We start from the raw sequence: 56,603 nt of genomic DNA on the forward strand, positions 1-56,603 counted from the left end.
AACGAACATGCCCGCCCGTTCCACTGGACCTACCAGGGCACTCCACTCAAGGAATGGGCCTGACCCCTCCACGAACTTGCGCGGAGCAGCACTAGCACGACCACGGCGTGGTGACGTGGCCCGTCACGGTGTCCACCGCCACCGTCCTGCCCTCGCTGGGAATGCAGAAGTAGTAGGTGGGATGCGGGTTCTGCACGACGGGCTCATTGAGGTACAGGGGCTTGAATGCGCCGGTGTGCCCGGCCTTGACGGCCAGATCGTGGGCCTGGACCTCCGTCATGGTGAACGGGGAGATGGCCTGGATCCCGATGGGGACGCGCCACGGCTGCGTGCTCTGGTACTGACCGGTGGTCGAGTACTTGTACTCGAAGGACGGCTCCGAGCCCTTGGCCCGGAAGCGGATCCACCAGGCCTGGACGTCATTGGGGTTGGTCGTGGGTGTCAGCAGGACGGCGTCCGCGTCGTAGAACTGCGAGCCGGGGTGCTCCTGCTGCGCCTTCGCCTTGGCCTCCCGCACGATCTGTGTGAGCGGGAGGTGGGGTGCCGCGCTGGCGGTGGACGGGGCGATCGGCAGCAGCGACAGGGCCGTGGTGGTCGCGGCGAGCCCGATCCGTGCCCGAAGGCGGCGGCGTGATGTCCGGCACCCGTTCAGTGCGGGTGTCGCGGGCGTGCGGGCGGTGCGCGTGGTGTTCATGTCCTTCATCTCCTTCGACCCGGACCCTGCGTGGTCACGGTGGAAGTCGACTGCCGGGTTCGGGGTGAGCGGTGGCCGACGGGCGAGAGGTCCTCGGTCGGGCTCCGCGGGGATGCAGTCTCCCGGGGTCCAACGCTAGGAGGGTCTCCGGGCGCCGTCTCCTGGCCGTCATCCTCGCTGAGCCGAACAGGCGAACCTCTCACCCGGAGCGATGCCCGTCCGGGGTTTCGCCGCGCGGTCCCGGCCGGTGGGCCCGATCCTGTGCCGCCCCTTGATCATCGCTGACTGTGACATGGCGGTGGCAATCCGCGCACAATCGACACGGTGAGTGGGAGCGTCCCTACGGATGACAGTGCCCGAACCACACGGACCGTGTCCTCGGGCCGAACGACCACCTCCCCCTGAAAGGGGCCCACGCAAGACGCTCGGCCGGGAAACCCCAGCCGAGCGCCCGCATGAACTGCTCGCGGCCTGATCGACACGACCACGTGGTGCAGCGCCCCCTGAAACCGCCGTGGTAGCGGGCCTCACGCCCGTGGCGGGACGGCAGGCGAGCTCAGAGCTGGGTCTCGCCGCCATCCACGGCCAGCTCGATGCCGGTGGTGTACGTGGCATCGAAGGCGAGGAATGCGGCCGCCTTGGCGAACTCTTCGACCGTGCCGTAGCGCTTCATGGGGTTGCTCGCGGTCCGCTCCGCCCTGAACTGGTCGGCGGCCTCTTCGGACAAGTTCATCGTTTCCAGAATCCCCGAGTCGATGGGACCCGGGCTGATCGCATTGACACGGATTCCCCGCGGAAGCAGCTCGCGGGAGAAGGAGCGGGCCATCGAGCGCAGCGCCGCCTTGCCGGCCGCGTAGACGCTGATGTCCACCATGCCGATGACGTTCGCGATCGAGGTGGTGAGGACGATGCCGGCGTTCGCGCTCAGCAGCGGGGCGAGCTTCTGCACAGTGAAGAAGGCGCCCTTGACGTTGATCGCGAACAGCGCGTCGTACACGTCCTCGGTCGTCGACTCGAGGGGCGTGAGGGGTGAGATGCCGGCGTTGACGAACAGAGCCTCGATCGAGCCGAGCTCGCTCCTCACACGGCCGGCGAGCATATCCAGGTCGGACAGTGAGGCCACATCCGCCCGGACGGCCACGGCATTCTCGCCGAGCCGCTCGCGTGCCGCGTCGAGCTTGGCCTGAGAACGGCCGGTGATCACCACGCGGGCTCCGCCTTGCACCAGCAGCTCCGCCAGCGCGAGCCCCATGCCGCTGCTGCCACCCGTGATCACCACATTCTTTTCGCTGTACTTACCCATGACCGAGGCTGCTCCGTTCCATCGTCAAAACATGTCGATATATCTGGATGTCGCTGTTCATGAAGCGAATCAGCCGAGGGTTTCGATCTTCATGTCCCCTGTGGTGACCGTGCGGATGTGATCGCTGGCGAGCATGCCGTGCGGATTGCCGAGGTCGATGGCGCTGACCTCATCGAGGCGGGCCAGCTGGGAAGGGGTGAGGTCGACCTGCAGAGCACCCAGATTGTCCTCCAGCTGCGCGATGGTGCGGGCGCCGATGATGGGTGCCGTCACGCCCGGGGCGTTCAGGGTCCAGGCCAGTGCGACCTGGGCGGGTGTGCGGCCCAGCTCCGAGGCCACCTCCTTCACCGCATCGGCAATGGCGAGGTTGCGGTCGGTGACCGATCCCAGGGCGACGTTGAGGCTCTTGCGGCTGCTGGCGGTCTCGCCGACCACGGAGCCCGCCTGGTTCTGGTCCTCCCGGCTGTACTTGCCGGTGAGCACCCCGCCGCCCAGCGGGGAGAAGGGGACCACGCCGAGTCCCATCTCGCGTGCCATCGGGATCAGGTCACGCTCCGCGGTGCGCTCGATCAGGCTGTACTCGGTCTCCAGCGCGACCAGTGGCGACCAGCCGCGCAGGTCGGCGATCGCCTGCATGCGCGACACCTGCCAGGCCGGGGCGCTGGAGATCGCCACGTACAGCACCTTGCCCTGCCTCACCAGGTCGTCCAGGCCCCGCAGGATCTCCTCCACCGGCGTCCTGAAGTCCCATACGTTCACGTAGAGCAGATCGATGTAGTCGGTGTTCAGCTGCTGCAGACTGGCTTCCACCGACGCCAGCATGCTCTTGCGGTGGGTACCCCCGGAATTCGGGTCACCGGGCCGGCGCAGCGTCGAGTACTTCGTCGCCAGCACCAGCTTGTCGCGGTTGGTGCGGGCGAATTCGCCGAGCAGTCGCTCGGAGCTGCCGTTGGTGTAGGTGCTGGCGGTGTCGAAGAAGTTGCCGCCGAGCTCGGTGTAGCGGTCGAAGAGCTTGCGCGCCTCGTCGCGCTCGGCGCCCCAGCCCCACTCGGTGCCGAAGGTCGCCGTGCCCAGCGCCAGCGGTGAGACCCGGAGTCCGGAGCGGCCCAGCAGCCGATAAGTGTCGAGAGTGAGTGCCATCGTGTTCTCCTGTGAGGCGTGGTTCGTGGTGTCGCCGGCCACGGTGATGTCCTGGCCGGTGATGTAGCCGGCGGCGTCCGAGGCGAGGAAGGCGACTGCTTCCGCGACCTTCTGGCTGGATCCGAAGCGCTCGAAGGGGGCCTTCGAGCGCATGGCGTCCCGGGCGCTCTCGGACACCCCCGGCTTGTTGAGCTCGGCCGTCGCTCCGCCGATCCCGGTCGTTCCCCCGGTGATGAGAGCTGTAGGCATGGCAAACCCTTCGTTGCCGAAGCGATGGGTGAGACCGCCCGTAACCGGGGAACTCCCCGTTTGCCTCACCGTACACTGAAACGGGGACATCCCCGAATCGTTTTCGAGCCTCATCCGACACTCACGATCGCGAAGGTCATGACACCTCCACGCAGCACTCTGCGCGCCGACGCGCAGCGCAACCGCGAGCAGCTGATCGCCACGGCCGCCGAAGCCTTCGCGTCCGGACGCGCGGTCTCGCTGGACGCGATCGCCAAACGCGCGGGAGTGGGGAACGCCACCCTGTACCGGCACTTCCCCACCCGTGAAGATCTGGTCGAAGAGGTCTACCGGGGCCAGATCCGGTCCTTGCGCGAAGATGCCCGCACCCTGCTGGCCACCAAGCCGCCCACGCAGGCCCTCCACGCGTGGATGCTCCGATTCGCCGACTGGGCCGGTGAACGACGCGGCATCTGCGAGGCCCTGGTCGCCATGAGCGCGTCCGGCCGCTTCGGCACCGGACCGGTCTGCGACGAGGTCCAGCAGGTTCTGACGATGGTGCTAGAGGCCGGCGCCACAGCAGGAGAACTGCGCAACGACATCGACCCGGTCGAGGTGGGCGGCATCCTCGCCGGTTTGCTCTCCGTGGCCGGCGCGCCCGAGCAGCGCCCCCAGCTGAACCGCATGCTGGACATCGTCGTCGACGGACTCAGGCCCCGCTAAGCGATACGCCGGCGGTTCGGCGATGCGTCGGCCGATGCCGGACGGCATGGCTGCGGCCGCGGCGGTCGTGGCGCCCCGGACTTTGGTGAGGACCGTCGGGATGGTTGCCCACGTTCGGCCCCGTCCCCGCCAACCGGTTCGACCTCTCCTGGCAGTTCACCGGCCAGCCCTACGACGGCCACACCTACCAGGTGCGCGTACGGGCCGTCGCGGGCGACACCTGGAACGCGGCGGGGGAGGGCAGACCCCGCATCCCCGACGCCGTGGTCGTCCGGGAGCCGCACCGCCCGGGCACGCTGCCCGGCGGTCGGGCCGCCGGACCGCGGGCCGGCGCGGCCCGCTCAGCCCGGCAGCCGCAGGCGGAACAGCGCCCCGCCGCCGGGGGCGGCCTCGGCGGTGAGGGTGGCCCCGTGCGCGTGGGCGATCTGCCGCGCCATGGCGAGCCCGAGCCCGGAGCCGGGCAGGGCGCGGGCGGCGGAGGCCCGGTAGAAGCGGTCGAAGACGTACGGCAGGTCCTCGGGCGCGATGCCGGGGCCGTGGTCGCGGACGGTCAGTTCCAGTCCGGCGGTGAGCCGGACCTCGACCGTGGCGCCCGGCGGGCTGAACTTGGCCGCGTTGTCGAGGAGGTTGGAGACCAGCCGGGCCAGCCGGGCCGGCACGCCGGGGACGGTGCGCTCGGTGGTGGCGCGGCCCGCGTAGCCGTCCGCGTCGTCGTCCAGGGTGAAGGCGATCGTCGGCCAGTGGCCGCGCGCGGTGTCGACGCAGTGCTCGACGAGCCGGCCGACCGCGACCTGTTCGAGCAGCGGCTGCGGCTCCTCGTCGCGGGCCAGTTCGATGAGGTCGTTCACCAAGCCGGTCACCTCGCGCAGCTGGCGATGCAGCGCGGCCGCCGCCCGCTCCCGCTGGCCCTCGGTCAACCGGTCGGCTCGGGCCAGCAGTTCGGCGTTGGTGCGCAGCGCCGTCAGCGGGGTGCGCAGCTCGTGCGAGGCGTCGGCGACGAGCCTGCGCTGGGCGGCCACGGACTGCTCCAGTTCGCCCAGCATGGTGTTGAAACTGCCGGCCAGCCTGGTCAGTTCGTCCTCGCGACGCCCGGGCGGCAGCTCGATCCGCAGCCCCGCGTCCCGGGTGTCGGCGATCCGCTCGGCGGTGCGGGTTAGACGGGCGACCGGGGCGAGGGCGGTGCGGGCCACGGTGCGCCCGAGTACGGCGGCCAGCAGCAGGCCCGCCGCCGCGACGGCTGCCATCAGCGCGCCGGCCTGCCGCACCCCCTCCTGGACGCTGTCGGCGCGCAGCGCGACCTGGACGGCCTGCCGGGCGCCGGGCGGCGCCGCGATCATCGGGGTGGTGAGCATCCGGGCCGGGTGGCCGTCGATGGTGAGGTCGGTGAAGTAGCCGGCCCGCTGCCGGTTCGCGACCTGGCGGGTGGCCGGCGTGACGGGCAGCAGGTACGGCTCGGTCGGCGCCTTGCCGGGGTCGGCGGAGACGATCTGGGCGCAGGCCGGGGCGGCCAGGAAGTTGCACTCGCCGTAGACGACCTGCGGCCCCTGGTCGCGGTGCTGCTGCTGCACCAGGGTGGCCTGCTGGGTGAGGTGCTGGTCGAGCTGGTGATTGAGCTCGTAGCGGACGATGCTGAACGCGGCCGCGCTGATCCCGAGCGCCACCACGGCGACCGCTGCCGTGCAGGCGAGCGCCAGCCGGGTGCGCAGCGGGCGCCGGCGCCGCCAGCGTGCGTGCGCCCTCAAGCCCGGTCCAGCCGGTAGCCGACCCCGTGCACCGTGTGCACGAGCCGGGGTTCGCCGCCGGCCTCCAGCTTGCGGCGCAGGTAACCGACGTAGACGGCGAGGGAGTTGGAGTCGGGGCCGAAGTCGGCGCCCCACACCCGCTCCATGATCACCTCGCGCGGGAGCACCTGGCCGGGGTGGCGCAGCAGCACCTCCAGCAGCGCGAACTCGGTGCGCGAGAACTCCACCGGCCGCCCGGCCCTGCTCCCGGTCCGGGTGGCCGGGTCGACCTCCAGGTCGGCGAAGCGGTAGCCGGGGTCCTCGGCGGCCGGGGCGCTGCGCCGCAGCAGGGCGCGCAGCCGGGCGGTCAACTCGTCCAGCGCGAACGGTTTGATCAGATAGTCGTCGGCCCCCGCGTCGAGGCCGTCGACGCGGTCGCTCACCGAGTCGCGCGCGGTCAGCACCAGGATCGGGAGCCGGTCGCCCAGGGCCCGCAGCCGGCGGCAGACGGCCAGCCCGTCGAGGACGGGCATCATCAGGTCGAGGACCATCGCGTCGGGCTGCCAGCCGGCCACCTCGCTCAGCGCCGCCAGCCCGTCGGCGGCGCCGCGCACCTGGTAGCCCTCGACGGCCAGCCCGTCCTCGACGGCGGCCCGTACCTCCGGATCGTCGTCGACGACCAGCACCCTTTGCCCGTTGCTCATGCGGGCAACCCTCTCAGAACGAATCTGAGAAACCTCTTAGCTCGCCCGTCTCCCCTGCCGACGACCCTCGCAGAACGGCTCTGAGAAGTCTCTTAGGCGGCCTCAGCAAGCTCGACGGCATGCGGACAGAACACGGCAACCACGCCCACCACGATCCGGCCCGCCCCCTGTCGGTGGTGATCGGCGCCGGCGGCACCGGCGGACACATCTACCCGGGCCTCGCGCTGGCCGAGGCGCTGCGCAGAGCCGACCCGCGGGCCGTGATCTCCTTCGTCGGCACCGAACGCGGACTGGAGACCACCCTCATCCCGCAGGCCGGCTACCGGCTGCACACCGTCGACATGATCCCCTTCGACGCCTCCCTCGGCGCGCGCCGCTACCTGCTGCCCGCGGCGCTGCTGCGCTCCGGCCGGGACTGCCGGGAGATCCTGCGGGCCCAGGGCGCGCAGGTCGCGGTCGGCATGGGCGGCTACCCGAGCGCGCCGGTCATCGTCGGTGCCAGGATGGCCGGGCTGCCGAGCGTGGTGCACGAGTCGAACGCGGTGCCCGGGCGGGCCAACCGCTTCGCCGCCCGGCTCACCCCGCACATCGCGCTCGCCTTCGACCGCACCCGCGAGCACCTGCCCGCCGGCCGCTCGGCACAGACCGTCGGGATGCCGCTGGTCGGCGCCGTCGCCCAGCTCGACCGGGCGGCGCTGCGCGCCGAGGCCCGTCGGCACTTCGCCGTCCCGGACGGCGTCCGGCTGCTGGTCTTCAACGGCGGCAGCCTCGGCGCCGCCCGCCTCACCGCGGCCGCCGTCGAGCTGGCCGGACGCTGGCGCCACCGCACCGACCGGCGGCTGCTGATCAAGACCGGCCCGGCCGCGTTGGCGCAGGTCCGGGCCGCGCTGGACGGCAACCCCGCGGCGCACGCCGTCGCCTACCTGGACCGGATGGACTTCGCCTACGCGGCCGCCGACCTCATGGTGTGCCGGGCCGGCGCGGCCACCGTCGCCGAACTCTCCAGCCTCCGGATGCCCGCCGTGCTGGTGCCCTACCCGCACGCGCCGCACGACCACCAGACCCACAACGCACGCGTCCTCTCCGATGCCGGCGCCGGCCTGCTGCTGCCGGACGGCGAGTGCACCGGCGAACGGCTGGCCGCCCTGGTGGAACCGCTGCTCGCCGATCCGGCCCGGCTCGCCGCGATGGCGCAGGCCGCGGACCCGGGCGAGCACGCGCGCGCCGCCGACCTGCTGGCCGCCAAGGTGCTCCGCGTCATCGGCCGGACCCCGGCGCCCGCGCCGCCCGCCGTCCCGGCCCCCGTCCCCGGTCCGTACGACCGCTGACCGCTGACCACCTGACTGCTGACCGCCGACCACCCGCCCCGAACCACCGGAGGACCACCATGAACCGCCCCGCCCACCCCGACACCCCCGCCGCACACCAGGACTGGACCGGCCGGACCGTCCTGGTCACCGGCGCCGAAGGCTTCATCGGCAGCACCCTCGTCGACCTGCTGGTCGCCCGCGGCGCCCGCGTCCGGGCCCTGGTCCACTACAAGCCGTACGCCGAGCGCGGATACCTCGCCCACTACCTGGCCGACCCCGACAGCCCCGTCGAGATGCTCGCCGGAGACGTCCGCGACGCCGGCCGGGTCCTGGACGCCGTCGCCGGCTGCGACACCGTCTTCCACCTCGCCGCGCTGATCGGCATCCCCTACAGCTACCAGGCCCCCGAGGCCTACGTGCAGACCAACGTCGTGGGCACCCAGAACGTCGCCGCCGCCTGCCTGCGGCACGGCGCCCGCCTGGTGCACACCTCCACCAGCGAGGTGTACGGGACCGCGATCACCGCACCCATCGACGAGCACCACCCGCTCCAGCCGCAGTCCCCGTACTCCGCCTCGAAGATCGGCGCGGACATGATGGCACTCTCCTACTGGCACGCCTTCGAACTGCCGGTCGCCGTCGTCCGCCCGTTCAACACCTACGGCCCGCGCCAGTCCGCCCGCGCCGTCATCCCCACCATCCTGGCCCAACTCCACTCCGGCGCACGGGAGATCAGGCTCGGCTCGACCACCCCCACCCGGGACTTCACGTACGCCACCGACACCGCGGAGGGCTTCCTGGCCATCGCCCGCGCCGACCGCGTGCTCGGCGAGACGGTCAACCTCGGCACCGGCAGCGAGGTGTCCATCGGCGACCTGGCCAAGGCCCTGATCGTCGCCTCCGGCCGGGACGCCGACATCGTCGTCGACCCGACCCGGCTGCGCCCCGGCGGCAGCGAGGTCGAGCGGCTGCTCTCCGACAACCGCAAGGCGCGCGACCTGGCCGGCTGGCAGCCCCGGGTCGGCCTGGACGAGGGCCTGCGCCACACCTCGGACTGGGTCGCCGAACACCTGCACCTGCTCGCCCCGGACCGCTACCAGGTCTGACGCCGCCCCCTGCGGCCAACTGGCCTGTCGGGCAGCGGCCTTGGTGCCGGAGCCGACCACCGGCTCCGGCACCGAGATCCCGATCCGGCCCGACGGACGCACCCGCCCCCGAAGCCCTCGCATTCGGCCGACTGCTGGCGCAAATCGCTGGCCCGACGCGTTGGTGACTGCCAGACTCGCCCCGTGCGAGCGATCATCGAGGAGATGGCCAACCGCCTGGCCGAGGTGCCGGGCGTCGTCGGAGTCATGCTCGGCGGCAGCCGGGCCCGCGGAGAGCACCGGCCGGATTCGGACTGGGACCTCGGCGTCTACTACCGTGGCGGGCTCGATCTCGCCGCGTTGCGCGCGCTGGCCGGCCCCGAGGTGGAGGTGGCAGGCCCGGGCGACTGGGGCCCGTGGGTGAACGGCGGCGCGTGGCTGCACGTCGACGGTGTGGCGGTGGACTGGATCCTGCGGGACGTGGACCGGGTCGAGCAGGTGTGGGCGGACTGCCGCGAGGGCCGGTACGAAGTCGGCGTGCAGGCAGGGCATCCCCTCGGCTTCTGGTCGCCCTGCTACGCGGGCGAGGTGGCACTCGGCCAGGTCCTGACCGACCCCACCCGCGAGCTGACGAATCTTCAACAGAGGGCCGAGGCCTACCCCGAGCCGTTGCGAGAGGCCTTGACGGCGGGAGCCTGGGAGGCGGAATTCCTGGTCGCCGCCGCAGCGAAGGGCGCGGCACGGGCGGACACGCTGTACGTCTCGCTCTGCCTGTCCCGCGCCGTCGGCGTACTGGTGCAGGCGATGTTCGCCGACGACCGGCGCTGGTGCCTCAACGAGAAGGGCGCGCTGGCCGCCGCCGAGACGCTACCGGCCGCGCCGACCGGCTTCGGCCCGCGAGTCCGCCACCTGTTGGGGGCGCCCGGAGCGAGCGCCGAACTGCTGGCGGCAACGGTGGCCGAGGCGCGGCTGCTGGTTGAGGAGACCACTGCCGCGCTCCGGAGCCGCACCGAGTAGCGGCACGGAGGACCGGGAACCTCCGGCGCGGAGTTCTTCGTCAGCACCCGGCCATGAGGTCTCCGGAGTCCAGGTCCTTCCTGGCCGACGGGCCCTGTGCCGGAGACCTCGCTCACCGCACGATCGCGACACCCCCGCCGCTCTGGACTGCGCGGCGGCCCGCCCCGGGCGTCCGGAGCCTGGCGCCGAGCTGTGGCCGACGGGCATCAGAGCGGGTCGATGCGGGCCTTGAGCAGGCAGAACTCATTGCCCTCGGGATCGGTCAGGACATGCCACTGCTCCTGCCCGGTCTGGCCGATGTCGGCCGGGCGTGCGCCGAGCGCCAAGAGGCGTTCGAGTTCGGCGTCCTGATCGCGGTCGGTGGGGTTCACGTCGATGTGCAGCCGGGACTTGCCCGCCTCCGGCTCGTCCCGGCGGCTGAGGAAGATCGTCGGCTGCGCACCGCCGAACCCTTCGCGCGGCCCGATCTCCATCGAGCCGTCGTCCTCGCGACCGAGCACGACGAAGTCCAGGACCTCGCACCAGAACCGCGCCAGCACCTCGGGGTCGCGGCAACCGAGCACCAACTCACCGATACGACACGCCATGACGAACACCTGCTCTCAGCCGGGGGACCGCCGGGGAGACCACACGCGAACCGCACGGGCTCCCGGCAGCGAGACAACTCCGCGACCGTACCGGACGAGGCGAGCACGGTCGACATGATTTCCGGGCCGTGCGCCGAGCCCCGCGCCTGAACGAGTGCGGACGAGCCCGGGCGAGCAGTAGATGCACTTCCGGGCGCAGGTCTCGATCGATCGGCGCGTGCGTGCCGTTTCGCGCCCCTGATCGAGACGCGAGCATCACATATCGTATGCGTATCGCTACCGTTGGAATATGACGCACTCTCAAGTCCGCAGTCTCCTCGTTCGTGGGGTCGTGGCCTTCGTGCTCCTGGCTGCGCCCCTCGGAGCGCGGGCCGCCGCCGCGCCCAGTACGGGCGAGGACGCGCGGCCCGCCATCAGAAACCTGGCCCGCGGTGACCGCGACCTGCTGCAGCAGGCGGTGGACGCCCAACTCACCGCGAGCAAGGACGGTAAGCAGACCGCCGCCAACGAGATCACCTACCCGGACGGGGCGGTGGTGGTCCTGCCGCTGCCGGGCGAGGCGCAGGCTCCGCCGTGGAGCGGGGACCACCACCGTCGGTCCGCCAGGGGCGCGGACTGGAAGAAGTGCCCGGCCCCGACCAGCGAACCCTCCTACTACTGCTTCTACGCCGACAAGAACTGGGGTGGCAGGAGGCTGCAGTTCAACCTCTTCCACGAGGACAGGCCGGTGTACTTCGCCGACTACGGGTTCCGCGACCAGACCAGCAGCTGGGTCAACACCGCCCGCGGCCTGGAGGTGATCGTGGACAACGACCCTGGCGACGGCCAGTGGCAGATGCTCTGGAAGGAGCCGCCGGAGTCCCTGTCCTCGTCGGTCGGCTACGACGACATGGCCGACCGCTTCTGGGCCGTTCGCCAGTAGCCCTACCGCGCGCCGACCGAGGCGGGAGGGGAGATCGTGCCCGCGGTGACCGGCTCCGGCGTGACCATGATGTAGGTCGGGGCCGGAGCGGTCTCCCGGGCGCGGGCCGTGTACCAGCCGGCGCCGAACGCGAGGATTCCGATCAGAAGGCCTGCGAGGGCCATGGTGACGTACTGCGGTTTCATGGCCCCAAGGGTAGAGCGCTCCTGGTCAACTCCCGTACCGCCACGGCACGATGGGCCCCTCTCACGTCAAGCACAGTTGACGCGAGAGGGGCCCGTCAGGCCGCGGGAGCCCCCGCCGGGGAGGAAGGCCACCGCCCGAAGGCGCGCGACCGGGCGCTGCGGCGAACCTACGCGGTCAGCGCCCCCGGCCCCGGGGCCGGTTCGAGGTCGCCCGGAGTCCACGAGCGCCGGAACTCCCCGAGGGCGGCCCGGAGTACGGCCATCAGCGCCAGCAGCATCAGCACGCCGTGGGCCGGCATCGACAGGTACGGCGACACGCTGGGAGCGATGAACTTGAGGTAACTGCCGAAGGACGACAGCTGGACCAGGACCGGCACGTACCAGAGCCGCCGGGGCAGCTGGAAGGCGATGATCACGCTGATCACGTCCGCCACGTAGAAGTAGCGCTCGTGCATGGACGGCAGCAGGAACGGCACCGCGATCGCGAAGACGGCGGCCAGCAGCAGGAGCCCCGTGTCCGTGAGCTTCGGCTGCCCCTCCCGTACTGCCGGTCCGTTCTTCGGCGCCGCCGCCCCGCCGGCGCGGCGGATGGCCCAGACCGCCAGCCCGATCAGCACCAGCACCAGCGCGCCCGCGACCAGCACACCTGCGTGCCGTACGCCGTCCTGCTCCTCGAACGGCACCGAGACGAACTGGTAGACCGACGGCGCGTTGAGCGTGAGGTCCTTGTACGTGTCCGGCTGCCGGGCGTACACCGTCAGCAGCTGCCAGGGGTCGGAGCCGAGCAGCATGGCGGGGATGTCGAGCGCCACGTACACCGCCGGGATGGCCAGCAGGCTTCGCCACGGGATCCGTCGCGCCAGCACCAGGACGAGCAGGAGCGGGAACAGGAAGATCGCCTGGAGCTTGAACGCCAGCGCGATCCCGAAGAACGAGCAGGCCCACCAGGGCCGGTCGCGCAGGATGTGGTAGACGCCGCCGACCAGGAAGGTCGTGAAGATCGCGTCGGCCTGGCCCCACCAGCCGCTGTTGGTCACGACGGTGGGGAGGAAGAGGACGATCACCGCCGCGCCGAGGGCCCGCCAGGGCTGCTGCGGCGACCGCAGGGAGACGATGCGGAACGTGTAGTACGCCAGCGCCAGGTCGAACAGGATCGAGATGCACTTGATGCCCGTCAGCGCGGCCACCGGAAGGTAGGTGAGCGCGGCCATCAGGTACAGGTAGGGGACGTTGTAGTCCGAGAAGCCGGTGCCGCTGAGAGCGTGGAAACCGCCGTTGTTCGCGATGTACTGGTACCAGGGCCCGAGGAAGTAGTAGAAGTCCGTCGACTCGTTGTCCAGCATCAGGATGCGGACCGAGAGTGCGGCCATCACCGCCGCCATCGCGGCCAGAATCAGGACCGTGGGGTCGGCCGTGCTCTGACGCGGCTCCTCGGCGGTTATCTCGGACATCGGTCTCCATTCGGGTCGGCGGTGCGGCGGGCCGGCCGGGGTGCGTGCCGTGGGTCGGACGGCGGGGCCGGTACCGCGGCCCTCCGTGGGGGAGCCCCGTCCGCAGGGCGGCAGCCGGACCCGGAAGCCCTCCGTGCCCCACCCCTTGGTCCGCCCCCGTGGCCCGTTCCCGCGATCCGTTCCCGTGGGCCTGCCTCGGCGGTGGCATCCGGCGGGTGGCGCGCGAACGGGCGGATCCGCCCCCGGTCGATCATAGGCGCCCGTGTCCACCGGCACTCTGGTGGCCCCGGACCGCCAGGGCGCGGAGAAGAGCGGACCCGGGCGGCGCGGACGGCGCCGGCCCGCAGCGCCCGCGGCCGCCGATCGTCCTACTGCTGCCCCGCAGAAGTCGGTGGAGGGGTGTTGAGCTGGGCCGCGTACCCGTCCGTGAGGATGCCGCAGGTGCACCAGTCGCCTGTGCACGGGGTACCGGCCTCGGCGCCGTAGGGGCCGAGGCCGGCCATGAGGCGGAGTACCTCCGTGAGCTCCGGCGCGGAGAGCGCGGGGAGCGCCTCGGGGCTCGGCAGCTGCTGCCAGACGGCCGGATCATCGGTCACGTCACCGACGACCTGTGCGTCGATGAAGAAGGTGTAGAGGGGATGCTCGGGAAAGTCGTTGAGTCGCAGGACCCACCATCGCCCTTCGACCCGGGCCGCGTAGCAGAAGACACCTGTGCCGGTGTCGCACCACGTGGCCCCCGGGGGCAGTGCAGGGAGAGGAATCATGCCCGCGTCCTCCGGGCTGCCGTGTCAGGCAGGGGCGGACCGGCGGGGTCGCCCGGGTGGGAGGCTGTCCAGCCGTGTTCGAGCAGGGCGAAGGCCTCGTCGGCGGCTCGGCGCGGTTCAGGGTGCCGCAGGATGAGGCTGCGGGCCTCAAGGGCGAAACGGGCGAGGGCGGCGCAGCTGACGTCGTCCTCGGGGGCGGCGACGGCCTCGGCGATGGCTCGCGCCAGGGCGGTTTCGTGGCGCGTCCACATGCGGTGGGCGTAGTCGCGCAGCGCGGGGGTCTCCTGGACCATGCGCGTGAAGTCGGCGAACCGCGGGTCCGCGGTGTGGACGGCGAACTGGGTCTGCGCCAGCAGGAGGTGCTCGCGCAGCGCCTGCGGGATGGACGTGCCGGGGGTGCGGTCGCGGACGGTGGCGACGAGTGCTGCTTCGATGTCGTCCTCCTGGTCGAAGACCAGGGCTTCCTTGCCGGAGAAGTGCTTGAACAGGGTGGTCACCGAGACGTCGGCGGCGTCGGCGACGTCCTTGACGCCGACCTGGTCGTAGCCGCGTTCGAGGAAGAGGCCGAGTGCGGCGTCGGCCAGGGACTGGCGGGTCTGGGCCTTCTTGCGCTCGCGGCGCCCGGTCGGTTCGGTCACATGCCCACCCTATCGGCGAAGTGCATCCGCTGCAAAAGTTTAGTCGTTGCGCTTATTTAGCGAGTGTGCTTTCTTGGTGGTGTCGGGCCTCCCAGCGGCCCACCCACCTCCCGAGGGGCACTTCCATGAACTCTGTCCGCGATCCCCGCCATCCCCGCCATCCCCGCATCGCGATCGTCGGCGCCGGCCTGGGCGGCCTCACCTGCGCCCGGGTCCTGCAGCAACACGGCCGCTCCGTCACCGTCTTCGAACGCGAGGCATCCGCCGACGCCCGTCCGCAGGGCGGCACCCTCGACCTGCACGCCGACACCGGCCAGGCCGCCCTGCGCGCGGCGGGGCTCCTCGACCGGTTCCACGCCCTCGCCCGCCCCGAAGGAGACGCGTGGCGCGTGCTCGACTTCGCCACCGCCGCGCTCCTGGCGCAGCAGGGGCCTTCCGCCGACGGCGGCCGGCCGGAGATCGACCGGGGCCAACTGCGCGGCCTGCTCCTGGACTCGATCGCCGAGGGCACGGTGCGATGGGACCGCGCCGTCAGCGGGGTCACCCCACTGACGGACGGCACCTGCCGGCTGCGCTTCGGTGACGGTACCGCCGAGGACTTCGACCTGGTGGTCGGCGCCGACGGCGCCTGGTCGCGCGTCCGCCCGGCCCTGTCGCCCGCCGTACCCGGCTACACCGGTGTCACCTTCGTCGAGACCGGATTCGACCACTGCGACACCCGCCACCCCGACCTCGCGCGGCTGGTCGGCAACGGATCGATGCTGGCGAAGGGCGCCGGCAGGTCCCTGGTCGCCCAGCGCAACAGCAACGGCCACATCCGCGTCTACATCGCGCTGCGCGTGCCGGAGGCTTGGCACGCGGCCGCCGGTATCGACCTCGGCGACCAGCGGGCCGTGCGGGCGCACCTGCTGAGGGCGTTCGACGGCTGGGACGAGAGCCTGCGCCACGTCCTGCGCAACGGCGACAGCGGGTTCGTCAGCCGGCCCCTGTTCGTCCTGCCCGCCCCGCACACCTGGCAGCACGTTCCCGGCGTCACGCTGCTCGGCGACGCCGCGCACCTGATGCCCCCGGTCGGACAGGGCGCCAACCTCGCCATGCTCGACGGCTCCGACCTCGCCCACGCCCTCGCCACCGAATCCGGCGTCGACGACGCCGTCCGCGCCTACGAGCGCATCATGCTGCCGCGCTCGATCGAGGCCGCGACGGGCAGCGCGCAGGGACTCGACCACCTCGTTCCCGCGACGGCCCCCTGAACCGACTCCACCCGGGCGCTGACCATCTCAGCTCAGGCACCGGCTGTTCGGGTGCGCACGGCTGGAGTGGTCCAGGGCGGATCGAGCGACTGTCGGCTTCCACGGGCTGTCCGGCCCCTTCGGTCGCTGCGCATTGACGCAGGTCAGAGCGGCGGCAGGGACTGAAGCGACTGAGGCTGGGGATTGGGTGCACGGTGTCGCTCGGCGCGGAGGGGCCACCACGGCCAAGAAGAGCGAACCGGACCGCGCGGTGTGCGCTCCGTTTGTGCACATCTTCCACCTCGCCGACGAGGGGCCGCTCCGCGTCCCTTTCAGGTGGCTTGCGGTTCCTGGTGGACCGCGACGTCGGAGCTGTCACCGGGCACCTGTATGTTGATCACCCGCCGACCCCGTCGGTGTCCCGTCCCGGGGTGTCGACGTGCGGGTCCGGCCTGGGGTGGTGATCGCTTCGCGGACATCCGGTCGCTGTCGTCGGGGGGATCAGGTGATCCTTTGGCGTCGAGGCCGAACAGCCGCTCATCATCTCAAGTGCCTGAAGGATTCTGCATGACCGTTCCCGCTCTGCCCGACAGCCCGAAGTCCGCCGAGGGGCCGGCCGACACCCATGCCTGGGCAGCGCCGAGCCCGGATCGGGGTGAGGGCGAGGCTCCGGGTCAGGGCGAGGCCACGGTGCCTGCCCCGACCGCTGCCCCCGCCCCTGCCGCGCCCCCTGCTGCGCCCCCCGTCGCGGCTCCTGTCGCGGCTCCGAACGTCCCGTACTGGCCGCCGTATGCGTATCCGATGCCTGCGGCGCAGCCTCGCAACGGGCTGGGCACCGCGGCCATGGTGCTCGGGATCGTCGGCGGCGTCCTCAGCCTGGCCGTCATCTTCTTCTGGCTGTCCTGGCTGCCGGCCCTGCTCGCCGTGGTCTTCGGCGCCATCGGGCTGGGCTACGTCCGCAAGGGCCTGGCGACCAACCGGGCGATGGCGCTCGCGGGCGTGATCCTGGGCATTTCCGGTCTGCTGGTCTCGGCCGGTGCCGGGGTGTTCGTCGTGACGCGGGTCCAGGCGGCCAACGAGGAGCGGCGGGCGGAGGAGAACGCCGCGCGCGCCCGCGCCGATGCCGCGACCCAGGCCGCCAACGCGCGGGTGGCGAAGGAGCGGGAGCGGATCGAGGCCGAGCGGAAGCGGGCCGAGGCCGAGCAGGAGACGGCGGCCGCGGACGAGCGGGCCCGGCGCCTGTCGTTCGGCCAGTCCTACACGTACGGGGACGGCCTGAAGGTCACGATGGCCGCGCCGACGCCGTACGTTCCGAGTGACAGGGTGTCGGACACCCCCAAGGACGCCAAGATCATCCAGGTGCGGATCACCGTCGTCAACACCGGGTCGCAGGAGGTCTCGCTCGACGGGTCGGGGCTGCCCACCGTTAGGGACGCCAAGGGCAACCTCGTCTTCACGCTGATCGACGGAAGCGGACGGATGAAGATCCTCCGAGGCTCGCTGGCCCCGGGCGAGGAGGCCACCGGTCTGACGGCGTACGCCCTGCCGGGCAGCGCGGCCGATCGGTTCTCCGCCCAGTTCGACTACGGTCTCGGGCGGCTGCGCAAGGACGTCATCTGGTCCGGCTCCCCGAGCTGACCCGGGGCCTCCCCCCTCGAAGCCGGTTGCGCGGGAGGGATGACCTGCCGCCACCTGGCTCGCTTCACCCTCGTCCACCAAAGGCGTTGAGAGCGTCGGGCCGGGCACCCGGCGGTGATCGGCGGCTGCCCGCGGCGAGGGCGGGATCCCCTGACCCGGATCGTCCGACGCCGGGGCACGGCAGGTGCCGCGCCCCGGCCGGGTACCGAGGGAGCCTCAGAGGTTGAAGCGCATGACCATATTCGCCGGGAGGCTGGAGGTGGTTCCGTTGCTGCAGCTCGTGATGTCCACCACCGGGAAGAGGGTGCCGGTGACGGTGGCGCCGGGCAGGACGGAGCTGTCGAGGGTGACCGTGCCGTTGAGGCTGTTGGAGATCTCGTTCTTCGAGGGGTCGCCCTCGACGTCCTGCATGCCCGAGGCGTTGATGGTGGAGGTGCCGGCCGGGTTGCCGTTCGCGTCGGCCCAGTTGACGACGATGGTGCCGGTGACCTGGCCGAGTTGCTTGCAGGAGAGGGTCGCCGACCCGGTGAGGGAGACCGATCCGGCGGACAGGCTGGGGCCGCCGTTCTTCGTCAGGCACCTGCCGATGGCGCCGTCGTTCATGGACAGGTCGACGGCAGCGGGGGTGTCCGTGATCGGCGCGGTGCTCTGGACCGTACCCCTGGCGTTGCACATGAGCCGGAGCAGGGGGTTGGCCCGGGTTTCGGCGGCCCCGTTGGCCCCGTCGGTCACGACCGGCGTGTCGGCGGCCGAGGCGGGGGCGGGCTGCTGGAGGAGCACGGCCGAGGTGGCGGCCAGGGCGGCCAGGGCGAGCGGGATGGCGGCCAGGCGCCACCGGCGGGGCTTGGACGGCGCTGTTTCCCGCGTCGGCACGGGGTCGGAGTCCCAGGAGTGCGAGGGCATGGTGTTCCTGTTCTGTGAAGTCGGGCGGCTGAGGGGGATCAGAGGAGGCTGGAGAACTGGGCGTCGTGCTTCGCGGTGAGGCTGCTCAGGCCGTTGGAGCAGTGGCTGATGTCACTGGTGGGCTCGAAGGTGGTGAGAACACCGGCGAGCGGCAGGACCTTGCTTTCGAGGGACACCGTGCCGTCGCTCGAGTTGAGGATGTCCCCGTGCGCGGGGTCGCCTTCGACGTCCTGTGCGCCGTTGGTGGTCACGGTGGAGGTCCCGACGACGCTGCCGGTCTGGTTCAGCCCGCTGTACCAGGTGATGGTCTCGGTGCCGCTGAACGTACTCGGGGAGGAACACGAGAGCGTGCCGGTGCCGGCGAAGGTCAACGTCGCCGACAGCACGTTCGTGGGCCCGCCGTTCTCGGCGAAACACTCGTCGAACGTGCCGACCCCGGAGAGGGACACGGTCCCGGCCGTGTTCGTGATCGGCGCGCTGCTGGTGCCGACGGCCTGCCCGGAGCAGGTGAGCTTGGTCAGGAGCGTGTCGCGGTGGCCGGTGGACTCGCTGGCGGCGGCCGAGGTGGGGTCGGCCTGCTGGAGGAGCAGGCCGGCGCCGGCGACGGTGGCGGCCAGGGCGAGCGGGACGGTGGCGAGACGCCACCGCCGGACCGAGGAGTTTCCGGTGCGCGGTCCGGACGGTGTGCCGGGGGCGGTGGCTTGAGCGCCCATAGTTGCTCTCCTTTGTTTATGTGTACGAACTGCTGCTGTCAGATTCACTTCCGGTGGGGCGCTGTGCGATCCGGGCGGGGTCGGATTCGCCTTTACGGTGCGATATTGATCCGACTGTCGCAGTGCACCCTCAGGCTCCTGCGGCGTTGACTTTTTGCTACTGAAGATCGTGAACGACCTTTACTGTCGGGCAGTCGAGGGATAGCAGCGTGTACTTGCCGGGTCTTCCGCCGGCGCCGGGTTACGTTCTGCGGCAGACCTTTTCAGTGCCTGCCCGCCGGGCCGCCCTGCGGACCAGAGGAGACCCCGATGCCGCCCAGTCCGCCTCTTCCGATTCGCCGCTCCCGCACCCCGGCCGCAGATCGGCTGCCCGGTTTTCCGGGTGCGGAGCACTGGCGGCGCGAGGAGAGATCCGGACTGCACTACGTCGACCACGGATCCGGCGACGTCGTGCTCATGCTGCACGGAAACCCGACGTGGGGATATCTGTGGCGGCGTCTGATCGCCGCATTGGCCGGGGATTTCCGCTGCATCGTGCCGGACCAGCTGGGCATGGGGCTCTCCCAGCGCAGGGCCGGTGCCGGTCCGATTCCACTCGCGCAACGGCTGGAGCACCTCGACGCGCTGGCGGCCCACCTGATCGAGCAGCGCCGGGCACCGTCGGCGGGCTGGACCCTGGCGGTGCACGACTGGGGAGGGCCGATCGGTCTGGCCTGGGCGCGGCGGCACCCCGGGCTGGTCGCGAAGCTGGTCGTGCTGAACAGCGTGGGTTTCCGGTGGCCCGAGGGCTACCGGCTGCCGCGCTCGCTGGCCCTGCTGCGCGACGTCCGGCCGCTCGGTGCGGCGGCGCACCTGCTGAACGTCTTCCCCCGGGCGGCGCTGCGGGCCGGGGTGGTCCGGCCGCTGCCCGCCGAGGTCCGCTCCGCCTATCTGCGGCCGTACCGCAGCGCGTGGCAGCGCCGCGCGGTGCGGGACTTCCTTCGGCAGATCCCGCGCAGCGGCGCGGACCCCGCCTGGTCCCTGGTCGATCCCGGCGGCGACAGCGCCGAGCTCGCCGGGCTGCCGGTGTTCATCGGCTGGGGCCTGCGCGACCCGGTGTTCACACCGCTCGTCCTGCGGGAGTGGCGGCGCAGACTCCCGCACGCCGAGGTGCACGCCTTCGCCGACGCGGGCCACTTCGTCCTGGAGGACGCCGGCGAGTCCCTGACCGGGCCGCTTCGGCGCTTCCTGTCCACGCGATGACGAACCATCACGGAAAGGTGCCCATGCCCTCGCCCCACAGCAGGATCAGTCACGTGCGGGTCCACGTCCCCGAGGCCCGCCAGAGTTCCCGCGAGATCGAGGAGGAGCTGCGCCGCCAGAGCCCCGGGGCCGCGCTGCCGGCGGGACTGCTGGAGCACATGTTCGGGCTGCGCGAGCGGTGCGTGGCGGCGCCGGAGGAAATGCCCTCGGACCTGGCGGCCCGGGCGGGTGCCGCCGTCCTGCGCGACGCCGGCCTCCCGCCCGAGGCCATCGATCTGCTCGTCTACACCGGGATCAACAAAGACCTCGACGAGCCGGCGACCGCGAACGTGGTGGCCGCCGAACTCGGCGTCACGGCACCGGTCTTCGATCTGATGAACGCCTGCAACGGCGTGCTCAGCGCCCTGGAGAGCGTGGACGCGCTGATCAGGCTCGGTTCCTACCGGCGGGTGCTGGTGGTCACCGGGGAGACACCCAGCCGGATCACCCGCTGGCGCGTTCCGGACCGCGGTCGGCTCGCATCGGCGCTGGCCAGTCTCACGCTGGGCGACATGGGGGCGGCCGTGCTGGTGGAGGCGAGCGAACGCCCCGGCATCCTCGGCAGCCGCTTCTTCGCCAACCCCGCCGCCTGGCCGAGCGCGGTGCTGCGCAGCCCGTACACCACCGGCCGGATGCATGAGTTGGAGGTCGACGACGCCGCGTTGACGGCCTCCTTCGCCGAGCTGCGGGAACAGGCCTTCAAGGCTGCGGGCGAACTGGTCGGCTCCGTGGCCGACTGTGCGCTGTTCTGCGTCCACCAGCCCTCGGCGGCCATGACCCGCGACCTCTGCTCCAGCGCCGGCATCCCCGTCGAGGCCGTGATCCCCACCTTCCCCCACTACGGCAACGTCGCCACCGCCACCATCCCGCTGCAACTGGCGCTCGCGCAGGAGCAGGGCCGGCTGCACGAGGGCGATCTGGTGGGGATCCTCGGCCTGGCCAGCGGCACCAGCCTCGGCGTCATGGCCCTGCGGTGGTGAGCGCGGCCCCCGGGGCGACCGAGGCGCGGGACGCCTGGCCGGAGACGCTCGCCGCCCACCTGGCCGGCTGGGCCGGCCTGCAACCGGACCGCGCCGCGCTCGTCTGGCCCGCCCCGCGCGGCCGTTGGCACACCGTCGACTTCGCGACGCTGGAGGCCGCCTGCCGGGCGCGCATCCGCGAACTGCGCGAGGCGGGCGCCGGCGCCGGGCAGAAGGCCGTGGTGATGGCCCGCGACCCGTACGACCTGGTGACCACCGTGTACGGGCTGCTCGCCCTCGGTGCGGTGCCGGTGCTGATCGACCCGGCGCTGCCCCGTCCGGCGCTGCGGGCCTGTCTGGACGAGACGCGGCCCGAGGTGTTCATCGGCGACCCGCTCGCCCAGCTGGCCCGGCTGCTGCTCGGCTGGGCCCGCCCGCACGTCACCGTCTCGCTGCTCACGGGCCGCGCGTGGCGCGCGCGCCGACCGGAGCCGGGGTCGGAGTCGGAGCTGGAGCGGTCGGAGCCGCCGTGGCCGAGTCCGCCGCCCGCCGCCTCGCTCGCGCTGATCGCCTTCACCTCCGGCTCCACCGGAGTGCCCAAGGGCGTGGAGTACGAGCACCGGCAGCTGGCCGCCCAGGTCCGCTCGATCGCCGGGCTGCTGGGGCTGGGCCCCGGTGAGGTGCTGCTCGCCGGGTTCCTGCCCTTCGCCCTGTTCGGGCCCGCCACCGGCGCCACCACCGTCGTCCCGGCCATCGACCACCTCAGACCGGCCCGCACCCGGGGCGCCGACCTGGCGCGCGCCGTCACCGAGCACTTCACCTCGGTGGTGTGCGCCTCCCCGGCGGTGCTGCGGGCCCTGGCCGGGGAGTGCGAGCAGGGCCGTCTGTCGCTCGCCCCGGTGCGGCTGGCCTGTTCCTTCGGTGCCCCGCCGTCCGAACGGCTGGTGCGTGCGCTGCGCCGGGCGCTGCCGGAGGAGGCGACGCTGCTCAGCGCGTACGGCGCCACCGAATGCCTGCCGGTCAGTGTGATCGACAGCGCCGAACTGGCCGCCGCGCACGCGGAACCGCTGCACGCCCACCGCGGGGTCTGCCTGGGCCGCCCGGTGCCCGGCATCGAGGCCCACGTCCTGGTGCCGGCCGGCCCCGTGTCGTACAACCGGCCGATGCCACAGGGGAGTTACGGAGAGATCACGGTCGGCGGCCCGCAGGTCAGCCGGGCCTACCACGCCCGCCCGGGAGCGAACGCGGCCGCCAAGGTCGGCGCCGGCGAGGACGTGCTGCACCGCACCGGCGATCTCGGCTGGCTCGACGAGAGCGGTCGGCTGTGGTTCCTCGGGCGCTCAGCACACCGGGTGCACGGAGCCGGGTTCGCGCTCGACACCGCCGTGGTCGAGCGGATCGCCGACGCGGTGCCCGGCATCGGCCGCACCGCACTGATCGGCCTCGGGCCCGCAGGCCGTCAACGGCCGGTGCTGTGCGTGGAGTTGGCGCCATCGTCGGCCAACTCGGCGACGGCCGTCGTCCAGGGGCTTCGGCACGCCCTGTCGGCGGTGCCGGGCGGCCACCGGATCGCCACCGTGCTGGTCCACCGCCGGCTGCCCACCGACCCGAGGCACAACTCGCGCGTCGACCGCGACCGCCTCGCCCGCTGGGCCCGCCGACAGCTGCGCCGACGAGGCCCGGGCGCCGTGCCGGAAGGCGGGCGATGAGGGTCCTGGTCACCGGGGGCAGCGGCTTCCTCGGTCTGGAGCTGTGCCGTCGCCTCACCGGGCGCGGCGACGCGGCGGTCTCGCTGAACCGCCGCTGGAGTCCGGAGCTGGAGCGGCTCGGGGTCCGTCAGCACCTGGGCGACATCGCCGACCCGGATACGGTCCGGCGAGCCCTCGCCGGGTGCGAGGCGGTGATCCACAACGCGGCCCTGGCCGGGGTCCGGGGGCCCGAGCAGCCGTACCGCGCGGTCAACGTCGACGGCACCCGGCACGTCCTGACCGCCTGCCGCGCCCTCGGTATCGGCCAGCTGGTCTATACCTCCACTGCCAGCGTGGCCTTCACCCCCGAAGGCGTCATGGGAGGGGACGAGTCCCTGCCCGGGCCCCGGAGCCACTCGGCCGCCTACCCCCGCACCAAGGCCGAGGCCGAGGCGGCCGTCCTCGCCGCCAACGGCCCGGACCTGGCGACCACGGTGCTGCGCCCCCACCTGATCTGGGGGCCCGGCGACCCGCACTTCCTGCCCGCCCTGCTGCGGGCGACCGAAGCCGGGCGACTGCTGATGCCGGGCCGCGGCACCAACCTCGTCGACACCTGCCACCTCGCCACCGCGGCCCACGCCCACCTGCTCGCGCTGGACCGGCTGCGACCGGGCCACCCGGCGGCCGGGCGGGCCTACTTCGTCGCCCAGGGCGAACCGCGGCCCCTGCGCGAGGTGGTGACCAGGCTCCTCGCCGCAGCCGGACGCCGCGCGAGCTGGCGCCCGGTGCCCTACCCCGTCGCGCTGGCCGCCGCCGTCCTGGCCGACGCCACCACGACGGTGCTCCGCCGTCACACCGACCACGGCCTCAGCCGATTCCTGCTCCACCAGCTCACCCGGCCGCACTGGTTCGACCTCACGGCGGCCCGGCGCGACCTCGGCTTCGAGCCACCCACCACGTTCGACCAGGCCATGGCCGAGCTGACCCGTCACCACCGCACCACCGGCGGCTGAGCCCGCCCCCCTCACACTCCGGAAAGGAACCACCATGGACACGACGCTCTCCGTGGACGACGTCTGCGACACCGCCCAGACCCTGCTCGTCGAGCGGTTCGGCGTATCCGCCGACGTCATCGGCCCCGACGCCACCTTCGAGGAGATGGACGTCGACTCGCTCGCGCTGGCCGAATTCGCCTTCGTGCTCCAGGACGAGTTCGGCATCCTGATCAGCCAGGAGGACGCCGACCGGCAGAGTACGCTCATCGACGTCGCCCGGATCGTCCAGGCCCGACTCGGCGACGCGACCGAACCCGTCGCGTGAACCGCCCCGAGATCGCCGTCACCGGCCTGGGGCTCGTCACCCCGGCCGGGATCGGCGCCGAGGACACCTGGCAGCGGGTCTGCGCCGGCGCACCCACCGCGTCACCGGACCCGGACCTCGACGCCGCCCCGGTGACGTTCTCCTGCCGCATCCCCACCATGGACCTGGACACGGCGGTCGGGCGCAAGAAGGCCTGGCGGATCGGGCGGTTCAGCAAGCTCGCGCTGCTCGCGGCCCGGGAGGCCGTCCAGAACGCGGGACTGGACACCGGCGGGTGGGACGGCGCCCGGGTCGCCGTCGTGCTCGGGGTGGGCTTCGGCGGCGCGCCGCACTGGGAGGACCAGCTGCGCCGACTCCATCAGCGCGGGCCGGCCCACGTCTCGCCGACGCTGATCCCGATGGTCATCGGCAACATGGCCGTCGGCGAGGTGGCCCAGGAGTTCGGCGCGCGCGGCCCCACGCTCGCCTGCGCCACCGCCTGCGCCTCCGGTGCCACGGCCCTGTCCATCGCCCACGACCTGCTGGTCGCCGGGTCCTGCGACCTCGTCCTGGCCGGTGGCGCCGAAGCCGCCCTCAGCCCGCTGGTGGCGACCGGGTTCCACCGGATGGGCACCCTGTCGGCGCGCGGGCACGACGTACCGGGCGCCTCCCGGCCGTTCGCCGCCGACCGGGACGGCTTCGTCCTGGCCGAGGGCGCCGCCGTGCTCGTCCTGGAGCGCGCCGCGGACGCGAAGGCGCGCGGTGCCCCGGCGCGCGCCGTGCTCGCCGGACACGGCGCCAGCAACGACGCCTACCACCCGACCGCGCCGCCCCAGGGCGCCGCCGGTGCCGAGCAGGCGCTGCGTACGGCGCTGCGCAGTGCGGGCCTGGGCGCCGGCGACATCGGCCACGTCAACGCCCACGGCACCTCCACCCCGCTCAACGACGCCGCCGAAGCCGGCCTGATCGCCCGCGTCCTGCCGCACCGGCCCAGCGTCACCGCCCCCAAGGGCGTGCTCGGCCACAGCCTCGGCGCGGCCGGCGCGATCGAGGCGGCGCTCACCGTGCTGACCGTCGAACGCGGGCTGGTACCGCCGATCGCCAACCTCACCCCCGACATCGCCGAGTTCGACATCGACTGCGTCACCGGGACGGCGCGCCGGCAGCGCATCGACGCGGCGGTCAGCCACTCCTTCGGCTTTGGAGGCCACAATGTCGTCCTCGCCCTGCGCCGGGACTGACCCCAGGGCAGGCATGGTCCGAACCACCCCGGCGCCGCCCGGCGCCACCGGGGCCCGCCTCGGCGCACTCGTCGCCCGCCACCGCTGGGCGGTGCTGTGGACCACCGCCCTGCTGCTGGCCGTCGCCGCGGTCGCCGGGGCCGGGCTGCCCGCACGGCTGTCCCACGGCGGCTTCACCAACCCCGGGGCCGAGTCCGGCCGGGCGCTCGAAGCCATCGAACACCACTACAACGCGGGCGGCACCAGCACGATCGTGGTCTTCCGCAGCGAGACCCTCACCGTGGACGACCTGGAGTTCGGCGAAGCCGTGCGGTCCGCGCTCGCCGCGGTGCCCAGGACCGTGCTGACGGGTGCCCAGCACTACTGGAACACCGGCACGCGGGATCTCGTCTCCGCCGACGGGCACGAGGCCTGCGTGGTCGTCGGACTGGCCGGCACCGGCGACCAGGCCAGGACCGCCTCCTACGATCGGCTGCGCCGGCTGCTGCACCCCGACGGGCTCGCCGTCTCCTACACCGGGCAGGTACCGCTCCAGGCAGACCTGGACCGCACCGTCGACGAGGACCTCACCCACGCCGAGCTCTACGTCTTCCCCCTGCTGTTCCTGCTGCTGCTGCTCTTCTTCGGCAGCCTCGCCGCGGCCCTGCTGCCGCTGGCCGTGGCCGGCGCGAGCCTCGCGATGTCCTTCGCGGTGCTGCGCGTGCTCGCCCCCCTGGTGCCGGTCAGCTACATCACCCGCAACGTCGTCGTCATGATCGCTCTCGGGCTGTCCGTCGACTACGCCCTGTTCGTCGTCGTCCGCTTCCGGCGCGAGCTGCGCCACCGGGGCGACCCGCACCGGGCCGTCGCCGCCACCATGGCCTCCGCCGGGCACACCGTGCTGTACTCCGCGACGGCCATCTCGCTCGCCGTCCTGGGCCTGACCCTGCTTCCGTTCCCCATCACCCGCTCCCTCGGCATCGGCGCCGCCGTCACCGTCGCGCTGGCCGGCGCCGCCAGCCTCACCATGCTGCCCGCCGTGCTGGCCGTGCTCGGCCCGCGTGTCGAGGCCGGGTGCGTGCGGTTGCCCGGCTTCGGGCGGGCCGGTCTCGGACGTGCCTGGGCGGAGGGCGAGGAGGCGGGATTCTGGTACCGGCTCGGCCGGAGCGCCGTCACGCACCCGTGGGCCTGGCTCACCGCCGCCGTCGCGGTGATCGCCGTGCTGAGCCTCCCGGTCGTCAGTCTGCACCTCGCCGCGAGCGATCAGCGGACCCTGCCCGCCGGGGCGGACAGCCGCAGAGCACAGGAGCTGCTGCACGCGGACTTCCCGGCGGCCGGGCTCGACCAACTCCAGGTCGTCGCCCACCTGCGGGACGACATCAGCGGCGAGCCGGGCAAGGCCGCGCTGGCCCGCTGGCAGCAGCGGCTCGCCGGACTGCCGGGCGCCCAGGACGTCCGGCTGCGCGTCACCACCGCGCACAGCGCGCTGCTGACCGTCGCCACCGACACGGTTCCGGACGCTCCCGCCGCCGAGCGACTGGTGCGCGCCGTGCGGGCGCTCGACCCGCCCGACGGCGGCCGGGTCCTGGTCGGCGGACCGGCCGCGGCCAACGTCGACGTCCTGGACACGGTGAAGGGCAGGCTCCCGGCGCTGGTCGGGTACCTGCTGGTGGTCACGCTCGGCCTGCTCTTCCTGGCCTTCCGGTCGCTGCTGGTCCCGCTCAAGGCGGTCATCACCACGACGATGTCCCTCGGCATCGCCTTCGCGGCCGTCACCTGGACCGTTCAGGACGGCCACGGCGCCCGGCTGCTGGGTCTTCAACCCACCGGGTACGTCGGCGTGTTGGAGGCCGCCATCATGCTGATGTTCGTCTTCTCGCTCTCCGTCGACTACGAGCTCTTCCTGATCGCGCAGATCCGCGAGCTCCACCGCGGCGGGATGGACAACGCGAGCGCCGTGGTGACCGGCCTCGGGCGCACCGGCGGGCTGATCTCGGCCGCGGCGGCCCTGATCGTGCTGGTCGCCGGGGCCTTCGCGACCAGCCCCGTCGCCACCGTGAAGGAGATCGCCCTCGGTGTCCTGGTGGCCGTGGCCGTCGACGCCACCGTGGTGCGCATGCTGCTGGTCCCCGCCACCATGCGCCTGCTCGGCGAACTCAACTGGTGGGCACCGCGCTTGCGGCGGCCGGCGGCGCCGAGCGGGCCCCGGCCGGGGCCGTTGGCGGGCCTGGAAGCGGTGGAGTGAGCGTACGAGTGGGTTCCGGGTGGGCCGGGCGCCCGGCGGTGTGCGGAGCGGCCCCGGCGCACCGGTGTCCCGCGCCGGGGATCCGGCGCGGGACACCAGGAGCAGTACCGGTGCTCCGACCGGGCTACACGGCGGTGTCGACGACGGAGACCATGCCGAAGTGGTGGTGGGCGATGGAGAGGTCGCCCTGGGTGTCGCCGCCGGTGGGGGTGATCATGGCGGAGGAGACGGTGTACTCCCGCGGGCCGCCGCTCTGCATCAGGTAGGGGATGCCGATGGTGGCGGGGGTCTGCGGCCCGAGGGCGCCGAGCCCCGGGGGGACGGAGAGCTGGTAGACGGAGGGGATGGCGGGGTCGTTGTTCTGGTAGAGCGTGGTGAGGCCGGGCGGGCGGCCGTCGGTGGGGATCTGGGTGTAGAAGGGGGTGGAGAAGGTGAAGTCCGCGGGGTTCTGGGTGCCGTCGAACAGGGTGCCGGCGCCGTTGAAGAAATGGAACGGGATCTCGGCCGACGCCCCTCCGGCGATCAGGGGGAGCTGCGGGGAGGTGAAGTAGAGGTTGGCGTTGCCGGGGGGCGGGGCGGCCAGGCTGGAGCGGACGAAGCCGAACTCCCACACGTTGCGGGTCAGATCGCTGTCCATGTCGGTGGTGTTGTTCGCGTCGGTGGTGAAGATGGCCCGGCCGATCGGGGGGATGTTGGGGGCGCCGGGCAGCAGGGTGAAGGTGACGGGCACGGTCAGGGCCGTGTTCGCCGGGAAGCCGTTGAACGAGACCTGGATGACGGAGGGCACGTTGGGCGCGCTGTTCTGGTACAGCCAGCGGGAGGTGCCGCCGCTGACGGACGGCAGCGCCGCGACGTTGGCGTAGAACGGGGTGATGACCTTCAATGACACCGGTCCGGTGGCCGCGGTGCCGCTGAAGTTGCCGACCGTGACCTGCACGGTGGCCGTCCCGCCGCCCATGTAGGTGCCCGCGTCCGCCGAGCAGTACAGGTTCACGCTGTTCAGCGCGTCCGGCTGACGAGTGGCACCCACGGGGGCCACGGACCGGTCCTCGGCTGCGGCTGCCGCCGGCACGGCTCCGCCCAGGCCCACCACGGCTGCGCCCAGTCCTGCGGCCCTGAGGAGGCTTCGGCGTGCCACCGGCGTTGCCCCCGGCCTGCCGGACTCGTCCTCTTCGCGGATTCCATCGACCATGTCTGCGCCTCCAACGGCACGTAGCGGTGAGGTGGGCTTCCAGCCCGATGGTTCGTACCCTGACACAGGGTTGTGTCGCGGATCGGTCAACGCGCTTGGCGGGGTGGGAACTTCACGGCGGATTCAGCCTTCGGCCTCATGCGGTGACGGCACCGGCCGGTGGTCGCCGGGGAGGTGCTGACGGCCGGGCGGGCCGGCACCGGGTACCGGACGGTACCCGGTGCCGACGCGAGAGGTCGTGCCGTGCCGCTCAGAGCGAGGCGAGGCTGAAGTCCACCTCGTGGTTCCCGGTCAGGGCCGTCACCCCGGTGTCACAGGAGCCGGTGATGTTGCTGATGTCGAAGCTGCCCTGGTAGCTGTTGAGGGGCAGGAGGGTACTGGTCACGTCCGTGACGCCGGTTTCGTCGTTGGTCGCCTCGCTGCTGCCCGAGTTGCCCTTCTCCCCGCCCTTGAAGGAGACGGTGGTCTGGCCGAGCACCTTGTTGCCGACGTCGTACCAGGTGAAGATCGCCACTCCGGAGAAGGGGTGGTAGCCCTGGCAGGAGAACGTCCCGGTGCCGACCGAGGAGATCGTGCCGTGATCGACGTTCGAGTTGGTCCCGGCGGCGCTGTAACAGTCGTTGAGGCTGCCGCTGACCGTGTACGAGTTCGATACCACCGCGTTGGTCAGCGGGTTCTGGAACGTCAGCGTCACCGGCCCTGTACAGGTCAGGTTGTCCAGGACCTCCGTCGCCTGCGCGGTCCCGGCCACGCCGGGGATCGCCACCGACAGCAACCCGCCCGCGAGGGCCGCCACCATCAAACGTCTCATCAGTCGTCCTTCTCTCTGTCCATCGGCGTCGTGCCTTGCCGCCAAGAATCGTCCGTGTTCGACCAATCGGCATTCGTGCGCTGCCGGCGCACTCCGTGTCTCACCCGGACAGCGGGACGGGCGGCCAGGTGGTTGCCGTCGGCGCCCCGCCGCGGCCGGGCCGGGTCACCCGATCCACTCTCCGGTGTCGCGGGACAACCGCGGCCACAGCACTGTTTGAGCATGAGCTACGACCATGGGGTGGCGGCCGGAGCCCGTGCGAGACCCGCCCGCCCCCGAAGGGTGCGCGCCGCCCTCAGGTCCGGATGCCTTGCGGGGGTGCTGGTCCTGCCCGTCGGCGTGACCGCTCTCGCCCGGGACGCGACCACCCGGACCTTCATCACCGACGCCACGTTCACCGTCCCGGACGGTGTCACCGGCATCACCGTCACCCTCGTCGCAGCGGGGGCCGGTGGAGGCGGCGGGGGCGGAGGAGGCGGCACCGGCCTCTTCAAGAGCGGCGGCGGCGGAGGAGCGGGAGGCGGCGGCGGGGGAGGCGCCCGGGTCACCTGCACCCTGGCCGTCACCCCCGGCGAGGTGCTGACCCTGGCCGTCGGCACCGGCGGAGCCGGTGGAGCGGGAGGTGCCAGCGGTGAGGAGGCCGACCCGGGCGATGGGGGCGGTGACGGGGGCGCCGGCGGCCGGTCCACCCTCACCGGCGGCGGAGTCGTCCTGGCACTCGTGGACGGCGGGTCACGCCCCGGCGGCGGCGGCGCGGGCAGCGTGCTCGGCGGCGCCCGGGGCGAGGGCGGCCACGGCGGAGGGACCGCCTCCGCCTGCGCGGGCGGCCGGCCCAGCGGCGCAGGCGGATCCGACGGTGAGCTCGGAGCCGTCGGGGAGGAAGGCGCTGACGTGACACCGGCCACCGTCGGCGACACCGTCCCCGGCAGCACGGGAGGCGAGGGGGGCGAAGGCGGTGTGGCGGGGGCTCCTGCGTCGGCCGCCTGCCCCGTGGGCACCGGCGACGGAGGGGACGGCGGCGACGGCGGCGACGGCCAGGACTACGTCGGCAACTTCGACAACCCCCAGACCCCCGGCGAGGACGGCACCGAGGGCACCGCGGGCGGCAGCGGCTGCATCACCCTCACCTATTAGGGGGTCTGTCCGGCGGATCGTGCCGGACAGGCCCTGGACCGGCGGGCCGGGCCCCGACGCCGGCTTGGTCGGCGTCGGGGCCCGGCATTGCGTCAGGCCGGGTCCAGGAGGTTCGTGCCGCCCGGCCCGAGCCCGCCGGGCACCGCCCGCTCCGCAGCGAGGGGCGGGGCTTGCGGGAGCGCGGTGGTGGGGCGCTCGTCCGCGATCAGGCGTCCTGTGCGGGGACGAAGGGGACGACGGGCATGGGCCTGGCGGTGGGGGTGGGGGTGGGGGTGACCGTAGGCGTGGCGGTGGACGTGGGGGTGGCGGTGGCGGTCGGGCTGGATGTGGCAGTCGGGCTGGATGTGGCGGTCGGGCTGGATGTGGAGGTCGGTGTCGGCGTGGGGGACTGCGTGCCGGTGGGCAGCGTGATGGTGACCGTCCCGTCCAGCGTCATCGACTTCAGACCGGTCGGGGTGTTACAGGCCGTGAGGTCGATGTTGGACTTGACCGGGTCGAGGACCACCGTCCAGGTGGCGCCCTTGTAGCGGCCCGCGGTGATGCCGCCGCTGAGGGGGTTGCTCGACTTGAGCAGGTCCTGGATCGGCTGCATGTCCCAGGTGAAGTCGGTGGTGCCCGGGTCCTCCGTGGTGGGCTGGCCGTTCGCGGTCTCCCAGGTGACGCGCTGCAGGGTGCCGGGCGCGTTCTGGTAGTCGCCGGCCGCGCAGGTCACGCCGTTGCCGAGGCCGGTCCCCACGTAGTCGGCCTGGGTGATGGGGGCGTCACCGGTGCAGTTGAGCAGTTTGGGGCTGCCGAGGGTGGCCGTGATGTTGTCCTGGGGGACGAGCGTGAGGCCGGAGCTGAAGGTCATCGTGAAGCTGTCCTCGCAGGTGATGACCTGGGGTACTCCGGCGGCGGAGGTGTCGAACACGAGCAGTCCGCCGACCAGGGTGCCGGCCGCGAGGGCGGCGGCCGCGATACCGATGGGGTGTTTCATGGGGTCGTGCCTTTCTTGGGGTGGGGGAACCCGGTGGTGCTGCGGGCCGGCTCACCCGGGGAGTCCGGGGGCCGGTGCTGTGGGACGGCTCGACGGGGTGGGGAACCCGGAGCCCGACGGTGAGGGCCCGGCCGCCGCGGGGGAGCCGTCGTCCTCGCCGTGGCGCGCGAGGGTGAGGAGCGCCGTCCCGCTGACCACCAGGACGGCGAGGACGTAGAGCGGGGTCACGGCCGGGGACTTGAACCAGTCGGTGGCCTCGGCGGTCAGGTAGGTGGCGAGGGTGCCGCCGAGGAGCCCGCCCAACTGGTAGCCGACGGCGGTCCCGCTCAGGCGCACGCGGCTCGGGAAGAGCTCGGAGACCAGGGCCGCCTGGGGGGCGTACATCGCGGCGAAGCCCACCAGCGACAGCAGGTAGGCGAGCACCAGGACCGGGGGAGAGCCGAAGCGCAGCAGGGGCGCGAACGCGGCGGCCCAGAGCGCCATGGTGATGGTCCCAGCCAGGCAGACCCGCCGTCTCCCGTAGCGGTCGGACAGCGCGCCGAAGAACGGGATCAGGGCGATCAGCGCGAGCGGGGCGAGGAGCGAGAGCGCGATCAGAGCGTTGAGCGACAGGCCGGCGACGCGCAGCAGGGTGAGGACGTAGTTGAACGAGAAGCCGAAGAGCACGACGTCGGCTCCGGCGGTGATCGCCGTGGTGACGAGCAACTGCCTGCGGTGCCGGGCGATCAGTTCGACGACCGGCCGCCTGCTGCGGGCGCCGGTGAGGGCGAGCGTTCGGAAGGCGGGGGTCTCCTCGATCCGCGCCCGGGCCCACAGCCCCACCACCACCAGCACGGCGGAGAGCAGGAAGGGCAGTCGCCAGCCCCAGGTCATGAACTGTGCGGGTGTCAGCGCACCGGAGACCGCCGTCATGGCGCCGAACGCCAGCAGGTTGCCCGCCGGCGCGCCGATCTGGGCCCAGCTCGACACCAGCCCCCGGCGACCCGGCTCGGCGCACTCGTGCGCGACGACGGTGGCCGCCCCCCACGCGCCGCCCAGGCCGAGCCCCTGGAGCAGGCGCAGCGTGACCAGCAGGAGCGGGGAGGCGAAGCCGATCTGGCCGTAGCCGGGCAGCAGCCCGACCAGGCCGGTGGAGGCCCCGGTCAGCAACAGCGCGCCGACCAGGGCGGGGCGCCTGCCGTGGCGGTCGCCGAGGTGCCCGAAGAGCGCGCCGCCGACCGGCCGTGCCACCAGCGCGGCCCCGTAGAGGCCGATGCCGGTGAGGGTCGCCGCGAAGGGCGAGAGGTAGGGGAAGAACTGGTGCTTGAAGACCAGCACCGAAGCGTTGACGTAGAGGAAGAAGTCGTACCAGACGAGCGTGGTACCCATGAGGCTGACGATGACCGAGCGGCGGACATCGCGTGTCGCGAAGCGCACATCGAACTCCATTGCGTGTGACTGCCGTCACTTCTAGCAATATTCCAGCGCCGGTGGCATCGCGCCACGCAGGCCGTCGCAGGCTGGACTATTCGCGTGCGCACCGTACCCGTGCCCCGAACTCCGGAGATGCGCCCGGGCGCCCGGCGCGACCGGTCGGATCTTCGTTCAACTCGTCTCCACCGCAAGGGAATTCGCGGCCCACTCGGTCGACTCGGCCGCTTGTCCGAATGCGGCGTTCAGGTTAATGCTGTCGCTGGTGAACCATGGTGGGGTGGAGTGGATTCCGGCCGTCCGGCCGCCAGGACAATGCGACTTCCATTCGTATACGGCGAACCTTCGGTCGGATTCATGGAGAATCCGACTTTCACATCCGGCCCGCCGCCCGCTCCGGCTCCGCCGCCGGCTGCGCCTCCCGGACACCCGCCGGCGACACCGTTGTCCACGGCGCTGTCCCCCTCGCCGACGCGGCTTCACCGGGCACACTCGGAAGATCACCAACGGCATCCGGGATCTTCGCCGGAGCCGAACGACGTGGCCATCCACCCTGGGGAGGAGCCGGCATGAACCGGTCCCGGTTGACGGAGCAGTCCGACGTGGCATCGGGCCCTGACGGTCCGATCACCGTCTTGTCCGGCTACGTCCATCCGACGCGCGGACCGGTGACCTGCCCGGCGGCTCCGCTCGTGGCCGGGTGGCTCCACGAGCGCGGTTTCGCCTCCCGGATCGATGCCGGCGGGATCCTGCCGACGGGCCGGGGCGGGCGGCTGTTCGCCACGACCTACATCGACCTGGACGGGGCCGTGGTGGGGATCGCCGTGATCGCTCCGGCCCGCCAGGAGGCGGTGGCGGCGGAGGCCGTCCGCGTCTGGTCGGCCACGGTGCGGACCAGGCGGCTGATCGTCTGCGCGTCGGCGCCCGCGTGCGGGCCGACCCCGGTCGTCCCGCCCCAGCCCCTGAACCGGCGTGCCCCGTCCGCAGACGCTGCGGGGCAGGCCGAGTGCCCGCGGGCGGCCGCGACGTGGGCCGCCGTCCGGCAGTACGAGGCTCGCGGGGACACGGTCCTCGTGCTCGGCGGCGGCGGTCTCGCCCCGGCCGGCCCGGCCGCGCAGCAGGCGGGGCGGATCCGGGTGCCCGACGCGGCCGGGGCGCAGGCCCTGCGGTCCGTCGATCCCGAGCGGCTGTCCTTCGTCCAGCACCCGTGCTCACCGGTCGAGGAGGTTGCGGAGATCCTCGGGGTGCTGCGCGCGCGGTTCCCGCTCCTTCGAGGCCAGCACCCCGATCAGTGGTGCTACCGCTCCTCCGACCGGCGGCGCGCCGTCCGTGCGGTGGCGGAGTCCAGCGACCTGGTGCTGGTCTCCGCCGGCAGCACCCTGGCGGCGCCGATCCGCTCCGGCGCGTTCGTGGCGTTCAACGGTCTGAACGCCCTGCGGCCGGAGGAGATCGCGGCGGCGGCGACCGTCGGTGTGATCACCCCGCTGCGGGCTGCCGAGGGCGCTGTGGACGCGACGGACGCCGTGGTCGGGGCGATCGGCGGCCTGGGGCCGGTGAGTGTGGCCTACCACCGTACGGTCACGGAGGTCGCGACCGACGTCCTCGCGCGGACTCCGCGCCGGTCCTGACGGGGAGCCGGCTCGCCCCGCTACCGCGTGTGCGCATCGTCAGGCACGCCCCAGGGCGGTGGCCCGTTGGATGAGGTGGTCCGCGGCAGGCCGTCGGCGGTGGGGGAGCAGGAGCCCGGGCATCCGCGCCCTGGCCAGGTGGGCCCGGCGGGAGGCCAGCAGCGGGTAGACGTCGAGGAACTCGTGCCAGGTGGCGCAGGCGGATTCGATGTGTCCGGCCGCCAGCTGGCGCTCGGCCAGCCTGCTGAGGATGACGGCACGGGAGCGGGACTCGCCCCGGGGCCTGCGGGCGGCGGACACCTCCAGGAGCTTGATCGCCCCGGCGGGATCGCCGAGTTCGACTCCGACGAGGGCCCGCTGGTGGTCCCACGAGGCGCGGTGGTAGTCGCCGATCGGCGGTGGCGGGCCCGTGGCGTTCGTGAGGAGCTCGCGGGCGTCGCCGATGTGGCGCAGCGCGGCCGTCCGATCGCCGACGGCGGCCTCGGACAGGGCGAGTTGCCCCAGGACGGAGGCGCGCAGCCGCGGCGCCGAGGAGCTGATGCGGCAGTCGGCGGCGGCTTGCGCCAGGCGCAGGCTCTGGCGCCGGTGGCCGAGTTCGTAGGTCTGGGTGGCCATGGCGCGCAGGGTCATCGCCTGGGCGGCCGTGTCGCCGGCGTGCCGGGCCAGGTCGAGGGCGAGGCGGTAGTACTGGCCGGCGAGGCCGTTGAGGTCGTCGTCGACGTGCATGAAGGCGCACAGGTAGCACAGCCGGGCAGTGGCTCCGAGGATGCCGAAGTGCCGGACGGGCGGGGCGGGTGCGGCGAGCATGGGCGCCGCCGTGGTCGCGAGGAACGCGGCGAGTGCGGTGCGGGCCTGGCCTCCGCCGTGGACGCGGTCGATCGCGGAGAAGACGGGCAGCAGCAGGGCGAGCGCGTCCGGCTGGGCCGGGGGCGCCATTGCGCCCGCGGGTACCGACGGGTCGGTCGGGCGTTCGGCCAGGCCTTCGGGCAGGTCGATCGGGCTTCCGGACGGGGCGGGCGGCGGCTGGTAGGAGAGGAGGCTCCCGTGGCGATCGGGTGCGACGGCCGCCGCCGCGAGCCGCGCGAGCACCGCCGGGGAATCCGGCGCCGGGGTGCCCGGCACCGGGGTGTCCGGCGGCGGGTCTCCGAATCCGGCGTCGGCCAGGGTGACGGGCCGTCGGAGCCGACGGCCCAGCGCCGCGCAGACGAGGTGGGGGGCGGGCTTGCGGGGAACGGCTCCGGTGAGCCACTGGTGCACCGAGGCGCGCCCGTAGGCCCGGGCCCATCCGGATTCGGCGCCGATCTGATTGACGGCCCGGGCCAGTTGCTCTCCGGTCCATCGGGCTTCTTCGAGGAGTTCGCGAAGGCGGGCGTTCGGCACACGGCGGACGGCCATGTCTCTCCCGGCGGGTCGTCGACGCCGCGCTCACGGCGGCCCGGTCCGGCCTCCGCGGTACGCGGTCGCGCTGCGCACATCCCGCCATGCTATCCGCTCGCAGTGCCGCCGGAAACCCCGGATGTGATTCTCAACTCTAGATAATTACTTGGAAGTTGACGCCCGGAAAAGCTTGACGGGCCGGCCGTCGAAAAAGCCCCGCGAGGGCGGCCGAAGACCCCACCATCGGTGACGTCGGGGCGTTTCTTCGAACGTGCCCCAGGGTGGAGGCGGAATCCGTGATGTCCGGCCCGCAGCGTCCGCAGAGTCCCACGGCCACCGGAAAGTTCGTTCACATGTTCCCCGGGCAGGGGGATTTCAGTCTGACCCCGCTGTTGCGGACGCTTTCCCGCGTCGGGTCGCTGGCACGCGCGGTCGCCGAGGTCTTCGAGGAGGCCGACGTGGTCGCCGCCGAGTTCGGGGTGGCGCCGATCGGCCCCCGGCTGGCAGGCGGCTCCCACCTGACCGGCGGCTCCCGTTCGGGTGGTGGATCCCACCTGACAGGCGACTCCCCGCCCAGCACCGGCGCGCTGGCCGCCGAGCCGGCCGGGACCGTGCAACTCGCGCTGTTCGGTGTGTCGTTGGCGGTGCACCGCGCACTCGAAGCCGACGGCTGCCGGGCGCACCGTCTCCTGGCGGTCAGCTTCGGCGAGATCCCCGCGCTGACCGCGGCCGGATGCTGCTCGGTCGCCGACGGGGCCCGTCTGGCCTGCCGGCTCGGGCAGTTGCTGACCGGCCACGGCGGCGGCATGACGCTGCTGGGCGCGGGCCCGGCCACCACCCGCCGGCTGCTCGCGGCCGCCGGGCCGGGCACGGGCGTGGTGGTGGCCTGCGTCAACCACGGCGGGGAGACGGTGGTCTCCGGCCCGCTCGACGGGCTCGCCGTCGTCGAACGGTCGGCGACGGCGCACGGCGTGGGGGCGCAGCGGCTGCGGCTCCCGTTCATGAGCCACCACCCGGCTCTCGTCCACGAGGCCGGTGCGTTCGCGCACTTCGCCCGGCGGCTGCGCCTGTCCCCGCCGCGCCGACCGGTGTACTCGGCGGTGGCCGGCCGGTTCTACCGCGCGGACAGCGATCTGCCGAGCGCCCTGTCCGCGTGCCTGGTCAGGTCTTTCGACCTGCCCGCGGTGTTCGGCGCGTCGATGGCGGACGCCTCGCTGGTCGTCGAGGCGGGCACCGGCAGCACGCTGACGAACAGCGTGCGCAGGATCGACCCGCGGCAGGACGCGCTCGCGCCGGTCGCCGACGGCCGGTGGCCGACCGGCCCCCGGGCGCCGCTGCCGCCCCCGTGCTCCTGCCCGCCTCCCGCCGCGCCGGGGGAGGGCACGTCGCACCACCACCCGACCACGACGGCCGCACGGGGGGACTCTTGAACACCGCACGGAGGCCCGGCGAGGAGGCCGGCGCGATCGACGTCCTGACCCGCCTCTCGGCGCTGCTCCCTCCCTGGCGGGCCTCGGAGTTCGGACAGCTCCTGGCGGACCACCGGGCCGAACACGGGGCGGCGGCCCTGCGCACGGACGTCAGCGCGCACCGGCGGCTGGCCCGCCTGGCGGCCTCGCTGCCGCCGGCGGCCGAGGTGGTCGCCGACGCGGAACTGCTGGCCGCGCTCAGCGAGGCGACGGCACTGGCGGATCCATCGCTCTATCAGACCTTCCTCTCCCACTACACCCTGTGCGTCGGCTCGCTGGTCCTCCTGGGCGGCAAGGCCGCGGACCCGGACGGCGCACTCGCGCACGCACGCACCAAGGGCTCCTTCCTGGTCACCGAGATCGGCGACGCCGGCAGCCACCTCGGGATCCGCACCGAGGCCCGGTTCGACCCGGCCCACCGCGCGTTCACGCTGCACACCCCGGACCACCGGGCCGCGAAGTTCTCCTCCGTCGCGGCGTTCGGCCTGCCCCAGCAGGCGGTGGTCTGCGCACGGCTGCTGACGGGCGCCCGGGACGGGGGAGTGTTCTCCTTCCTCGTCGACATCACGGGGGCCGACGGCCGCCCGGCACCGGGCGTGTCCGTCTCCGGCCCGCTCCCGGTGGGCGCGCTCCCGCTGCCCTACGGCCTCGTCCGGTTCCACGGCGCCCGGATCCCGTACGACCGCTGGCTGGCGGACGGGGCCGGGATCGACGCCACGGGCGTGCTGCACGACCCGCAGCCGAGCGCCGACGCCCGTCTCCAGCGGACCCTGAGCTGCGGCCAGGGGCTGTGGGCCACCCTGCCGTCCGCGATGGCGGGCCTGGCGGGCCGCAGCGCGGCGATGGCCTGGCGGTTCAGCGCGGGCCGCCGCTCGCACGGCCGGCTGGCGCCCGGAAGCCCGGTCCTGGAGTACCGCACCCAGCAGCACGCCGTCGTCGGAGCGCTGGCCGCCGCCTTCTCCCTGCGCTGCACGGCCCGGGCGGCCCTGTCCGCGTGGGCGGACCTGCGCGCCGCAAGCCCCTCCGGCGGGCCGGGCACGGCGATGACCTTCTCCCCCTGGGCCGCGGTCGACCGCTCGCTCGCCCTCCACAAGGCGCACAGCACCCGGGCCGTGGCGGAGCTCGTCGACTCCCTCCAGCACTGCTGCGGGGTGTCGGGCCTCTTCGACCACAACCGGCTGCCGGGCTACCTCGGCTTCGCCCGCGCCTTCGACAACGCGGGCGGCGACAACACCCTCATCCTGCTCGACGCGGGCCGCGCCCTCGCCGAGGAGCGGGCACGCCCCGATCGGCGGAGGGCCGGTCCGGGCCGGTTCCCGGCCGACCAGGGCCCGTTTTCGGCCGACCCGGGCCTGTCTTCGGCCGACCCGACCGGCGCGGCGTGGTGGCCCGCGGTCGTCACCGCGCTGCAGGACCGGCTCGCCGACGACCTCGCCGCCGCGGCGTCGGCCCGTACCGAGGCGCTCCACGGCTCGCTCCGGCGAGACCTGGAGGTGTGGAACCCGCTGCTGGAGGACGCCCTGGAGCTGGGGGACGTCCAGGCCCGCCGGCTCGCGGCCGAGGCCGCGGTGGAGGGGAACGCCGCGCACGGGCGGGGGTGGCCCGTTCCGCGGGCGGCCGAACTCGCCGCGCTCGACGGCCTGCGCCAGGCCCGGCGCCTGGCCGGTCCCCTGCTGGCGACCGGCGTGCTCACCCCCTCGGCCGTACGCGCCCTGCCCGCCGCCATGGACGCCCTGTGCGACCGGTTGCGTCAGGCCCTGCCGGACATCGTGGCCGCCCTCGACCCCGGGGCGGGCTTCGCCCGTACCACCCTCGACGAGCCCGACTACGCCGCCGCGCTCCTGGCCGCCCACGGCGCCTCCGCCAGCACCCCCGCCGGCACCCCCGCCAGCTCCTCCGATCGCACCGGGAGCACGTCGTGAACCGAAGGAAGCCCCCCATGACCGGCGTCCTGGGCATGGGCACCTACCTGCCCGCCGAGGTCCGGGGCAACCACGAGGTCGGCCCGCCCGCCGGTGTCTCGGCCACCTGGATCACGGAGCGCACCGGCGTGGTCGAACGGCATCGGGCCGCACCCGACGAGGCCGCCTCGGACCTGGCAGCGGCCGCCGTACTGGCCGCCTGCGAGGCCGCCGGCATCCCGCCGGAGCGGCTCGACCTCGTCGTCGCGGCGACCTCCACGCCCGACGAACTCGGGCCGGCCACCGCCTGCCGCGTCCAGGCCCTCACCGGCGCCGCCAACGCCGTCGCACTCGACGTCAGCGCGGCCTGCTCCGGCTGGCTGTTCGCGGCCAAGGTCGCGCACGCCTGGCTGGCCACGACCCCCGGCACCCGGTACGCGGCGGTCGTCGGCGTCGAGGCCTACTCGAAGTTCGTCGACCCCGCCCACCGCGGCACCGCCGTCCTCTTCGCCGACGGCGCCGCCGCAGCCGTCCTGGGCCCCGTCCACGACGACGCGGGCTTCCACGGCTTCCGCCTCGGCTCGGACGGCCGCGGCGCGCACCACGTGCTGATCCCCGCCGGCGGCAGCCGGATACCCGCCGGCCCCGAGAGCCTGAACGCCGGGCTGCATCACATCCACATGGACGGCCGGGTCGTGCGCGACTTCATCGCCGAGATCTTCCCCCACCTCGTCGACCAGGCCCTCACCGACCACGGCCTCGACCTCAAGGACATCGACGCCTTCATCACCCACCAGCCCAACCCGCTGCTCCTGCGCGCCGTCGCGGACCGGATCGGCATCCCGGCCGAACGCCTGCACATCACCGGAGACCTGACGGGCAACATCGGCGCGGCCTCCGCCCCCTTCGCGCTGGCCGACGCCGCCGCCCGCGGCCTGCTGGCCGACCGGGCCCGCGTACTCGTCTGCGTCTTCGGCGCCGGTCTGACCTGGGGCAGCGCCCTGCTCACCTGGACGGGCGCCCGCTCCCTGCGCGCGCCCGTCCGGGACAGCGGCGACCCGAAAACCCCGGCCCGGGACACCCCCGTCCAGGACACCCCCGCCCGGAACGCCACCGACTGACGCCCCGCCGGAACCGGAGGAACACCCCCATGACCATCCTCAACCGCTTCCGCCTCGACGGCCGCCGCGCCTTGGTGACCGGCTCCTCGCGCGGCATCGGCCAGGCCGTCGCCGTCGCGCTCGCCCAGGCCGGGGCCCGGCTCGCCCTCTCCGCCCGCACCGGGCCCGCGCTGAAGCACACCGCCGACCAGGTGGCCCGCTACGGGGGCACCCCCGTCCTGGTGCCCGGCGACCTCGCCGACACCGGGCAGGCCGCCATCGTCGACCAGGCCGCCCAGGCCCTGGGCGGCCTCGACATCGTCGTCCACAACGCCGGCATCCTGCCCACCAACCTCGACGGCAGCACACTCCTCGCACCGCTGCAGCACCTCCCGCAGCACGTCTGGGACGAGGTGGTCGCGGTCAACCTCAACGCCACCGCCGCGATCTGCCGACACGCCCACCCGTACCTGGCGCGGTCGGACGGCGCCAGCCTGGTGCTGATGTCCTCGGTCGCGGGTCTGGTCGGCACGCCCATGATGGAGGTCTACGCCGCGACCAAGGCCGCCCAGGTCTCCCTCGCCCGCAGTCTCGCGGTCGGCTGGGCCCGCAGCGGGATCCGGGTCAACGCGCTGTGCCCGGGCTGGGTCCGCACCGACATGACGGCCGCCGTCCACACCAACGCCGCGCTCACCGACTGGCTGCTGGCCCACGTGCCCATGGGGCGCTGGGCCGAACTGGAGGAGGTCGCCGCGGCGGCGCTGTTCCTGGCCTCGCCCGCCTCCGCCTTCCTCACCGGGCAGGCGATCGCCCTGGACGGCGGCCTCTCGGTCCCCGACGGCGGCCTTGCGGGCACCCCCAAGCCGCCCTCCCCGTTCGCCGCGGCATGACCTCCCCACCCCTCGTCGCCGCCCCCGGCCACCGTGCCACGGCGGTGATCGCCGGCCTCGGCTCCAGCCTCCCGCCCCAGGAGGTGACCAACAGCCAGATCATCGTCCGGGGCGGCCTGGACACCACCGACGAGTGGATCACCGGCCGGACCGGCATCCACCGCCGGCGTCTGGCCGGACCCGACATCAGCACCGGGGACCTGGCCACGGCCGCCGCGCGCGCCGCGATCGACTCCACCGGCTCCCCGGGCCTGCGCCCGGACCTGCTCCTGCTGGCCACCACCACGCCGGACCGCCCCTGCCCGGCCACCGCACCGGAGGTCGCCCACCGCCTCGGCCTCGGACCGGTCCCCGCGTTCGACCTCGCGGCCGTCTGCTCGGGCTTCCTCTACGGCCTGGCCACGGCCTCCGGCCTGCTCCGCAGCGGCGCCTGCCGCACCCCCCTGGTGGTCGCGGCCGAGAAGTACTCGGCCATCGTCGACCCCTTCGACCGCGACACCGCACCGCTCTTCGGCGACGCCGCCGCCGCGGTGGTGCTCCGCCCCGGGGACACCACCGAACCCGGGGCCCTGCTGGAGACCGACTGGGGCAGCGACGGCGGCGAGTACGACCTGATCACCGTGGCCGCAGCCGGCTCGCGACTCCCCGCCACCGAAGCCGCCGGGCGCGGCGACCGCTACTTCCGGATGCGCGGGCGCCAGGTCTACGCCCACGCCGTACGCCGGATGGCCGCCTCCGCCGGGGCCGTCCTGGCCGCGACCGGCTGGCAGGCCCGCGAGGTCCAGGCCTTCATCGGGCACCAGGCCAACCAGCGGATCCTGGACGCCGTCGCCGACCGCCTCGGCATCGCGCCACGGCACCGCTTCGGCAACATCCGCGACGTCGGCAACACGGCGGGCGCCTCCGTACCGCTCGCCCTCGCCGACGCCGCCGCCCGAGGGGCCTGCCGCCCGGGCGCCCCGACCCTGCTCACCGCGTTCGGCGGCGGTCTCACCTGGGCCTCCGCCACCCTGCTGTGGCCGGACGCACCCGTACGGACGGCCGCCCCGGAACCCCGGCCCCCGCGCCACGACCGCGACCACGACCACGAGGAGGTCAGCCCACCGTGAACCCCGTCCGCGAGCACCTGGTCACCCTGCTCACCGAGAAGTTCGACACCCCCTCCGGCACGATCGGCGACAACGCCGCCCTCGACGAGCTCGACCTCGACTCCCTCGCCCGGATCGAACTCGTCGTCACCCTCCAGGAACACTGGGGCGTCGCCCTGGACGACGACCTCGACTCCGCCGCCGACGTGACGGTGGGCCAACTCGTCGACCGCATCCACGCCCTGCTCGCGCAGCCCGTCAGGCCCGTCGCCTCCGTCCAGCTCGATCCGTCCGTCGGCCCCGAGCAGCCGCCCGGCCCAGCCGCATGACCGCGTCCCGCCCACCGCTCGCCGTCACCGGGATCGGCCTGGTCACCCCGGCCGGTCACGGGGCGGAGCCGACCTGGCGAGGCGTCCTCGACGCCCGCAGCACGGCCGCACCCGACCCGGCGCTCGCCGGGCTCCCCGTCGTCCTCTCCTGCCGGGTCCCCGGCGACTCCGCGGCGCTGGTCGGCGGCCGCCAGCCCTGGCGGCTGGACCGCGCCACCCGCTTCGCCATCGCCGCCGCGCGGGAGGCCGTCGCCGACGCGGGCCTCGAACCCGCGCGCTGGGACGGCGCCCGGGTCGCCCTGGTCCTCGGCTCCGCCGCCGGAGGAGTCGGCAGCTACGAACACGCGGCGGAACGACTCCGCACCCTGGGCCCCTCCGCCGTGTCCGCACTGGCGCTCCCCGCCTTCCTGCCGAACATGGCAGCAGCTCAACTCGCCATCGAGCTCGGCACGACGGGCCCGGTGCTGCACACCGCCACCGCCTGCGCCTCCGGGGCCGCCGCCATCCACACCGCAGCCCTGCTGCTCCGCACCGGAGCCTGCGACATCGCCCTGGCCGGCGGCACCGACGCCATGATCACTCCGGTCTGCGTCGCCGGATTCGCCCGGATGAAGGCCCTCTCCCGCACCACCGACCCCGCCCGCGCCTCCCGCCCGTTCGACGCGGACCGCGACGGTTTCGTCATCGGCGAGGGAGCGGGCTTCCTCGTCCTGGAACGCCGGTCGGACGCGACGTCCCGGCAGGCCACGCCCAGAGCCCTGCTGGTCGGCAGCGGAACCGCCGCCGACGCCTACCACCCCGTCGCACCGCACCCGGAAGCCCGCGGACTCGAAGCGGCCGCCCGGCTGGCCCTCGCCGAGGCCGGCGCCTGCCCCGACGACGTCGACCACGTCAACGCCCACGGCACGAGCACCCCGCTCAACGACTCCGCGGAGGCCCGCCTGATCGACCGGCTCTTCGCCCGGCGCCCCCCGTCCGTCACCTCCGCCAAGGGCGCGCTCGGCCACACGATGGGCGCCGCCGGTGCCATCGAAGCCGCCCTGGCGGTGCTCACCGTGCAGCACCAACTCGTCCCCGCCACCGCGGGGTTCGCCGTCCCCGACCGGGACACCGGCGCGATCGACCTGGTCCACGGCGGCCCCCGCCGCCAGCGCCTCCACCTCGTGCTGAGCACCTCGGCCGGATTCGGCGGCCACAACACCGCCCTCGCCTTCGCCCCCGCCGCCACCCCCGGGAGCCGGCACCGGGACGAGGACGCCATGCGCGTCGCCGTCCAGGAAAGAGCTGGATCGTTCGGCGCATCCCGCCTTACGGTGGCGCCATGAGCGATCACCCCGAAGCACCTGTCGCGCCCGTCGAGGCCTATGAACCCCCCTACTACCTGGCCGTCTTCACGACAGTGCGAACCCAGGAGCAGGGCGGTTACAGCGAGACCAACGCCCGCATGGAAGACCTGGTGAAGGACGTCCCCGGGTACCTGGGGATGGACCACGCCCAGACTCCCGGCGGCCTGGGCATCACCGTCGGATACTTCCGCGACGCCGACGCCCTCACGGAGTGGCGGACCAACGTCGAGCACCGCGCGGCGCAGAAGCGCGGGCAGGCCGAGTGGTACCAGAACTACACGCTGCACGTGGCGAAGGTGGAGCGCAGCCACGGCTTCAGCCGAGCGTAGGGTCCGCAGAGCCCAGCAGCGGGCCGACCGGCCGACGTCGCCTCGGCGACGGGCATCCAGGACCGCCCGAGCACCACCTTCGGCGACGTCAAGGCGGACGGGCCGGCGCACTTCGTGCCCGGCTTCGTGCGCGGTGACTTCGTCGAGCTCGTCAAGGACTCCGCCGGGCCGGAGCGAGGCCTTTCCGTCACCGGCCCGGCGGGAGCGGCCGCGTCCTCGCCGACCACCGTCCCCTCCCAGGGGGCTCGCGCAGAACACTCACCCGATCGTGGGGTTCTTGGCCTTCCCGGGCTTGTCGGGAGCCCCGACCGGGTACATGCGGCCGGGGTCGTTCCAAGGTCGCGGTCGATCCGTCATCGAAGCTCAGGAGGGGGAAAGTCATGAGTTCGGCAACCGCAACACCTTTGGCGCCCGGCCGGCTTCCGCTGGTCGGGCACGCCTGGCGGCTCTGGCGCGATCCGATGGAGTTCGTGCTCGGCCTGCGGACGGTGGGGAGAGTGGTCCGAGTCGGCCTGGGCCGAATGACGCTCTACTTCGCCACGGACCCGGATCTGGTCCACCAGGTCCTGGTCACGCAGTCCGGCAGCTTCGAGCGCGGCACGATCTTCCAACGCGCCGGGGCGGTCTTCGGCGAGGGGTTGGTGACTTCGGAAGGCGAACGCCACCGCGTCGACCGGCGGATGATCCAGCCCGGCTTCCACCGTACCCAACTCGCCCACTACGGCACGATCATGAGTGACAACGCCCGCGAGCTGGCCGAGTCCTGGCAGCCGGGCGACCGCATCGACGTCGACGAGGCGATGTACCACCTCTCGATCGCCAACCTCACCGAGGCGATGTTCTCCCACCGCCTCGACCGCGCCGGCACGCATGAACTCGCTCACGTGGTACGGGTGATCAGCCAGGGAGCCCTGATGCGCGCGGTGTTGCCGCCGTCGCTGACGGCCGCGCCCCTTCCGGTGAACCGCAGGTTCGACGCCGCCGCCGGCGCCATCCATGCCACCATCGACCACGTCATCGCCGAACGCCGCGCCAACCCCGGCGGCCAGCAGGACCTGCTGGCGCTCCTGCTCGCCCTGCGCGACCCGGCCACCGGCGGGCCGATGGGCGACAGCTGGATCCGCGATCAGGCCGTGACGATCCTGAACGCCGGAGTGGAGACCACCGCCACCACCTTGACCTGGGCCTTCCACGAGCTGGCCCGTCGCCCCGAGGTCCGCGCACGGGTCGAGGAGGAGGTCGACGCGGTCGTCGGCCGCGGGCCGGTCGGGCCCGACCAGGTGGCCGCGCTGGACTACACGGACCGCTTCCTCAAGGAGGTCGCGCGGCTGCACTCGTTCCTGCTGCTCATCAGACGGGCCACCACCGCGGTCGACCTGGGCGGCATCCGGCTCCCCGCCGGCGCCGAGGTGGCCTACAGCCTCTACGCGCTGCACCGCGACCCTGAACTGTTCCCAGACCCGGAGCAGTTGGATCCCGACCGCTGGCCGGCCGGCGGTCAGCCGGTCCGACGGGACACCTACCTCCCGTTCAGCGCCGGCGTCCACAAATGCATCGGCGACACCTTCGCCTGGGCCGAAATGGTCGCCACCCTGGCCGCCGTCACCGCCAGGCACCGGCTCAGCCCCGCTCCCGGGACCACCGTTCACACCAGGCCGGCGATCGTGCCCAAGCCGGACAGGATGCCGATGATCGTCCACCCCCGGCAAGGCCGCGCCACCACTGATCGCGGAGCAGCCCGATGACGCCGGCCAGGACACCGGTGCTGCGGATTCCACCACTGCACTGCCCGTTTCCCGACCAGGTCCATCCCGACGCCGCCGAGATCGACCGCGCATCCCTGGCATGGCTCGACGAATTCGCGCTCCTCACCGACCCCGCCGTACGCGCCCGCTTCGGCCGGTCGAAGATCGGCTGGCAGGCCTCCCGTACGACACCGGACGCCGACGCGGAGCTGGTGCAACTGCACTCCGACTGGCAGATGTGGCTGTTCGCCTTCGACGACGTCCGCTCGGAGGAAGCCGAGGAAGGTGCTCAACCCGGTCCGATGGCACGGAGCCTGGCGTGCTTCCTGCGCATCCTCCAGGAGCCCGAGACGCGGGTGGGGGAGGAGGATCCCTTCACGGCGGCCCTGCGGGACCTGCGCCGGCGGCTGGCGGCGGTGGCCAGTGGGGTGCAGGTCGAGCGGTTCGTCACCTCGGTGCTGGGCTACTGGTTCGCCCAGCTCTGGGAGGCCACCAACCGGGCGGACGCGGTGTGGCCCACCGTCGAGGAGTACACGGCCATGCGCGTCCACACCGGCGCGGTGCCGACCTGCCTGGCGTTGATCGACGTCGTCGGTCGATTCGAGCTCCCCGCCGCCGAGTTGGCGCGTCCAGACGTCAAAGCGTTGACGGCCAAGGCCGTCAACGTGGTCTGCTGGGCCAATGACATCCACTCCTACGAGAAGGAGGCCGCCCGCAGCAACCACCCGGTCAACCTGCCCACCCTGCTGCGCCGCCGTGACCGTGGCACGGTCCAGGAGGCGGTCGATCTCGCCGCCACGATGCACGATGCCGAAGTCGCCGCCTACTGCGAGCTCCGCCCCCTGCTCCCGGCAGGCCCCGAACTGGAACGCTACCTGGACGGCCTGCAGTCATGGATGCGCGGCAACCTGACCTGGTCGCTGTCGACCGGCCGGTACCACCAGACACCCCTCCAGGCCTGAAAGCCTCCGGCACGTGCGAACTCGTCGTCCAGGCGGATCGCGATGGTCAGCGGCCGGCCCTGACCGTGTCGCGGGCCTGGACAGCGGCGCGGGGGTCGGCCAGTCTTCACCAGCATGACCCTCCCGCTCCCCGAGCACGTCCCCGGTGCCGCGCGCACCGCGCTCTTCGAAGCCGTCACCGCCGTCGGCGACGCGGCCGTCGCCCTGCTCGCCGGCGGCCGCGGCGACACCCCGATACCCGGCGCCGAGTGGACGGTCGGCGAGGCCGCCGCCCACCTGGCGATGGCCAACGAGCTGATGGCCGCACTGGCCGCCGGCGAGGAACGGCCGTACGGGGACGGCACTCCGGGTGCGCTGGCCGCCGCGAACGCGGCCTCGCTGGCCAGGCGGCCGGAGCGGGACCTGACCGTGCTCGCCGGGGAGATCGCCCGGCAGGCAAGGGAGTTCACGGCGGCGGCCGGCGCCCGTGCCGGCACCGAGCCGGTGCTGACCCCGCTCGGCCCGATGGACCTGGACACCCTCGGCGCCTACCTGCTGACCCACATGCTGGGCCACCTCTACGACATCGCCGTCGCGCTCGGGCGGCCGCACCCGATCGACCGGCACCGCGTCGGGCTGACGATGCCCTTCCTGCGGACGGCGATGCCCCGGGTGCTGGACGCGCGCGCCGCGGCGGGCCACAGCGCCTGCTACCGGCTGCGGGTGCGCGGCCTGGGCGGCTTCGCGGTGACCTTCACGGACGGTGTCGCCGTGGTGAGCCAGGAGCCGCCGCGCCGCCCGGACTGCACGATCCTCACCGGGCCGGTGGCGTTCTTCCTCATCGCGCTGGGCCGCTACACCGCCACCGGCGCCCTCGCCCGGGGCAAGGTGCTCGCCTGGGGCCGCCGACCGTGGCTGGCCCCGGGCTTCCCCCGGCTGTTCGCGGCCCCCTGAAACGGCCGCCGGCCTTGCGGTGGACGCCCGTGTCACACCGACGCATCGTGACCTGGCCGTCGTGCCCGCCGAGCGGATCGCCCTGCGGTGAAAACCCGCCGGTCGTGGGTGAAATGGGTGAAATTTATAGGGTTTTGCGATTTTGTCGTCCTGCCGCGCGGTGGTGGCATGCGGGGGTTCCGCAGCATGAAGCGAGGTCACCAATCGAGAGGTGGAGAGATGATCAAGAAAATCGCTGTCGTCGCAGTTGCTGCCAGTGCCTTCGTTCTCGCGGACGCGAGCTGGGCCGTCGCCGGCTCGGGCGATCATGGCGGCACGGACAGGCGTGGCGGAGACGTCGGCATCGCATGCGTGGTCGGCCAGGACGCGGGCTTCTCGAACAACTGCGGCAACACGTACATCTACAAGCCCAACCTTCTGGGCGACCTGCTCAACCTGCTCTCTCCGCCTCCCACCACCGGTGGCGGTGGTGACAGCGGCGGGGGTGGCAACAACGGTGGCGGTAACAACGGGGGCGGTGGCGGTAACAACGGGGGTGGCAACAACGGGGGCGGGGGCGGTAACAACGGCGGTGGCGGTAACAACGGGGGTGGCAACAACGGGGGCGGTAACAACGGCGGCAGCTGATCCGTTCGACACCGGCGTGTTCTCCTCCGTGATCACGCCGGCGGGGCCGGGGACGCACTGGGCACGACGGGTGCGCGCCCCGGCCCTCTCGTGCCCTTTGGAGCACAGAATGGTGCCCGATCGTCCGTTGTGCTGCGCGGCGACAGTCCGGCCGGATATGTCAGAGGGAACACCTGTCGCGCCTCTGGAGGGGTTCCCATGCACGCGAAAGACCCCGGCAAGCCGTCGGAGCCGCAGCGGCGCCGCGACCTGCCGCGCAAGGCCGCTCCGGCGGCGGACGGGCTGGGGCTGAGCCTCGGGGGCGGGTCTGCGCAGACGGTCCTCGCCTTGCAGCGCGGCATCGGCAACGCTGCGGTCTCGCGCGTGATCGAGCGGTCCAGGCAGCAGCACGGTGCGGGGTGCGGTCACCCGCAGGCCGCCGTCGGGGCGGGCGCACCGGTACAGCGGTCCACCGTCCACGACGAGGTCTTCTCCCCGTCCGACCGCTTCGAGCGGGAGGCCGAAGCCAACGCGACCCGGGTGTCGAGCGGAGCTGTCCCCGCCCAGCGGGGGACGGGGGACGCAACAGCCGCCCGCCCCGGTGAGCCGGTCGTGCAGCGCGCCATCACCTACGCCAAGGCCGACTGGTCACGGCAGCACCTCTCGCCGGACCGCTTCGCGGAACTGCTCCACCAGGCGTCCGGCGAGCAGGACGGTGACGGATTCAGCGTCCCCTACCGGGAGTTGTTCAAGGCCCTGGAGGAGTCCGCCATCACCATCGAGATCGACGAGCAGACGGACATCAGGGGTGCGCGCGCGTTGTTCGCGCTCAGCAACGAGGGAGAGGGCGGCGCGCTGAGGATCACCCCGCCCAAGGACGGCGCCTCACCGCTCGAACTGCGGGAATTCGCCGCGACCGTGACCCACGAGATGCAGCACGCGCTCGACTCGGTCACCGGCCGTTTCAAGTCCCAGGAGAAACCGCAGACGATGGCGCAGCGGAAGATCTCCACCGAGTTGCGCGCGTTCGGCGAAGAGGCGGCCGCGGCGCTCAAACTCGCCATGGGCGACGGCTACAGCAAGAGCGAGGGGAAGCTCTCCGCGATCCTGAAGACGATTCCCCCGGACCGGCTCACACCCGAGCGCAGTCGACTCGCCGGGGAGTTCCACACGATGGACAGCTACCGCGCCAGCGGCCGGAATCCCCTCGACGCCTTCGGGCCGGGGATCCGGATCCACGACAGCGTGCTCCTGGAACGCGTGGCGGGCTACCTGGCCTCCTACAAGCTGGTCGCCAGCACCCCGATCAGCGCGGAAGCACTCCAGTGGCTGCGCGACACCCCGGCGGTGGTGGAGAAGGGTCTGATGGAGGGGATCGTCCTGTTCCACAACCACCGCCCGCAGCCGGAGTGAGACCGCGGGCGGTCGGGAGGGTGACAAGTGCGACGCCACGTCCATCCGTTGCGGGCGGAAGCCCGGATCCGTGCGTTCACCGCGCGGCCGGCGTCGAGTCCGGTGCCGTCCGCGGCTTCAGGGCTTGGGGGGAAGGCAGAGGGGACGGTCGGGTACCCGGACTGGCAGGGTGCGTCGTTCATCGGCGGTGAAGGAGCGGTAGCCGATGATGCGGCACAGGTCCCGCTGCCAAGCGTCGGGGTCGAGGACGATCCGGTGGACGTAGCCGTTCTCGGTGCGGATGAGGATGGTCTTTCCGTCGGTGGTGGCGTCCAGGAAGGTCAGCGGCTCCTGCAGACTGTTGTCGGTCACGTCGCGGAAGTCGTAGGAGTCCACGGAAGGTGGGCCGCCGACCTGGTAGATGCGGATGGCGTTGTTGGCCGCGATCATGAAACGGCCTCGGGCGTCGACGAATCGGGTGATGGCCGAGTTCTGGCCCGGTGTGCTGGTGGTGGGGAGGGGGCCGATTTCCCTCTGCAGGGGGTCGAGCCGCCACAGTTCGATGACGCTGTTCCGGCGGAGAACGGCCAGGTAGCGGCCGCTCTCGTCGAACCGGGCCGCGATCAGGTCGGTGATGCCCGGGTTCAGCGACGCTTCGGTGTGGCCGGTGCCGATGTCGACGACACGGATCACGGGGTCGTCGTGGACGATCACAGTCAGCTTTCCCTCCTGCCAGTACGGGCCGACGTACATCTGTGGCGTGCCGTGCTTGTCGGCCCGGGGGTGGAACGCGGCCGCGTCGAACTGCGCCGACCGGACGCCGGTTCTGGCCTCCCACTGCTGGATCTGGGTGCCGGAGACCGTCACCAGGTGGTCGGCTCCGTCGAAGAAGTAGCTGAAGTCGTCGGCTGCCGAGTCGCCCTGGGGCGGTGGTGCCGCTGCGATGCGGGCGACCGCTCGCAGGGTGGAGGCATCACGGACGGAGGCGGTGTTCGGGCCGTCCCGGAGTGCGATGAGCGTGTCGTCCCGGTTGGACATGAGGCGGTCGCCTCTGCCCTTCCAGGCGGGCTGTGGCAGGGCTGTTCTGGTCAGGAGCCTTCCGACGTCGAGCCCGGGCTCGCGGAGTTCGAGGTCGGAGCCGCCCGTCAGGCGGATGGTGATCTTTCTGCCGTCCCGACTGAGGTGGACGGTGTCGGCCGCGGCCGTGTCCTCCTCGCCCGCGGGGATCTCGGTGTAGGAGATGGAGCTCCGTCCCTGACCGGCGAGATACTCCTTCCCGCCGGCGGAGAGGAGGACGGACGCGTGCTCGTACAGGCGGCCCGGTTCGTCCACCAACGCGACGGCTTTCCCCCGGTCGAGGTCCACGAGCGTCAGTTTGGCGGCTTCGTTGGTCACGATCCGGTGGCCGTCGGCGCTCGCCGCGATCAGTTCGGTCGCCGGGGCGATCGTCTCCGTGGTGTCGTACGGTTTCCCCACCACGGATCCGTCGGACACCCGGATCAGTCGCACGGTGCTCTTCGTGCCACTGTCCTGTCCGGGGTCGTGGGTCCGGACGACGGCGACGGTGGTCCGGTCCCCGGAGGGCAGGATCCCTTGGTGATCAGCAGGCACCACCACGTTCCGCGCGGCACCGCCGGCCATGTCCACGGAGGCCAGTCCGGCACCACCGTTGCTGGTTCTCACCAGCAGGGAATGCCCGTCGGGGCCGAACCACAGCCCGCTTCCCATGTCCTGAGGTGCGGGGACGCGGCCGGCGACCGCCCCCGCCTCCAGATCCCACCAGACCAGGCTGTCGCGGGTCGGAACGGCGATGTAGCGCCCGTCGGGTGACATCGCGGCCGCGTCGGCAGGAGCCGCGGAGATCTGCAGCACCCCGTCCACTCGGGGCAACTGGTGTACCTGGCCGATGGGCGTGGTGCTCTCCTTGTCGACGTCGAACCAGCCTCCCGCCCCGTCGTCGGTCACGAATCCGGCTCGGCGTCCGTCCGGGGAGACCACCAGGTAGAAGGCGTACACGGCCGGGACCGGCCGGCTGTGGACGGTGCCGTCCCGGCCGCGGACGAACAGGACGACGTGGGCCATGGCGTCGCGGGAGAGGACGACGTCACCGTCCCGGCTGGTGCTGAACGTCCCGCCGGTTCCGGACATGCCCGAGAACAGGGAGTCCGCGCCGGCCCGGAGGAGGTACTGCCGCATCAGCTGGTTCCGGGCTTCGGGCGTGGGCTTCGTCCGGTACGCGGCGAGGGCCATCATCACGGCCCGTACCGGGTCGTAGGTCATGTCGTCCTGGGAGGCCTGGACGAGGGCGCGGGAGTCGGAGTCGGCCTGGCGCTCCGCGGCATCGCGGCGGGCCGTGGCGAACAGGACGCCCAGGGAGAGGGAGACGGTGATCACCGCGACGAGGACGGTCCGGAAGGTGCGGCGCCGGCGGCCGCGGGCCCGGTGGTGCCGCCTCGCGAGTTCGAGGTAGGTCCGTTCGGCTTCGGACAGCTCGGCGCCGCGCTCGCGCTGCCAGGTGCGGGCGGTGGCGAGGGTGGGCCCGGTGGGGAGCAGGTCTGCGGGTTGACCGGCGTAGTCCCAGCGCCGGCGGTCGTGCCGGACGGATTCCCGCCACTCCAGGAATGTGCGGTCCTCGCCGACCCAGTCGCGCAGCCGGGACCAGGCGGTGATCAGGGCCTCGTGGGCCAGTTCAACGGTCTCGACGCCCTCGGCACTGTGATCGATGACCAGGAGCCGGGTGCCGGCCAGGCGTTGGGCGATGTGCCATTCGTCCTCGGCGAGCTCCTGGCGGGGAACGGTCCGGCGGGTGGCACCGGGTGCCCCGAGGGGGACGCGGACGAGGCGGGTGAAGAGCCGGCGGGCGGCCGGCTCCTCCCCGGCGGAGACATGTCTGTCCCAGGCTTGCTCGGCGTACTCTCCGAGGGCTCCGCTGACGTGACCGATCTCCTCGTACGCGCGGTGGCTGAGAACCCCGGCCGCCTGACGCTTCCACAGCAGGTCGAGGGTGAAGCCGAGGAGCGGCAGGGCACCCGCCTCACCGCCCGCATCGGTCAGGATGCGGTCCACCAGGTGGGCCTCGTAGCGAACCGACGGAATCGCTGCCACCGGTGCGGTGACGATCTCCCGGAGCTGGTCACCGGTCATCGGCCCCAGCGCGTAGACCTGTCGGCTGCAGGCCCGGCCAAGGCTCGGATGGGCCAGCGCGGTCTCCAGGTAGTCGGCCCGGAGCGTGGTGAGCACGTGCACGGTCCGGGGGAGCGACGGGCCGAACAGCACGGCCGCCAACTCATCGACGGCCGCCGGGTCGGTTCCGGTGAGCATCTCCTCGAACTGGTCGACCACGACGATCAGTTGATCGGTGCCGAGGCGGGCCAGCAGGAGAGCTGCGAGATCTCCGAGCCCCTGGGCGCGCAGAAGGCCGACAAGCACCGGAAGGCGCTCGAGGCGTTCCAGTTCGGTCAGTTCCGGTTCCAGTAGCGGAGACAGCGCGGCGGCGAGCGCGGACAGCGGGGTGGTGCCGGCGTTGGGCCGGATCACCACGGCGGTCATGCCCTGGGAGCGCAGGCGGGGTATGACGCCGGCCATCGCGAGGGAGGACTTGCCCGAACCGGAGGGGCCGACGAGGGTGGTCCAGCGTTCCCGGGCGACCAGGGCGGTGACTTCCGCCGTCTCCGCCCGACGGCCGTGGAAGACCGGGGCGTCGGATTCCCGAAGCGGGCGCAGACTTCGAAACGGTGACGGCGGCAGCGCCAGTTCGCGAAGCTCCGGCCACACGGAGGCGAGGCCCTCGGCGGGGATCAAGTAGCCGGACGGAGGGTCGCCGGTCTCCGCGACCGCCATCATGCCGACGACACCGTCGAGCTGTTCGTCCCACACCGGGCCGCCGCTGAACCCCGGGGAGACCCGGTAGCCGTTGGCGGCCAGGTCGGCCTGGATCCACCCGTTGGCCTGCCGGGCCCTCAGGACACCGGAGTGCCAGACACCGCCCGGGCGGCCGCTCGGCAGGCCGTACGCCCGCACCGCGTGTCCCCACACGTCGGAGGACTCCACCAGGCGGATCGGCCGGGCGCCCGGAAGCGGAGCGGACAGGTGCAGCACGGCCACGTCCCCGGCGCCGTGCGGGTGGGCGGGCGCCCACCGTTCGACAGTCGTGGGAACGCGCGTACCGCCTGTGCCGTCAGCCGCGGTGAGCGGAGGGTTGGTGAGCGGAGGGTTGGTGAGCGGCGGGTCGGTGAGCAGCGGGAGGTCGACGTCGACGCGGGCGTCGGCGTCCGGCTCGGCTCCCGGCGGGAGGCCGAGCGCGGCGGACACCACGTGTGCACAGGTCAGTATCCGATCAGCGGTCACCAGGAAGCCGAGGCCGACCGGGACGCCTCGACGGTCATGGATGCGTACGACGGCGGAGGCCAGTGCATCGGGCCCGGCCCCGTCGACGGCGTCGGCGCGGAACGTGGACACTATGCCGGGTCCGAAGCCGCCGGAGGCGCCGATGCCTCGGTGGTCTGCCGGTTCCAGGTGAGCGAGACCTTGAAGTTGGCCTCCGCGGCGGTACTGGAGATCACCACGTCGGCCTCGGCCGACAAGGACAGGCCGAACTCGATGCTGATCTCGTCCGGGGCGTGCGCCAAGCCCCGGAACCCCTCGACGAAGTTCTGCGCGACCGGACGCACGCCGGCCAGCATGTCCCCGAGCGAGCGTGTCGCCCGAGCCACCACCTGTCCGGGCCGGGCGACCTGCACCAGTCCTTCTCCGACCTGCTCGATCTCCACCCGGACCACGTCCTGCCCCTCGCTCACCGAGCCGACGGGCAGTTCCACGAAGTACGCCATGATCCCCCCGGATCTGGTCAAAGCCCCCGAACAGAACACCGCTTGTGAGGTGTCGCCTGCTCACCGTAAAGGCCTACCGGCCTCCGCGTCCCGGAATCATGACTGTCGGTCAGTTCGGTCTTCCCGTCGTCGGTGGTCCGCGCGGTGATCCCGCTGGTGACGCGGGACGGCGGCCGATCCGGCCCCGATCCCGGCGGGAATCCGTGAACGGGCCCGGAACGGCTCCATCGCCGTTCCGGGCCCGCTTGCCGGCGCGCAGGTGCTACATGTTCCACATGGCCGTCGTGGGGCGGGGCGCGGGGGGAACGGATGCGGGCGGGGCCCAGACGCCGTTCTCGAAGAAGTCCTTGATGGTGGTGTACCAGGGCTTGTAGACGATCCCCTGCTCCGCCAGCCAGGCGTCGTTGTAGTACTCGTTCGTGTAGCGGTCGCCCGGGTCGCACATCACGGTGGCGACGCTTCCGAGTTGGTGGCCGTCGTTCATGCCGAGCAGGATCCGGATCGCGCTGAACACGCCGGTTCCGGTCGAGGGCCCGGCGTGGATGCCCCACTCCGTCCGGTCGGAGAGGTAGCGCATGGTGGCGATCGACGCCGCGTCGGCGACGCGGATCATGCGGTTGACCGTGGTCGGCACGAACGAGGCCTCGACCCTGGGGCGACCGATGCCCTCGATGTGCGAGCCCTGGTCGGTCACCGTGGGGTCCTGCCAGTACCAGCCGTCGAAGTACGCGGAGTGCTCCGGGTCGGGCACGCACACCCGGAGTTTCCTGGCGGTGTACCGGGCGTACCGGGCCACCGAGGTCGTCGTGCCGCCGGTGCCCGCGCCCATGGCGAACCAGTCCAGGTCCGGCAGGCCCTTCAGCAGTTCCGCCGCGAGACTGTGGTCGCCACGCCAGTCGTAGGACCGTTCCGCGTACGTGAACTGGTCCATGAAGTGGCCGTCATAGCGCTTCGCCACCCGGCGGGCGTACTCGACGATGTCACCCGACACCGGGACCACGGTGCCGCCGTACTGCTCGATCGTCTTCAGCTTCTCCGGGGCCGTGCTCTTCGGCACGACCGCGTAGAAGTCGATGCCGAGCCTTTGGCAGTACCACGCCTCGGAGATGGCCGTCGAACCGCTGGACGCCTCCACCACCGGGCGGCCCTTCGCCAGCCAACCGCTGGCCAGGGCGTGGGTGAGCAGCGCCGCCGCGAGCCGGTGCTTGTGGCTGCCGGACGGCTGGTCGGCCTCCCGCTTGATGTACAGCTTCAACCCGTTGAGCTGCGGGGGTAGCGGGATCTCGTCCACCGCCGTCTCCTTGGGCGCGAGTTCGCCGCGGATGGTGTGGATGCAGGTGTTCACCCACTCCCGGTCGTCCGGGTAGACGTCCGACTCGTCGTCCCCCTCCACCGCCAGGACCCTCTCGTCCACACGTTCCATCACACTCATCAGCACTCTCCGTCCAGCTCGTCGAGCTCCACCCGCCCATGCCGGGGCGGCATCCGCCCCAGCATGGGAGGAGT

At 72.8% G+C, this 56,603-nt stretch carries 49 protein-coding genes; 29 read left to right on the forward strand and 20 right to left on the reverse strand.

Features of this window, described 5'->3' with window-relative positions:
- Positions 1-91: 91 nt before the first annotated feature.
- The 3 genes from ACIQVZ_RS25520 to ACIQVZ_RS25530 all read right to left on the reverse strand — a co-directional run bounded on the left by ACIQVZ_RS25520 (position 92) and on the right by ACIQVZ_RS25530 (position 3,386).
- Entirely contained in the window at positions 92-694 is a 603-nt protein-coding gene (locus tag ACIQVZ_RS25520) for a hypothetical protein (protein WP_402453074.1), read from the reverse strand.
- A gap of 556 nt (positions 695-1,250) precedes the next feature.
- Positions 1,251-1,997, reverse strand: a complete 747-nt coding sequence (locus tag ACIQVZ_RS25525; protein WP_402453076.1) for an SDR family oxidoreductase — start codon at positions 1,995-1,997, stop codon at positions 1,251-1,253.
- Between the two features lie 69 nt (positions 1,998-2,066).
- The gene (locus ACIQVZ_RS25530; protein ID WP_350876100.1) at positions 2,067-3,386 is read right to left on the reverse strand and encodes an aldo/keto reductase; all 1,320 of its coding nucleotides are present in this window, start codon (positions 3,384-3,386) and stop codon (positions 2,067-2,069) included.
- Between the two features lie 138 nt (positions 3,387-3,524).
- On the opposite strand from ACIQVZ_RS25530, the gene ACIQVZ_RS25535 reads away from it, so the two are divergent.
- Positions 3,525-4,088 (forward strand): TetR/AcrR family transcriptional regulator, encoded by a 564-nt coding sequence (locus ACIQVZ_RS25535; protein WP_350876102.1) that lies wholly within the window; start codon positions 3,525-3,527, stop codon positions 4,086-4,088.
- A 341-nt stretch (positions 4,089-4,429) separates the two neighbouring features.
- Here the strand turns inward: ACIQVZ_RS25535 and ACIQVZ_RS25540 are convergent, their stop codons facing one another.
- Both ACIQVZ_RS25540 and ACIQVZ_RS25545 read right to left on the reverse strand, forming a co-directional pair.
- Entirely contained in the window at positions 4,430-5,830 is a 1,401-nt protein-coding gene (locus tag ACIQVZ_RS25540) for a sensor histidine kinase (RefSeq protein WP_402453079.1), read from the reverse strand.
- Positions 5,827-6,513 (reverse strand): response regulator transcription factor, encoded by a 687-nt coding sequence (locus ACIQVZ_RS25545; RefSeq protein WP_350876106.1) that lies wholly within the window; start codon positions 6,511-6,513, stop codon positions 5,827-5,829. Before ACIQVZ_RS25545 ends, ACIQVZ_RS25540 begins: the two co-directional genes overlap by 4 nt.
- 119 nt (positions 6,514-6,632) lie before the next feature.
- Here ACIQVZ_RS25545 and ACIQVZ_RS25550 point away from each other — a divergent pair, with 119 nt between their 5' ends.
- The 3 genes from ACIQVZ_RS25550 to ACIQVZ_RS25560 all read left to right on the forward strand — a co-directional run bounded on the left by ACIQVZ_RS25550 (position 6,633) and on the right by ACIQVZ_RS25560 (position 9,925).
- On the forward strand, positions 6,633-7,841 hold the full coding sequence (locus ACIQVZ_RS25550) for a UDP-N-acetylglucosamine--N-acetylmuramyl-(pentapeptide) pyrophosphoryl-undecaprenol N-acetylglucosamine transferase (RefSeq protein ID WP_350876108.1): 1,209 nt from the start codon (positions 6,633-6,635) through the stop codon (positions 7,839-7,841).
- A gap of 59 nt (positions 7,842-7,900) precedes the next feature.
- Positions 7,901-8,929, forward strand: a complete 1,029-nt coding sequence (locus tag ACIQVZ_RS25555; RefSeq protein WP_402453081.1) for an SDR family NAD(P)-dependent oxidoreductase — start codon at positions 7,901-7,903, stop codon at positions 8,927-8,929.
- 204 nt (positions 8,930-9,133) lie between these two features.
- On the forward strand, positions 9,134-9,925 hold the full coding sequence (locus tag ACIQVZ_RS25560) for a nucleotidyltransferase domain-containing protein (RefSeq protein WP_402453226.1): 792 nt from the start codon (positions 9,134-9,136) through the stop codon (positions 9,923-9,925).
- Between the two features lie 206 nt (positions 9,926-10,131).
- Here ACIQVZ_RS25560 and ACIQVZ_RS25565 read toward each other — a convergent pair whose 3' ends face one another.
- On the reverse strand, positions 10,132-10,512 hold the full coding sequence (locus tag ACIQVZ_RS25565; protein WP_350876112.1) for a VOC family protein: 381 nt from the start codon (positions 10,510-10,512) through the stop codon (positions 10,132-10,134).
- A 289-nt stretch (positions 10,513-10,801) separates the two neighbouring features.
- On the opposite strand from ACIQVZ_RS25565, the gene ACIQVZ_RS25570 reads away from it, so the two are divergent.
- A complete protein-coding gene (locus ACIQVZ_RS25570; RefSeq protein WP_402453083.1) occupies positions 10,802-11,434 on the forward strand; it encodes a peptidase inhibitor family I36 protein in 633 nt (210 codons plus the stop codon).
- Between the two features lie 2 nt (positions 11,435-11,436).
- Here the strand turns inward: ACIQVZ_RS25570 and ACIQVZ_RS25575 are convergent, their stop codons facing one another.
- The 4 genes from ACIQVZ_RS25575 to ACIQVZ_RS25590 form a co-directional block, all read right to left on the reverse strand.
- Positions 11,437-11,619 (reverse strand): hypothetical protein, encoded by a 183-nt coding sequence (locus ACIQVZ_RS25575; RefSeq protein WP_350876116.1) that lies wholly within the window; start codon positions 11,617-11,619, stop codon positions 11,437-11,439.
- A gap of 167 nt (positions 11,620-11,786) precedes the next feature.
- Complete coding sequence (locus ACIQVZ_RS25580) at positions 11,787-13,070, reverse strand: glycosyltransferase 87 family protein (RefSeq protein WP_350876118.1); 1,284 nt, start codon at positions 13,068-13,070, stop codon at positions 11,787-11,789.
- A 368-nt stretch (positions 13,071-13,438) separates the two neighbouring features.
- On the reverse strand, positions 13,439-13,834 hold the full coding sequence (locus tag ACIQVZ_RS25585) for a hypothetical protein (protein WP_402453084.1): 396 nt from the start codon (positions 13,832-13,834) through the stop codon (positions 13,439-13,441).
- Entirely contained in the window at positions 13,831-14,472 is a 642-nt protein-coding gene (locus ACIQVZ_RS25590; RefSeq protein ID WP_350876122.1) for a helix-turn-helix domain-containing protein, read from the reverse strand. Before ACIQVZ_RS25590 ends, ACIQVZ_RS25585 begins: the two co-directional genes overlap by 4 nt.
- Before the next feature lie 125 nt (positions 14,473-14,597).
- Between ACIQVZ_RS25590 and ACIQVZ_RS25595 the strand changes: the two genes are divergently transcribed.
- Together ACIQVZ_RS25595 and ACIQVZ_RS25600 are read left to right on the forward strand one after the other, a co-directional pair.
- The gene (locus ACIQVZ_RS25595; protein ID WP_402453086.1) at positions 14,598-15,725 is read left to right on the forward strand and encodes an FAD-dependent oxidoreductase; all 1,128 of its coding nucleotides are present in this window, start codon (positions 14,598-14,600) and stop codon (positions 15,723-15,725) included.
- A 780-nt stretch (positions 15,726-16,505) separates the two neighbouring features.
- Complete coding sequence (locus ACIQVZ_RS25600) at positions 16,506-17,342, forward strand: DUF4190 domain-containing protein (protein ID WP_402453087.1); 837 nt, start codon at positions 16,506-16,508, stop codon at positions 17,340-17,342.
- Between the two features lie 216 nt (positions 17,343-17,558).
- Here the strand turns inward: ACIQVZ_RS25600 and ACIQVZ_RS25605 are convergent, their stop codons facing one another.
- Together ACIQVZ_RS25605 and ACIQVZ_RS25610 are read right to left on the reverse strand one after the other, a co-directional pair.
- A complete protein-coding gene (locus tag ACIQVZ_RS25605) occupies positions 17,559-18,245 on the reverse strand; it encodes a hypothetical protein (protein ID WP_402453088.1) in 687 nt (228 codons plus the stop codon).
- 38 nt (positions 18,246-18,283) lie between these two features.
- Positions 18,284-18,958, reverse strand: coding sequence for a hypothetical protein (locus tag ACIQVZ_RS25610; protein WP_402453089.1), 675 nt, complete (start codon positions 18,956-18,958; stop codon positions 18,284-18,286).
- Between the two features lie 309 nt (positions 18,959-19,267).
- On the opposite strand from ACIQVZ_RS25610, the gene ACIQVZ_RS25615 reads away from it, so the two are divergent.
- From ACIQVZ_RS25615 to ACIQVZ_RS25645, 7 genes are read left to right on the forward strand one after another with little or no spacing between them, the layout of a single operon-like run.
- Positions 19,268-20,200, forward strand: coding sequence for an alpha/beta fold hydrolase (locus ACIQVZ_RS25615; protein ID WP_402453090.1), 933 nt, complete (start codon positions 19,268-19,270; stop codon positions 20,198-20,200).
- Positions 20,201-20,223: 23 nt separating this feature from the next.
- On the forward strand, positions 20,224-21,219 hold the full coding sequence (locus ACIQVZ_RS25620; protein ID WP_350876135.1) for a 3-oxoacyl-[acyl-carrier-protein] synthase III C-terminal domain-containing protein: 996 nt from the start codon (positions 20,224-20,226) through the stop codon (positions 21,217-21,219).
- Positions 21,216-22,907, forward strand: coding sequence for an AMP-binding protein (locus tag ACIQVZ_RS25625; protein ID WP_402453092.1), 1,692 nt, complete (start codon positions 21,216-21,218; stop codon positions 22,905-22,907). Before ACIQVZ_RS25620 ends, ACIQVZ_RS25625 begins: the two co-directional genes overlap by 4 nt.
- Positions 22,904-23,899 carry an NAD-dependent epimerase/dehydratase family protein gene (locus ACIQVZ_RS25630; protein ID WP_402453093.1) on the forward strand — a complete coding sequence of 332 codons (996 nt, stop codon included), beginning with the start codon at positions 22,904-22,906 and terminating at the stop codon, positions 23,897-23,899. Before ACIQVZ_RS25625 ends, ACIQVZ_RS25630 begins: the two co-directional genes overlap by 4 nt.
- 34 nt (positions 23,900-23,933) lie before the next feature.
- The gene (locus ACIQVZ_RS25635; protein ID WP_402453094.1) at positions 23,934-24,206 is read left to right on the forward strand and encodes an acyl carrier protein; all 273 of its coding nucleotides are present in this window, start codon (positions 23,934-23,936) and stop codon (positions 24,204-24,206) included.
- Positions 24,203-25,426 (forward strand): beta-ketoacyl-[acyl-carrier-protein] synthase family protein, encoded by a 1,224-nt coding sequence (locus tag ACIQVZ_RS25640; RefSeq protein WP_402453095.1) that lies wholly within the window; start codon positions 24,203-24,205, stop codon positions 25,424-25,426. The genes ACIQVZ_RS25635 and ACIQVZ_RS25640 overlap by 4 nt, the downstream gene beginning before the upstream one ends.
- A gap of 13 nt (positions 25,427-25,439) precedes the next feature.
- Positions 25,440-27,650, forward strand: a complete 2,211-nt coding sequence (locus tag ACIQVZ_RS25645; RefSeq protein WP_402453096.1) for an MMPL family transporter — start codon at positions 25,440-25,442, stop codon at positions 27,648-27,650.
- 124 nt (positions 27,651-27,774) lie between these two features.
- Here ACIQVZ_RS25645 and ACIQVZ_RS25650 read toward each other — a convergent pair whose 3' ends face one another.
- On the reverse strand, positions 27,775-28,680 hold the full coding sequence (locus ACIQVZ_RS25650) for a hypothetical protein (protein WP_402453097.1): 906 nt from the start codon (positions 28,678-28,680) through the stop codon (positions 27,775-27,777).
- A gap of 412 nt (positions 28,681-29,092) precedes the next feature.
- Positions 29,093-29,653, reverse strand: a complete 561-nt coding sequence (locus ACIQVZ_RS25655; RefSeq protein ID WP_350876150.1) for a hypothetical protein — start codon at positions 29,651-29,653, stop codon at positions 29,093-29,095.
- A gap of 222 nt (positions 29,654-29,875) precedes the next feature.
- Between ACIQVZ_RS25655 and ACIQVZ_RS25660 the strand changes: the two genes are divergently transcribed.
- Positions 29,876-30,787, forward strand: a complete 912-nt coding sequence (locus ACIQVZ_RS25660; RefSeq protein WP_402453099.1) for a hypothetical protein — start codon at positions 29,876-29,878, stop codon at positions 30,785-30,787.
- Between the two features lie 205 nt (positions 30,788-30,992).
- On the opposite strand, the gene ACIQVZ_RS25665 is transcribed toward ACIQVZ_RS25660, so the two are convergent.
- Together ACIQVZ_RS25665 and ACIQVZ_RS25670 are read right to left on the reverse strand one after the other, a co-directional pair.
- Entirely contained in the window at positions 30,993-31,763 is a 771-nt protein-coding gene (locus ACIQVZ_RS25665) for a hypothetical protein (RefSeq protein ID WP_402453101.1), read from the reverse strand.
- Positions 31,764-31,814: 51 nt separating this feature from the next.
- Positions 31,815-33,131 (reverse strand): MFS transporter, encoded by a 1,317-nt coding sequence (locus ACIQVZ_RS25670; RefSeq protein WP_402453103.1) that lies wholly within the window; start codon positions 33,129-33,131, stop codon positions 31,815-31,817.
- A gap of 677 nt (positions 33,132-33,808) precedes the next feature.
- Here ACIQVZ_RS25670 and ACIQVZ_RS25675 point away from each other — a divergent pair.
- Complete coding sequence (locus ACIQVZ_RS25675; RefSeq protein WP_402453104.1) at positions 33,809-34,801, forward strand: hypothetical protein; 993 nt, start codon at positions 33,809-33,811, stop codon at positions 34,799-34,801.
- Positions 34,802-34,840: 39 nt separating this feature from the next.
- Here ACIQVZ_RS25675 and ACIQVZ_RS25680 read toward each other — a convergent pair whose 3' ends face one another.
- Positions 34,841-36,196, reverse strand: coding sequence for a tol-pal system YbgF family protein (locus ACIQVZ_RS25680; RefSeq protein ID WP_402453106.1), 1,356 nt, complete (start codon positions 36,194-36,196; stop codon positions 34,841-34,843).
- A 374-nt stretch (positions 36,197-36,570) separates the two neighbouring features.
- On the opposite strand from ACIQVZ_RS25680, the gene ACIQVZ_RS25685 reads away from it, so the two are divergent.
- The 13 genes from ACIQVZ_RS25685 to ACIQVZ_RS25745 all read left to right on the forward strand — a co-directional run bounded on the left by ACIQVZ_RS25685 (position 36,571) and on the right by ACIQVZ_RS25745 (position 50,289).
- Complete coding sequence (locus tag ACIQVZ_RS25685; RefSeq protein WP_402453107.1) at positions 36,571-37,608, forward strand: ACP S-malonyltransferase; 1,038 nt, start codon at positions 36,571-36,573, stop codon at positions 37,606-37,608.
- Entirely contained in the window at positions 37,605-39,569 is a 1,965-nt protein-coding gene (locus ACIQVZ_RS25690) for a hypothetical protein (protein ID WP_402453108.1), read from the forward strand. The genes ACIQVZ_RS25685 and ACIQVZ_RS25690 overlap by 4 nt, the downstream gene beginning before the upstream one ends.
- Before the next feature lie 17 nt (positions 39,570-39,586).
- A complete protein-coding gene (locus tag ACIQVZ_RS25695) occupies positions 39,587-40,669 on the forward strand; it encodes a 3-oxoacyl-ACP synthase III family protein (RefSeq protein WP_402453110.1) in 1,083 nt (360 codons plus the stop codon).
- Positions 40,670-40,698: 29 nt separating this feature from the next.
- A complete protein-coding gene (locus ACIQVZ_RS25700; RefSeq protein WP_350876168.1) occupies positions 40,699-41,538 on the forward strand; it encodes an SDR family NAD(P)-dependent oxidoreductase in 840 nt (279 codons plus the stop codon).
- Entirely contained in the window at positions 41,535-42,647 is a 1,113-nt protein-coding gene (locus ACIQVZ_RS25705) for a beta-ketoacyl-ACP synthase 3 (protein WP_402453111.1), read from the forward strand. Before ACIQVZ_RS25700 ends, ACIQVZ_RS25705 begins: the two co-directional genes overlap by 4 nt.
- On the forward strand, positions 42,644-42,955 hold the full coding sequence (locus ACIQVZ_RS25710; protein WP_350876172.1) for an acyl carrier protein: 312 nt from the start codon (positions 42,644-42,646) through the stop codon (positions 42,953-42,955). Before ACIQVZ_RS25705 ends, ACIQVZ_RS25710 begins: the two co-directional genes overlap by 4 nt.
- On the forward strand, positions 42,952-44,280 hold the full coding sequence (locus tag ACIQVZ_RS25715) for a beta-ketoacyl-[acyl-carrier-protein] synthase family protein (protein WP_402453113.1): 1,329 nt from the start codon (positions 42,952-42,954) through the stop codon (positions 44,278-44,280). Before ACIQVZ_RS25710 ends, ACIQVZ_RS25715 begins: the two co-directional genes overlap by 4 nt.
- A complete protein-coding gene (locus ACIQVZ_RS25720) occupies positions 44,277-44,630 on the forward strand; it encodes an antibiotic biosynthesis monooxygenase family protein (protein WP_402453114.1) in 354 nt (117 codons plus the stop codon). The genes ACIQVZ_RS25715 and ACIQVZ_RS25720 overlap by 4 nt, the downstream gene beginning before the upstream one ends.
- A gap of 380 nt (positions 44,631-45,010) precedes the next feature.
- Positions 45,011-46,375 carry a cytochrome P450 gene (locus ACIQVZ_RS25725; RefSeq protein ID WP_402453116.1) on the forward strand — a complete coding sequence of 455 codons (1,365 nt, stop codon included), beginning with the start codon at positions 45,011-45,013 and terminating at the stop codon, positions 46,373-46,375.
- Positions 46,372-47,337, forward strand: a complete 966-nt coding sequence (locus ACIQVZ_RS25730) for a hypothetical protein (RefSeq protein ID WP_402453118.1) — start codon at positions 46,372-46,374, stop codon at positions 47,335-47,337. Before ACIQVZ_RS25725 ends, ACIQVZ_RS25730 begins: the two co-directional genes overlap by 4 nt.
- A gap of 114 nt (positions 47,338-47,451) precedes the next feature.
- Entirely contained in the window at positions 47,452-48,270 is an 819-nt protein-coding gene (locus tag ACIQVZ_RS25735) for a maleylpyruvate isomerase family mycothiol-dependent enzyme (protein WP_402453119.1), read from the forward strand.
- Positions 48,271-48,489: 219 nt separating this feature from the next.
- Complete coding sequence (locus tag ACIQVZ_RS25740; RefSeq protein WP_402453121.1) at positions 48,490-48,897, forward strand: hypothetical protein; 408 nt, start codon at positions 48,490-48,492, stop codon at positions 48,895-48,897.
- Between the two features lie 198 nt (positions 48,898-49,095).
- Positions 49,096-50,289: a hypothetical protein gene (locus ACIQVZ_RS25745; RefSeq protein ID WP_402453122.1), complete on the forward strand. Its 1,194-nt coding sequence runs from the start codon at positions 49,096-49,098 to the stop codon at positions 50,287-50,289.
- A 117-nt stretch (positions 50,290-50,406) separates the two neighbouring features.
- On the opposite strand, the gene ACIQVZ_RS25750 is transcribed toward ACIQVZ_RS25745, so the two are convergent.
- From ACIQVZ_RS25750 to ACIQVZ_RS25760, 3 genes are all read right to left on the reverse strand, one after another.
- Positions 50,407-54,726, reverse strand: coding sequence for a trypsin-like peptidase domain-containing protein (locus ACIQVZ_RS25750; RefSeq protein ID WP_402453123.1), 4,320 nt, complete (start codon positions 54,724-54,726; stop codon positions 50,407-50,409).
- On the reverse strand, positions 54,726-55,097 hold the full coding sequence (locus tag ACIQVZ_RS25755) for a CU044_2847 family protein (protein WP_402453125.1): 372 nt from the start codon (positions 55,095-55,097) through the stop codon (positions 54,726-54,728). Before ACIQVZ_RS25755 ends, ACIQVZ_RS25750 begins: the two co-directional genes overlap by 1 nt.
- 262 nt (positions 55,098-55,359) lie before the next feature.
- A complete protein-coding gene (locus ACIQVZ_RS25760) occupies positions 55,360-56,529 on the reverse strand; it encodes a PLP-dependent cysteine synthase family protein (protein ID WP_402453127.1) in 1,170 nt (389 codons plus the stop codon).
- Positions 56,530-56,603: the final 74 nt, after the last annotated feature.

It is taken from the genome of Kitasatospora sp. NPDC098663, from assembly GCF_044760075.1.
Taxonomy (GTDB): domain Bacteria; phylum Actinomycetota; class Actinomycetes; order Streptomycetales; family Streptomycetaceae; genus Kitasatospora.

Coding starts and splice junctions, on each gene's coding strand:
- ACIQVZ_RS25520 (WP_402453074.1), bottom strand. CDS start 694: ATGAACACCACGCGCACCGCCCGCACGCCCGCGACACCCGCACTGAAC.
- ACIQVZ_RS25525 (WP_402453076.1), bottom strand. CDS start 1,997: ATGGGTAAGTACAGCGAAAAGAATGTGGTGATCACGGGTGGCAGCAGC.
- ACIQVZ_RS25530 (WP_350876100.1), bottom strand. CDS start 3,386: ATGCCTACAGCTCTCATCACCGGGGGAACGACCGGGATCGGCGGAGCG.
- ACIQVZ_RS25535 (WP_350876102.1), top strand. CDS start 3,525: ATGACACCTCCACGCAGCACTCTGCGCGCCGACGCGCAGCGCAACCGC.
- ACIQVZ_RS25545 (WP_350876106.1), bottom strand. CDS start 6,513: ATGAGCAACGGGCAAAGGGTGCTGGTCGTCGACGACGATCCGGAGGTA.
- ACIQVZ_RS25550 (WP_350876108.1), top strand. CDS start 6,633: ATGCGGACAGAACACGGCAACCACGCCCACCACGATCCGGCCCGCCCC.
- ACIQVZ_RS25555 (WP_402453081.1), top strand. CDS start 7,901: ATGAACCGCCCCGCCCACCCCGACACCCCCGCCGCACACCAGGACTGG.
- ACIQVZ_RS25560 (WP_402453226.1), top strand. CDS start 9,134: ATGGCCAACCGCCTGGCCGAGGTGCCGGGCGTCGTCGGAGTCATGCTC.
- ACIQVZ_RS25565 (WP_350876112.1), bottom strand. CDS start 10,512: ATGGCGTGTCGTATCGGTGAGTTGGTGCTCGGTTGCCGCGACCCCGAG.
- ACIQVZ_RS25570 (WP_402453083.1), top strand. CDS start 10,802: ATGACGCACTCTCAAGTCCGCAGTCTCCTCGTTCGTGGGGTCGTGGCC.
- ACIQVZ_RS25575 (WP_350876116.1), bottom strand. CDS start 11,619: ATGAAACCGCAGTACGTCACCATGGCCCTCGCAGGCCTTCTGATCGGA.
- ACIQVZ_RS25580 (WP_350876118.1), bottom strand. CDS start 13,070: ATGTCCGAGATAACCGCCGAGGAGCCGCGTCAGAGCACGGCCGACCCC.
- ACIQVZ_RS25585 (WP_402453084.1), bottom strand. CDS start 13,834: ATGATTCCTCTCCCTGCACTGCCCCCGGGGGCCACGTGGTGCGACACC.
- ACIQVZ_RS25595 (WP_402453086.1), top strand. CDS start 14,598: ATGAACTCTGTCCGCGATCCCCGCCATCCCCGCCATCCCCGCATCGCG.
- ACIQVZ_RS25600 (WP_402453087.1), top strand. CDS start 16,506: ATGCCTGCGGCGCAGCCTCGCAACGGGCTGGGCACCGCGGCCATGGTG.
- ACIQVZ_RS25605 (WP_402453088.1), bottom strand. CDS start 18,245: ATGCCCTCGCACTCCTGGGACTCCGACCCCGTGCCGACGCGGGAAACA.
- ACIQVZ_RS25610 (WP_402453089.1), bottom strand. CDS start 18,958: ATGGGCGCTCAAGCCACCGCCCCCGGCACACCGTCCGGACCGCGCACC.
- ACIQVZ_RS25615 (WP_402453090.1), top strand. CDS start 19,268: ATGCCGCCCAGTCCGCCTCTTCCGATTCGCCGCTCCCGCACCCCGGCC.
- ACIQVZ_RS25620 (WP_350876135.1), top strand. CDS start 20,224: ATGCCCTCGCCCCACAGCAGGATCAGTCACGTGCGGGTCCACGTCCCC.
- ACIQVZ_RS25630 (WP_402453093.1), top strand. CDS start 22,904: ATGAGGGTCCTGGTCACCGGGGGCAGCGGCTTCCTCGGTCTGGAGCTG.
- ACIQVZ_RS25635 (WP_402453094.1), top strand. CDS start 23,934: ATGGACACGACGCTCTCCGTGGACGACGTCTGCGACACCGCCCAGACC.
- ACIQVZ_RS25645 (WP_402453096.1), top strand. CDS start 25,440: ATGGTCCGAACCACCCCGGCGCCGCCCGGCGCCACCGGGGCCCGCCTC.
- ACIQVZ_RS25655 (WP_350876150.1), bottom strand. CDS start 29,653: ATGAGACGTTTGATGGTGGCGGCCCTCGCGGGCGGGTTGCTGTCGGTG.
- ACIQVZ_RS25660 (WP_402453099.1), top strand. CDS start 29,876: ATGAGCTACGACCATGGGGTGGCGGCCGGAGCCCGTGCGAGACCCGCC.
- ACIQVZ_RS25665 (WP_402453101.1), bottom strand. CDS start 31,763: ATGAAACACCCCATCGGTATCGCGGCCGCCGCCCTCGCGGCCGGCACC.
- ACIQVZ_RS25670 (WP_402453103.1), bottom strand. CDS start 33,131: ATGGGTACCACGCTCGTCTGGTACGACTTCTTCCTCTACGTCAACGCT.
- ACIQVZ_RS25680 (WP_402453106.1), bottom strand. CDS start 36,196: ATGGCCGTCCGCCGTGTGCCGAACGCCCGCCTTCGCGAACTCCTCGAA.
- ACIQVZ_RS25695 (WP_402453110.1), top strand. CDS start 39,587: ATGACCGGCGTCCTGGGCATGGGCACCTACCTGCCCGCCGAGGTCCGG.
- ACIQVZ_RS25700 (WP_350876168.1), top strand. CDS start 40,699: ATGACCATCCTCAACCGCTTCCGCCTCGACGGCCGCCGCGCCTTGGTG.
- ACIQVZ_RS25705 (WP_402453111.1), top strand. CDS start 41,535: ATGACCTCCCCACCCCTCGTCGCCGCCCCCGGCCACCGTGCCACGGCG.
- ACIQVZ_RS25715 (WP_402453113.1), top strand. CDS start 42,952: ATGACCGCGTCCCGCCCACCGCTCGCCGTCACCGGGATCGGCCTGGTC.
- ACIQVZ_RS25720 (WP_402453114.1), top strand. CDS start 44,277: ATGAGCGATCACCCCGAAGCACCTGTCGCGCCCGTCGAGGCCTATGAA.
- ACIQVZ_RS25725 (WP_402453116.1), top strand. CDS start 45,011: ATGAGTTCGGCAACCGCAACACCTTTGGCGCCCGGCCGGCTTCCGCTG.
- ACIQVZ_RS25730 (WP_402453118.1), top strand. CDS start 46,372: ATGACGCCGGCCAGGACACCGGTGCTGCGGATTCCACCACTGCACTGC.
- ACIQVZ_RS25735 (WP_402453119.1), top strand. CDS start 47,452: ATGACCCTCCCGCTCCCCGAGCACGTCCCCGGTGCCGCGCGCACCGCG.
- ACIQVZ_RS25740 (WP_402453121.1), top strand. CDS start 48,490: ATGATCAAGAAAATCGCTGTCGTCGCAGTTGCTGCCAGTGCCTTCGTT.
- ACIQVZ_RS25745 (WP_402453122.1), top strand. CDS start 49,096: ATGCACGCGAAAGACCCCGGCAAGCCGTCGGAGCCGCAGCGGCGCCGC.
- ACIQVZ_RS25755 (WP_402453125.1), bottom strand. CDS start 55,097: ATGGCGTACTTCGTGGAACTGCCCGTCGGCTCGGTGAGCGAGGGGCAG.
- ACIQVZ_RS25760 (WP_402453127.1), bottom strand. CDS start 56,529: ATGAGTGTGATGGAACGTGTGGACGAGAGGGTCCTGGCGGTGGAGGGG.